This is a genomic window from Streptomyces sp. NPDC048424, assembly GCF_040651555.1.
Taxonomy (GTDB): domain Bacteria; phylum Actinomycetota; class Actinomycetes; order Streptomycetales; family Streptomycetaceae; genus Streptomyces.
The window spans coordinates 1-56,190 of sequence record NZ_JBEZKE010000039.1 but is presented as its reverse complement, the minus strand read 5'-3'; the positions used below and the strand labels follow the sequence as shown (position 1 = coordinate 56,190).

General features: G+C 71.6%; 53 protein-coding genes and 1 pseudogene. 28 read left to right on the top strand and 26 right to left on the bottom strand.

All coding sequences use genetic code 11. The features are described 5' to 3' along the window. A pseudogene (locus tag AB0D29_RS34470) lies at positions 1-92 on the top strand (lytic transglycosylase domain-containing protein); the annotation flags it as partial. Between the two features lie 244 nt (positions 93-336). Then, complete coding sequence (locus tag AB0D29_RS34465; protein WP_362859684.1) at positions 337-1,677, top strand: S28 family serine protease; 1,341 nt, start codon at positions 337-339, stop codon at positions 1,675-1,677. 55 nt (positions 1,678-1,732) lie between these two features. On the opposite strand, the gene AB0D29_RS34460 is transcribed toward AB0D29_RS34465, so the two are convergent. Both AB0D29_RS34460 and AB0D29_RS34455 read right to left on the bottom strand, forming a co-directional pair. Next, complete coding sequence (locus AB0D29_RS34460; protein ID WP_362859683.1) at positions 1,733-2,473, bottom strand: DUF6193 family natural product biosynthesis protein; 741 nt, start codon at positions 2,471-2,473, stop codon at positions 1,733-1,735. 126 nt (positions 2,474-2,599) lie between these two features. Then, positions 2,600-3,721 carry a helix-turn-helix domain-containing protein gene (locus AB0D29_RS34455; RefSeq protein WP_362859681.1) on the bottom strand — a complete coding sequence of 374 codons (1,122 nt, stop codon included), beginning with the start codon at positions 3,719-3,721 and terminating at the stop codon, positions 2,600-2,602. Positions 3,722-3,819: 98 nt separating this feature from the next. Between AB0D29_RS34455 and AB0D29_RS34450 the strand changes: the two genes are divergently transcribed. Then, entirely contained in the window at positions 3,820-5,049 is a 1,230-nt protein-coding gene (locus AB0D29_RS34450; RefSeq protein ID WP_362859680.1) for an MFS transporter, read from the top strand. Here AB0D29_RS34450 and AB0D29_RS34445 read toward each other — a convergent pair. Further along, complete coding sequence (locus tag AB0D29_RS34445) at positions 4,994-5,434, bottom strand: nuclear transport factor 2 family protein (RefSeq protein ID WP_362859679.1); 441 nt, start codon at positions 5,432-5,434, stop codon at positions 4,994-4,996. The genes AB0D29_RS34450 and AB0D29_RS34445 overlap by 56 nt on opposite strands. A gap of 135 nt (positions 5,435-5,569) precedes the next feature. Here AB0D29_RS34445 and AB0D29_RS34440 point away from each other — a divergent pair, with 135 nt between their 5' ends. After that, positions 5,570-6,142 carry a helix-turn-helix domain-containing protein gene (locus tag AB0D29_RS34440; protein WP_362859678.1) on the top strand — a complete coding sequence of 191 codons (573 nt, stop codon included), beginning with the start codon at positions 5,570-5,572 and terminating at the stop codon, positions 6,140-6,142. Between the two features lie 74 nt (positions 6,143-6,216). On the opposite strand, the gene AB0D29_RS34435 is transcribed toward AB0D29_RS34440, so the two are convergent. Further along, positions 6,217-6,759 carry an MOSC domain-containing protein gene (locus AB0D29_RS34435; RefSeq protein ID WP_362859677.1) on the bottom strand — a complete coding sequence of 181 codons (543 nt, stop codon included), beginning with the start codon at positions 6,757-6,759 and terminating at the stop codon, positions 6,217-6,219. Positions 6,760-6,968: 209 nt separating this feature from the next. On the opposite strand from AB0D29_RS34435, the gene AB0D29_RS34430 reads away from it, so the two are divergent. The 4 genes from AB0D29_RS34430 to AB0D29_RS34415 all read left to right on the top strand — a co-directional run bounded on the left by AB0D29_RS34430 (position 6,969) and on the right by AB0D29_RS34415 (position 8,824). Then, positions 6,969-7,322 carry a hypothetical protein gene (locus AB0D29_RS34430; protein WP_351589210.1) on the top strand — a complete coding sequence of 118 codons (354 nt, stop codon included), beginning with the start codon at positions 6,969-6,971 and terminating at the stop codon, positions 7,320-7,322. Between the two features lie 170 nt (positions 7,323-7,492). After that, positions 7,493-8,104, top strand: a complete 612-nt coding sequence (locus AB0D29_RS34425; protein ID WP_362859676.1) for a GPP34 family phosphoprotein — start codon at positions 7,493-7,495, stop codon at positions 8,102-8,104. Between the two features lie 91 nt (positions 8,105-8,195). After that, positions 8,196-8,441 (top strand): antitoxin MazE7, encoded by a 246-nt coding sequence (locus tag AB0D29_RS34420; protein WP_362859675.1) that lies wholly within the window; start codon positions 8,196-8,198, stop codon positions 8,439-8,441. 2 nt (positions 8,442-8,443) lie between these two features. Beyond that, positions 8,444-8,824 (top strand): toxin Doc, encoded by a 381-nt coding sequence (locus tag AB0D29_RS34415; RefSeq protein ID WP_362859673.1) that lies wholly within the window; start codon positions 8,444-8,446, stop codon positions 8,822-8,824. Between the two features lie 114 nt (positions 8,825-8,938). Here the strand turns inward: AB0D29_RS34415 and thpD are convergent, their stop codons facing one another. The 5 genes from thpD to AB0D29_RS34390 all read right to left on the bottom strand — a co-directional run bounded on the left by thpD (position 8,939) and on the right by AB0D29_RS34390 (position 13,519). Further along, positions 8,939-9,841, bottom strand: a complete 903-nt coding sequence (gene thpD, locus AB0D29_RS34410) for an ectoine hydroxylase (RefSeq protein WP_362859672.1) — start codon at positions 9,839-9,841, stop codon at positions 8,939-8,941. Between the two features lie 38 nt (positions 9,842-9,879). After that, positions 9,880-10,287, bottom strand: a complete 408-nt coding sequence (locus tag AB0D29_RS34405; RefSeq protein WP_362859671.1) for an ectoine synthase — start codon at positions 10,285-10,287, stop codon at positions 9,880-9,882. A gap of 66 nt (positions 10,288-10,353) precedes the next feature. Continuing rightward, positions 10,354-11,622, bottom strand: a complete 1,269-nt coding sequence (gene ectB / locus AB0D29_RS34400) for a diaminobutyrate--2-oxoglutarate transaminase (protein ID WP_362859670.1) — start codon at positions 11,620-11,622, stop codon at positions 10,354-10,356. Between the two features lie 82 nt (positions 11,623-11,704). Then, positions 11,705-12,268: a diaminobutyrate acetyltransferase gene (gene ectA / locus AB0D29_RS34395; protein WP_362859668.1), complete on the bottom strand. Its 564-nt coding sequence runs from the start codon at positions 12,266-12,268 to the stop codon at positions 11,705-11,707. Positions 12,269-12,892: 624 nt separating this feature from the next. Then, entirely contained in the window at positions 12,893-13,519 is a 627-nt protein-coding gene (locus AB0D29_RS34390) for a DUF4253 domain-containing protein (protein WP_362859667.1), read from the bottom strand. Positions 13,520-13,712: 193 nt separating this feature from the next. On the opposite strand from AB0D29_RS34390, the gene cutA reads away from it, so the two are divergent. Further along, the gene (cutA, locus tag AB0D29_RS34385; protein ID WP_362859665.1) at positions 13,713-14,036 is read left to right on the top strand and encodes a divalent-cation tolerance protein CutA; all 324 of its coding nucleotides are present in this window, start codon (positions 13,713-13,715) and stop codon (positions 14,034-14,036) included. A gap of 48 nt (positions 14,037-14,084) precedes the next feature. Here cutA and AB0D29_RS34380 read toward each other — a convergent pair whose 3' ends face one another. The 3 genes from AB0D29_RS34380 to AB0D29_RS34370 are packed head-to-tail and all read right to left on the bottom strand — an operon-like array spanning position 14,085 to position 17,483. Continuing rightward, positions 14,085-15,299 (bottom strand): hypothetical protein, encoded by a 1,215-nt coding sequence (locus AB0D29_RS34380; protein WP_362859664.1) that lies wholly within the window; start codon positions 15,297-15,299, stop codon positions 14,085-14,087. A 41-nt stretch (positions 15,300-15,340) separates the two neighbouring features. Then, a complete protein-coding gene (locus AB0D29_RS34375) occupies positions 15,341-16,840 on the bottom strand; it encodes a PQQ-binding-like beta-propeller repeat protein (protein ID WP_362859663.1) in 1,500 nt (499 codons plus the stop codon). Next, a complete protein-coding gene (locus tag AB0D29_RS34370; RefSeq protein ID WP_362859662.1) occupies positions 16,833-17,483 on the bottom strand; it encodes a hypothetical protein in 651 nt (216 codons plus the stop codon). Before AB0D29_RS34370 ends, AB0D29_RS34375 begins: the two co-directional genes overlap by 8 nt. 129 nt (positions 17,484-17,612) lie before the next feature. On the opposite strand from AB0D29_RS34370, the gene AB0D29_RS34365 reads away from it, so the two are divergent. From AB0D29_RS34365 to AB0D29_RS34350, 4 genes are all read left to right on the top strand, one after another. Continuing rightward, the gene (locus AB0D29_RS34365) at positions 17,613-18,392 is read left to right on the top strand and encodes a hypothetical protein (protein ID WP_362859660.1); all 780 of its coding nucleotides are present in this window, start codon (positions 17,613-17,615) and stop codon (positions 18,390-18,392) included. Positions 18,393-18,977: 585 nt separating this feature from the next. Next, entirely contained in the window at positions 18,978-19,391 is a 414-nt protein-coding gene (locus tag AB0D29_RS34360) for a ribosome-inactivating family protein (RefSeq protein WP_362859658.1), read from the top strand. A gap of 134 nt (positions 19,392-19,525) precedes the next feature. Beyond that, entirely contained in the window at positions 19,526-20,350 is an 825-nt protein-coding gene (locus tag AB0D29_RS34355; protein ID WP_362859656.1) for a hypothetical protein, read from the top strand. After that, the gene (locus tag AB0D29_RS34350) at positions 20,347-21,087 is read left to right on the top strand and encodes a class F sortase (protein WP_362859654.1); all 741 of its coding nucleotides are present in this window, start codon (positions 20,347-20,349) and stop codon (positions 21,085-21,087) included. The genes AB0D29_RS34355 and AB0D29_RS34350 overlap by 4 nt, the downstream gene beginning before the upstream one ends. Positions 21,088-21,214: 127 nt before the next feature. Here the strand turns inward: AB0D29_RS34350 and AB0D29_RS34345 are convergent, their stop codons facing one another. Beyond that, positions 21,215-22,009, bottom strand: a complete 795-nt coding sequence (locus AB0D29_RS34345) for an MBL fold metallo-hydrolase (RefSeq protein WP_362859652.1) — start codon at positions 22,007-22,009, stop codon at positions 21,215-21,217. Between the two features lie 108 nt (positions 22,010-22,117). Between AB0D29_RS34345 and AB0D29_RS34340 the strand changes: the two genes are divergently transcribed. Both AB0D29_RS34340 and AB0D29_RS34335 read left to right on the top strand, forming a co-directional pair. After that, entirely contained in the window at positions 22,118-22,714 is a 597-nt protein-coding gene (locus AB0D29_RS34340) for an ABATE domain-containing protein (RefSeq protein ID WP_362859651.1), read from the top strand. Positions 22,715-22,880: 166 nt separating this feature from the next. Next, a complete protein-coding gene (locus AB0D29_RS34335; protein ID WP_362859650.1) occupies positions 22,881-23,399 on the top strand; it encodes a proline dehydrogenase in 519 nt (172 codons plus the stop codon). 84 nt (positions 23,400-23,483) lie between these two features. Here AB0D29_RS34335 and AB0D29_RS34330 read toward each other — a convergent pair whose 3' ends face one another. Further along, positions 23,484-24,530, bottom strand: a complete 1,047-nt coding sequence (locus AB0D29_RS34330; RefSeq protein ID WP_362859648.1) for a glycosyl hydrolase — start codon at positions 24,528-24,530, stop codon at positions 23,484-23,486. Between the two features lie 315 nt (positions 24,531-24,845). Here AB0D29_RS34330 and AB0D29_RS34325 point away from each other — a divergent pair, with 315 nt between their 5' ends. Further along, positions 24,846-25,139 carry a hypothetical protein gene (locus tag AB0D29_RS34325; protein WP_362859647.1) on the top strand — a complete coding sequence of 98 codons (294 nt, stop codon included), beginning with the start codon at positions 24,846-24,848 and terminating at the stop codon, positions 25,137-25,139. Positions 25,140-25,403: 264 nt separating this feature from the next. Further along, positions 25,404-25,646 (top strand): protealysin inhibitor emfourin, encoded by a 243-nt coding sequence (locus AB0D29_RS34320; RefSeq protein ID WP_362859646.1) that lies wholly within the window; start codon positions 25,404-25,406, stop codon positions 25,644-25,646. 54 nt (positions 25,647-25,700) lie between these two features. Here AB0D29_RS34320 and puuE read toward each other — a convergent pair whose 3' ends face one another. Further along, positions 25,701-26,609 (bottom strand): allantoinase PuuE, encoded by a 909-nt coding sequence (gene puuE / locus AB0D29_RS34315; protein ID WP_362859645.1) that lies wholly within the window; start codon positions 26,607-26,609, stop codon positions 25,701-25,703. 168 nt (positions 26,610-26,777) lie between these two features. Here puuE and AB0D29_RS34310 point away from each other — a divergent pair, with 168 nt between their 5' ends. Next, entirely contained in the window at positions 26,778-27,128 is a 351-nt protein-coding gene (locus AB0D29_RS34310) for a hypothetical protein (RefSeq protein ID WP_362859644.1), read from the top strand. A gap of 151 nt (positions 27,129-27,279) precedes the next feature. On the opposite strand, the gene AB0D29_RS34305 is transcribed toward AB0D29_RS34310, so the two are convergent. From AB0D29_RS34305 to AB0D29_RS34280, 6 genes are all read right to left on the bottom strand, one after another. Further along, a complete protein-coding gene (locus AB0D29_RS34305) occupies positions 27,280-27,975 on the bottom strand; it encodes a DUF4232 domain-containing protein (protein WP_362859643.1) in 696 nt (231 codons plus the stop codon). Between the two features lie 282 nt (positions 27,976-28,257). Beyond that, positions 28,258-28,782 carry a hypothetical protein gene (locus tag AB0D29_RS34300; protein WP_362859642.1) on the bottom strand — a complete coding sequence of 175 codons (525 nt, stop codon included), beginning with the start codon at positions 28,780-28,782 and terminating at the stop codon, positions 28,258-28,260. A gap of 335 nt (positions 28,783-29,117) precedes the next feature. Beyond that, entirely contained in the window at positions 29,118-29,495 is a 378-nt protein-coding gene (locus AB0D29_RS34295; protein WP_362859641.1) for a VOC family protein, read from the bottom strand. Between the two features lie 85 nt (positions 29,496-29,580). Beyond that, positions 29,581-31,860, bottom strand: a complete 2,280-nt coding sequence (locus tag AB0D29_RS34290) for an MMPL family transporter (RefSeq protein ID WP_362859639.1) — start codon at positions 31,858-31,860, stop codon at positions 29,581-29,583. Then, positions 31,848-33,593: a hypothetical protein gene (locus AB0D29_RS34285; protein ID WP_362859638.1), complete on the bottom strand. Its 1,746-nt coding sequence runs from the start codon at positions 33,591-33,593 to the stop codon at positions 31,848-31,850. Before AB0D29_RS34285 ends, AB0D29_RS34290 begins: the two co-directional genes overlap by 13 nt. A 104-nt stretch (positions 33,594-33,697) precedes the next feature. Beyond that, the gene (locus tag AB0D29_RS34280) at positions 33,698-34,192 is read right to left on the bottom strand and encodes a hypothetical protein (protein WP_362859636.1); all 495 of its coding nucleotides are present in this window, start codon (positions 34,190-34,192) and stop codon (positions 33,698-33,700) included. Positions 34,193-34,397: 205 nt separating this feature from the next. Here AB0D29_RS34280 and AB0D29_RS34275 point away from each other — a divergent pair, with 205 nt between their 5' ends. The 3 genes from AB0D29_RS34275 (at position 34,398) to AB0D29_RS34265 (ending at position 40,016) form a co-directional block, all read left to right on the top strand. Further along, positions 34,398-36,080 carry a DUF885 domain-containing protein gene (locus AB0D29_RS34275; protein WP_362859634.1) on the top strand — a complete coding sequence of 561 codons (1,683 nt, stop codon included), beginning with the start codon at positions 34,398-34,400 and terminating at the stop codon, positions 36,078-36,080. Between the two features lie 409 nt (positions 36,081-36,489). Further along, on the top strand, positions 36,490-39,057 hold the full coding sequence (locus AB0D29_RS34270) for a molybdopterin cofactor-binding domain-containing protein (RefSeq protein WP_362859633.1): 2,568 nt from the start codon (positions 36,490-36,492) through the stop codon (positions 39,055-39,057). Beyond that, positions 39,054-40,016, top strand: a complete 963-nt coding sequence (locus AB0D29_RS34265; RefSeq protein WP_362859631.1) for an FAD binding domain-containing protein — start codon at positions 39,054-39,056, stop codon at positions 40,014-40,016. The genes AB0D29_RS34270 and AB0D29_RS34265 overlap by 4 nt, the downstream gene beginning before the upstream one ends. Before the next feature lie 216 nt (positions 40,017-40,232). Here AB0D29_RS34265 and AB0D29_RS34260 read toward each other — a convergent pair whose 3' ends face one another. From AB0D29_RS34260 to AB0D29_RS34250, 3 genes are all read right to left on the bottom strand, one after another. Continuing rightward, positions 40,233-41,486 carry an FAD-dependent oxidoreductase gene (locus AB0D29_RS34260; RefSeq protein WP_362859629.1) on the bottom strand — a complete coding sequence of 418 codons (1,254 nt, stop codon included), beginning with the start codon at positions 41,484-41,486 and terminating at the stop codon, positions 40,233-40,235. Between the two features lie 58 nt (positions 41,487-41,544). After that, positions 41,545-42,969: a hypothetical protein gene (locus AB0D29_RS34255; protein ID WP_362859628.1), complete on the bottom strand. Its 1,425-nt coding sequence runs from the start codon at positions 42,967-42,969 to the stop codon at positions 41,545-41,547. 83 nt (positions 42,970-43,052) lie between these two features. Next, positions 43,053-43,559, bottom strand: coding sequence for a GNAT family N-acetyltransferase (locus AB0D29_RS34250; protein ID WP_362859626.1), 507 nt, complete (start codon positions 43,557-43,559; stop codon positions 43,053-43,055). Positions 43,560-43,880: 321 nt separating this feature from the next. Here AB0D29_RS34250 and AB0D29_RS34245 point away from each other — a divergent pair, with 321 nt between their 5' ends. The 5 genes from AB0D29_RS34245 (at position 43,881) to AB0D29_RS34225 (ending at position 48,963) form a co-directional block, all read left to right on the top strand. After that, a complete protein-coding gene (locus tag AB0D29_RS34245; protein ID WP_362859625.1) occupies positions 43,881-44,360 on the top strand; it encodes a DUF1772 domain-containing protein in 480 nt (159 codons plus the stop codon). 189 nt (positions 44,361-44,549) lie between these two features. Then, positions 44,550-45,923 carry an AMP-binding protein gene (locus AB0D29_RS34240; RefSeq protein ID WP_362859623.1) on the top strand — a complete coding sequence of 458 codons (1,374 nt, stop codon included), beginning with the start codon at positions 44,550-44,552 and terminating at the stop codon, positions 45,921-45,923. Between the two features lie 209 nt (positions 45,924-46,132). Continuing rightward, positions 46,133-47,068 (top strand): class I SAM-dependent methyltransferase, encoded by a 936-nt coding sequence (locus AB0D29_RS34235; protein ID WP_362859621.1) that lies wholly within the window; start codon positions 46,133-46,135, stop codon positions 47,066-47,068. Then, positions 47,065-47,583 (top strand): hypothetical protein, encoded by a 519-nt coding sequence (locus AB0D29_RS34230; protein ID WP_362859620.1) that lies wholly within the window; start codon positions 47,065-47,067, stop codon positions 47,581-47,583. The genes AB0D29_RS34235 and AB0D29_RS34230 overlap by 4 nt, the downstream gene beginning before the upstream one ends. Before the next feature lie 480 nt (positions 47,584-48,063). Continuing rightward, positions 48,064-48,963: an isocitrate lyase/phosphoenolpyruvate mutase family protein gene (locus tag AB0D29_RS34225; RefSeq protein ID WP_362859618.1), complete on the top strand. Its 900-nt coding sequence runs from the start codon at positions 48,064-48,066 to the stop codon at positions 48,961-48,963. A gap of 972 nt (positions 48,964-49,935) precedes the next feature. Here AB0D29_RS34225 and AB0D29_RS34220 read toward each other — a convergent pair. Continuing rightward, positions 49,936-51,030, bottom strand: a complete 1,095-nt coding sequence (locus AB0D29_RS34220; RefSeq protein WP_362859617.1) for an AraC family transcriptional regulator — start codon at positions 51,028-51,030, stop codon at positions 49,936-49,938. Between the two features lie 103 nt (positions 51,031-51,133). Here AB0D29_RS34220 and AB0D29_RS34215 point away from each other — a divergent pair, with 103 nt between their 5' ends. Together AB0D29_RS34215 and AB0D29_RS34210 are read left to right on the top strand one after the other, a co-directional pair. Then, a complete protein-coding gene (locus tag AB0D29_RS34215) occupies positions 51,134-52,078 on the top strand; it encodes an MBL fold metallo-hydrolase (protein WP_362859615.1) in 945 nt (314 codons plus the stop codon). A 316-nt stretch (positions 52,079-52,394) separates the two neighbouring features. Next, the gene (locus AB0D29_RS34210) at positions 52,395-53,585 is read left to right on the top strand and encodes a DNA gyrase subunit B (RefSeq protein ID WP_362859614.1); all 1,191 of its coding nucleotides are present in this window, start codon (positions 52,395-52,397) and stop codon (positions 53,583-53,585) included. A 122-nt stretch (positions 53,586-53,707) separates the two neighbouring features. On the opposite strand, the gene AB0D29_RS34205 is transcribed toward AB0D29_RS34210, so the two are convergent. Beyond that, entirely contained in the window at positions 53,708-54,580 is an 873-nt protein-coding gene (locus AB0D29_RS34205; protein WP_362859612.1) for a hypothetical protein, read from the bottom strand. Positions 54,581-56,190 lie beyond the last annotated feature (1,610 nt).

Genomic DNA, 56,190 nt, shown 5'->3' with positions numbered 1-56,190 from the left:
CCCAGATCAAGTGGGGCCTGGACTACATGAACGAGCGCTACGGCAGCCCCGTCGGCGCCTGGAACTTCTGGTCCGCCAACCACTGGTACTAAACCTGCCGGAACACAGGCACACAGCAGACATACCGAAGACGCCCGGCCGGAACCCTCCGGCCGGGCGTCTTCGCGTCTCCCGTCACGTTGTGCAGGGGGACCAGACGGCAAGGCCCCCGCCGGGCAGCGACACGAAGCGCCAGGGGCGTCAGAGTCAGGCCAGGGGTTGTCTCCCCCCACATGGGGGAGACGCCTTCCACGCTTGGGGGATCCGCTGTCCCAACGCGTCCGGTTGTCTGGGGGTATGAAGAACACGACAAGACATCTGCTCGCTCTGTTCCTGATGACCGTACTGACGGCCACCGGACTGTCCGCGCCGGCTCTGGCACAGCCGGCGGACGGCGACATCCGGGCCCGGATCGAGGCCGTCCCCGGAATGCGCGTGCTCGGCGAACGGCCCGCCGCCGCAGGCCAGGTCGTCCTCGACCTCAGCTACCGACAGCCCACCGACCATCGGCATGCCGACCACGGTTCCTTCGACCAGAGGCTGACGCTGGTGCACAAGTCGACCCGGCGCCCCATGGTGCTCTACTCCAGTGGCTACGACCTCGGACCGTCGCCGAACCGCCTGACCGAACCGACCGAGTTGCTGGACGCCAACCAGATCAGCACCGAGCAGCGGTTCTTCGGGACCTCCAAGCCTGAAGACCCGGACTGGTCCAAACTCACCATCTGGCAGGCGGCCAGTGACCACCATCGCCTCATCACCGCCCTCAAGAAGATCTATCGCGGGGCATGGATCTCCACCGGCGGCAGCAAAGGCGGGATGACGGCCGTCTACCACCGCCGCTTCTATCCAGAAGACGTGGCCGGTACCGTCGCCTACTCCGCCCCCAACAACACGGATGACGGAGACGACTCCGCGTACGACGCGCGCCTCGAACAGGTCGGCACCACCGAGTGCCGCGCCGCGATCAAGTCCGCTCAGCGGGAGGCGCTGATACGGCGCGAAGCGATGACAGAGCGGTACGCACGGTGGGCCAAGGGCGAGAAGAAGACCTTCCAGACCCTCGGCAGCGCAGACCGCGCGTTCGAACTCGCCGTGCTGCGCCTGCCGATGATGTTCTGGATGCATCAGCCCACGGGCAGCTGTGCGTCCGTCCCCACCGCCGCAACCACGGACGATGCCCTCTACGCCTGGATCGCCCGGGTGACCCAGGTGCCCGTTTACACCGACCAGACCCTCGAGGCCTTCACACCGTACTTCTACCAACTGGGCACCCAACTCGGGTACGCGCAGTTCGCCACCCCCCATCTGGACGGACTGCTGCGCTACCCGGGGATACAGGAGATGCGCACCTACGTGCCGCGGAACATACCCCTGGAGTTCCAGCCCTCGGCGATGGCGGACATCGACCGTTGGGTACGACGCCACGGCAGCTCGCTCCTGTTCGTCAACGGCGAGAACGACATCGCGGTCGCGGAACCCTTCCGCCCGGGTAGCGGCACCTCCGACTCCTACTTCCTCGACGTGCCCGATGCCAACCACCACATCTCCATAGCCGGTCTGCGTCCGAACGACGCAGACCGGGCGACCGCCGCGCTGCGCCGATGGGCCGGCCGGCCGGGGCCCGCGGTCCGCTAGCGTCACTGGTTCTGGCCGGCGGGCCCGACGAGCGCGGCACACGGAGCGAGGCCGGTCAGCGGCCGAGTGTGACGGGGCCGAGTGTGGACGGCAGTTGGCGTACGGCTGCCGCCACGGCCTGCGCCGCCGTGGTGAACCGGGCGGGGTCCTCGTCCGCGAGGGACGCGGCGAGCGCGTACTCGCCGACGCCCCGGGTCTCCAGGAGGGGACCCACGACCGAGAGGCGCGGGCGCGTGGTGGTCGAGAAGCGCAGTGCCCAGTGGCTCGTGAACGGGTAGAGCCGCCGGAGCGCCGGTTGGGCGTAGGCATGCTCGATGAGGGCCTGGTACGCGGGCTGCCACGGGTACTCCAGCTCGTTCGCCTCTGTTCGCAGGTGCCGCCACTCGCTTTCCGTCAGGAGTCCGGGGTCGAGGTCGGGCACGTCGAAGCGGCCGGTCTGCCGCACGAAGGGAGCCGCCTCGCAGATGTCGCTCAAAGCCGCCCCGTCGTGCCAGGCCCGCGCGGCCTCGGCAACCTGCGCCAGATCGTCCGTCGTGCCCTCGATGAGGGCCATTCCATCGAACGACGCGACGCCCCTGATCGACCACAGCCTCTTGTGGTCGTACGCACTGACGTGCAGGGGCTCGCGGTACGGGAGCGTGCAGTCGACCGACGCGGCGAGCAGCGGATCGGCCTCGGGGCTCGTGAGGGGAACGGAGGCCAGACGACCTTGCGCCACGGCGCGGAGCGCCGCGCCGAGGCTGCCGTGGGCCTCAACGTCGGGATACAGGACAGCTGGATCGGGGTATATGGCCACAACCCCTGATTGTGCCCGACGTGACGTGGCGTTTTACGGGAACGTGAGGTGGCCGGCCCGACAGGGCGCCGGTTCGCCGGGTACAGGCGGTCCAGCCGGCCGCAGAGGCCCGGCAGACCGGGTCACTCAGCGCAGTACGGCCGCCAGCAGGTCCGTGCCCAGCGCCGTCAGATCGGGCAGGTTGAGGGTGTAGCGGACGTAGCGACCGTGCCGTCGGGCCGTGAGCAGGCCCGCCCGGCGCAGGACGGCGAGGTGGCGGGAAACCTCCGGGGGCGAGAGCTCCCAGGTGTGGGCCAGCTCGCCGGTGGTGTGCGGGCCGCGGGCCAGGGTGCGCAGCAGCCGCAGCCGTACGGGATGTGCGAGCGCCTCCAGCCGGAGAGAGACCGTCTCCAGTGGGACCGGCTCGGATGGAGTCGGCTCGGCCACGGGGTACTGGACCACCGGCTGCCACCCGGGCGCGTGCACCGCCACCAGGTGCGGGCGGCCGAAGACACTGGGGATGAAGGTGACCCCGGTGCCGCGAGCGGCGGTTGATTTGTCCTGCAGCTTGTCCACGACGATGCAGTCGCCGTCCGGTGCGAGGGTGACCGCTCCGGAGACCGACGCGAGCGCCGCCCCGATGCCCTGGTGTCTCAACAGGTCGTTCTTCAGCCGCAGGTCGGTGGCGAGCTGCACGGCGACGCCGGCCCAGGCGGCGTCGAAGAAGGCCTCGGCGCACTGTTCGAGGGTCTGACGCACCCGAGCTCGCACGGCGGCCGGGTCCGCGAGCAGGCGTTCCGCGAAGGCCTCCTGCCGGCCGCCGCGGGCCTGGGCCAGGTCCAGGGCCCGCTCGCGCGCCCTCGCATCGGTGAGCGGCGATGGCGGCGATGGCAGTGGCGACGGTGACCACGGCGGCGGGCCGGCGGAATGGAAGCGAGTGCTGCCGCACGTGGTGACGAGCGCGGCCGTCACGTACGTTTCGTCGTCGATCCGGTCCACGTCGTCCAACTCCTCGGCGAGGGTCGGCCGAGGCCGGGCGGGGATCAGGAAGTCCGCCTGTGAGGAACGCCAGAGGAACTCCGCCTCCCGCAAGCGCTCGGCCAGCTCCGGCCGCAGAGCGGCCCAGACGTCCCCGGCCCAGCCCGCGAGGTGCGGATGGTGTCCGGGTTCGGCCAGTACGTGCAGCATCGCGGTCAGCTCGGCCAGCGGGGAGGCGGCGAACCGCAGTCGCTCGGACGGCAGTCCGCTGATGTCGATCCTCAACGTCACCCCGTCATCATCACTGACCGGACGGTCGGCTCCGGCATCGGTTGACGATGTCCGTCAACCCACGTGCCCGGCCCGGAGGCCGAACGCACGTTGACGCCATGACGACCACCACCACCAAGATCCGGCCCCGCGCCCTCGTCCGTGGCTCCGGCGGCCCCCGCTATGCCGTCGCCCTGCTCGTGGACGCCCTCGGCACCGGCTTGCTGCGGCCCTTTCTGCTGCTCTACGGGGTGACGGTGCTGAGGCTGTCCGCGCCGGCCACCGGCATCGCCATGACGGCCGGCGTCGTCGTGGGTCTGGTGTGCATGCCCGTGGTGGGCCGGTGGCTGGACCGGGGCGCACGCAGCACGGTCGTGGCAGCGTCGATGCTGGTACGAGTGCTGGGCGTGGCGCTGCTGCTGGCCACCCCGGCGGGGCACGTCTGGCCGTTCGCGACGGCGGCGCTCCTCCTCGGCATCGGCAACCAGGCATGGCCGGCCGCCCACGCAGCGCTCGTGGCCACGGTCGCCCACGGCCGCGAACGCGACACCGCTCTCGCGGCGGGCCGCGCCCTGCGCAACGCCGGTATGGGCGCGGGCGCGCTCCTCGCCACCGCCTGCCTGGCGGGCGGCGCCACCGCCTTGCAGGCGCTGGCAGCCGTCACCGGGCTCGCCTACCTCACCGCGGCGGCCCTGGCGTGGTCGGTCCGGCTGCGCGCGCAGCCGGCCGCCACCCCGGCCGAGGGCATGGACGACGGGCCCGCACCCCGGATGCGCGCGCTGCTGGCCGCCAACGTGGTCTACGCGTTCTGCCTCAACGTCCCCGAGATCGCGCTCCCTCTGGTCCTGGTGACACAGCTGCACGCATCCCCGGTGTGGTCGGCGGCCATCTTCGTGGCCAACACGGTGCTGGTGGTCACGCTGCAGGTGCCGGTCACCGTCCTGATGTCCCGCTTCTCGCGGCGGAGCGTGCTGGCCCTCGCGGGCGTGGTGCTCACCGTGTCCTACCTCGGCTTCCTCGCCGCGACCTCACTGGGACACGGCTGGGGAGCCCCGGCCGTCGCTGCGGTGTCCGTACTCTGCACCATCGGCGAGATCATCTACGCCGGCAGCGCCACCGCGCTCGTCACCGTCCTCGCCCCGGCCCATGTCCTGGGACGCACCCTCGCCCGCTTCGAGCTTTCCACGGGCTTCGGCCTGGCCGTCTCCCCGGCGGTCATCACCGGCCTCGCGCCCCACGGCTCGGCCGCCCTCTGGGGCAGCCTCGCCGCTGCGACGCTCCTCGCTGCCGGCGCTACTTCCCTTCCAGTGCCGCCACCAGCTGAGGGAGTTTGCCGTCGGCCACGATGAGGGCGAGGTGGTCGTGGTAGTCCCGGCTGCTGATGATCAGACCGTCGCGGACCCGCAGCACCTGGATGTTGGCGGCCTCGAAGGTCCGCCCGGTCAACCGGTGGTGCACGTGGTAGTCGAACTCGGCGACGACGACCTCCGCGTCGTCGGTTTCCCGGACGACCACGTTCGCCGGGGTCAGCTCCACGGGCGAACTCGCCGCGACCAGAGCGAACCGCTCCCTGAGCGCGGCCCGCCCCTCGATCCGGCGCGGACCGGCGGGCTCGAAGACGGTCTCCACCACGGCGTCCTCGGCGTAGAGCTCGGCCAGCTCCGTGTACCGCCCGGCACCGATGCCCTCGATCAGCCTCTGGAAGACCTCGCGCGGTGAGAGAGTTTCGGGCATGACGACCTCCGTGGGATCCGGTGGGATCCGTAGATAGAATCGGACTGGAGACTCCGCTTTGACGATACGGACTACAGACTCCGGTTGTCCAGAGTGGTTCTGCCGTCGGCGGCGAAAGGTGGGGGAAGGAGAAGCATGGGTGGCGCTCAGGAACGCCCGCTGCGGGCGGACGCGGCCCGTAACCGGGCCAGGCTGCTGGATGTCGCCACGGAGGTGTTCACCACCCGCGGCGTCGGCGTGCCGACCGAGGAGATCGCGCGAACCGCCGGGGTCGGGGTCGGCACGCTCTTCAGGCACTTCCCCACCAAGGAGGCGCTACTGGAGGCGGTGATGGTGCGCAGGCTGGAGACGATGGCGGCCCATACCGCACGGCTGGCCGCCGACGCCGGGCCTGCCGAGGCCTTCTTCGCGTGCTTCCGCCTGGTGGTGGAACAGTCCGAGGGGAAGAACGAGTTCGCCCAGGCGCTCGCCGCGGCGGGGGTGGACGTACACGCGTCCCTGCAGGGGCCGACCCTCGAGATCCAGGCCCGCCTGGCCGATCTGCTGGCCGGGGCGCAGCGGGCCGGGGCCGTCCGCCCCGAGTTGGGCCTGCCGGAGTTCATCGCCCTGCTGGCCGGCACCGGCAGGGCGATGGAACAGCTCGGAGCGGACCCGGCGCCCCGGGAGCGGATCTTCGAGGTGGTCTTCGACGGGCTCCGGCCACGCTGACCCGGGGCCGGAGCGGTGCCGATCAGCCGCCCTTCGACGGCGACGCCCCTGCGGCGTACGGCGTGGGGGAGAGGTCAGACCCGCTCCAGGGGGCGGTGCGGCCCGCTGGGAAGCTCCGCTTTGATCGTGTCGCCCGGGCGCACGGAGCCGTCCTCCTTCACGACGCACATGATTCCTGCCTTGCGCACGATGTTCCCGGCCTCGTCGCGGCCGACGACCTGCTTCAGCAGTCCGTCCTGGAAGGTGTCTATCTGAACGCAGGGATTGCGCAGGCCGGTCACCTCCAGCACGGCATCGTCGCCGATGTGCAGCAGCGTGCCGACGGGCAGGCCCAGCAGATCGATGCCGCGGGTGGTGACGTTCTCGCCGAGATCACCCGGCCCTACCTCGAATCCCTCTGCACCGACCTCGGCGAAGAGCTCCTCGTGGATGAGGTGGACCTGGCGCAGGTTCGGCTGCGTCGGGTCCTGCGCGACGCGCGAGCGGTGCTTGACCGTCACGCCCGCGTGGACGTCGCCTTCCACGCCGAGGCCGGCGAGCAGCGTGATGCTGTCCCGGTTCGGTTTGGTGAACGAGTACTCGCTGTTGCTGCTGACTGCCGTGACTGTCCCGTACATCGTCGGAGCCCCCTCCTCAGTGGTGATGATCAGCTACGACCCTAACCCTCGACCTCAGGGTGCGACCGCTAGAGGGGGCACGCACAAGGGGCTGGTCGCAGCGATGGCCAGGGGCGGAAACTGTCTGGGTGTCGGGCTCCTGGAGCCGGTATCGTCCGGTCTCCGACCAGCCGTACCAGCGGGCCTTCCGCGAGCAGAGAGCGATTCACATGACCAGCCGGCGTGCGACGACGACCCTGTGGCGCCCCACCGGCCCCGAGGAGCTGGACCTGGTCCGTGAGCTGAACTGGCGTGCGTGGCCGCCCCGCCTCCCCGAGCAGCCGATCTTCTACCCGGTCCTCAACGAGGACTACGCGATCAAGATCGCGCGGGACTGGAACGTGAAGCACAGCGGCGTCGGCTTCGTGACCCGATTCGAGGTCGAGTCGGAGTTTCTGAGCCGGTACCCCGTCCAGCAGGCCGGGGGACGGACGATCCTCGAGCTGTGGGTTCCGGCCGAGGAGCTGGACGAGTTCAACGCTCACATCGTCGGCGAGATCCAGGTGGTCCACGAGTTCCGCTGAGACGGGGTGGTCACCGCGGCAGCCCTGGTCGCGGGGCTGCGGGGCGAGGGATCGGTGGCGCACCGGGCGGCGAACGGGGCCGAGGCGCATGCGCGTTCTCATGACCGTCGGGGGCCGAGTCGATCAATAATGGGCCGGCGACCTGCCTGCACGGTTGAGAGGAGCCCTTGATGACCACACCGCGGGACTTGTTGATCATTTCCATGGACACGGGGTCCGGTAGCTCCGTCGAACAGGGGGAGCTGTCGCTCGCGCTCGCCGGGGCCGAGGTGATCGACCTCCTCGCAGCCGAGGCCGTCAGGCTGGACGGGGATCACATCGTGCCGGGCCAGCAGACCGCCCCGGCTGATCGCCTGCTGGAGCAGGCGGCCGCGTCGCTCGTTCGGGAGGAGCCCTACGAGTCGGTCGACGACTGGCTGTGGCGCCGGGGCCGCGGCCTCTCCGCGGCCTACCAGGCCGAGCTGGAGGCTGACGGGCAGCTCGTCCGGCAACGCCGCCAGGGGATCTCCTTCCGGGCCGGTCAGCTGGTGCTGGCCGATTCGCCCGCCCGCCGCCAGGCCGCGGACCGCTGGGCAGCGGACGAACCCGTCCTCGTCACCCTCGCGGGGGCCGTGGGGGTCGGAGAAAAGCGGACCGAGGATGCTCCGGACGTGGCCGACGACGACGTCGCGACCGTGCTGGCCGCCGTCAGCGACGCGCTGGTGGAACTGGCGTCCGTACGGCAAAGGCGTGCCATCGAGGACGCGGCCTTCGACAACATCTGGCGGGGCGGCGGCGGATGACGACGGGCGGGCGGTCCGGGCGGACCCCGCCCGGACCGGCGAATCACCGAAGGGTATTCGTGAGGGTATTCATGAGTGCATACTCGGAGGTATGGCAGATACGACTGTGAAGATCGACTCGGTGACCCGGGACCGGTTCGCGGCGGTGGCCGCCGCCCATGGCATGAGCGTGCGCGCCTATCTGGCGGAGCTGGCCATCGAGCAGGAGAACCAGCTCGCCCTGGGCCGGGCGACCGCCGCGTTCCGCGAAGCGGTCGGCCAGCCGGGCATCGCGGAGGCGTTCGACCGTGAGTTCGGCGGGCTGCCGTCGTCCGCGAGCGCCCACCGGGCGGCCTGATCTTGCAGCTGCACATCGACCTCCGCTGGCTCCTGGACCGGCAGGAGGAGCTCCTCGGCAACGAGCTGGGAGTGCGGGACTACTCGGGTCTGGTGGCCGCGGTCGCGCGCCATCGCGTGAACACCCCGGCGTGGGCGACCGACGAGCCCGACGCGTACTGGCGGTCGGCGGCGCTGCTGGAGCAGATCGTGCTCCTGAGGCCGCTGCCGGCCAGGAACGAGTACTTCGGCTACGGCGTGGCGGTGGCCTACATCAGGGCCTCCGGCCACGACGTGGACACCGCCTTCGAACCATGGCGCGACCTGATCAACGACATCCGCGCACTGCGCCTGACCGTCTACGACGTGGCCGAACGACTGCGCTCCCTGCAACGGGAACGCTGACGGCGCCCACAGCAGTACGCTCTCCACGGTCACACAGCCCGGCGCGGCACGGCCCGGCGCAGCACGGCGGACGTGGACGGGCCCGGCGCGGCCCGTCCACGTCGTGCGGACGCGTCAGCCCACGGGGGTGAAGTCCTGCGACGCGATGTACCCGGGACGGCGCACCGGCGCGGCGAAGGGCTTCGACGGGCGGTTCTCGACGCTGTTGAAGACGAGGAAGACGTTGCTGCGCGGGAAGGGCGTGATGTTGTCACCCGAGCCGTGCATCGCGTTGCAGTCGAACCATGTGGCCGAGCCCGCCTTGCCGGTGAAGAGCTTGATGCCACAGGCCGAGGCGAACTTGGTCAGCGCCTCGTCCGACGGGGTGCCGGCGTCCTGCATCTGGAGGGACTTCTTGTAGTTGTCCTTCGGCGTCGCACCCGCGCATCCCAGGAAGCTCCGGTGGGAGCCGGGCATGATCATCAGGCCGCCGTTGGTGGTGTGGTTCGGCGTCAGCGCGATGGACACCGACACGGTGCGCATGTGCGGCAGACCGTCCTCGGCGTGCCACGTCTCGAAGTCGGAGTGCCAGTAGAAGCCGCTGGCGCCGAACCCGGGCTTCACGTTGATCCGGGACTGGTGCACGTACACCTCGGAGCCCAGGATCTGCTGCGCGCGCCCCACGACGCGCGGATCGGCGGCGAGTGCCGCGAACACCTCGCTGATCCGGTGGACTTCGAAGACGGAGCGTACTTCGCGGGACTTCGGCTCCACGATGGACCGCTCGTCGGCCAGCGTCGACGGGTCACGGAGCAGCCGGTCCATCTCGTCCCGGTAGACGTCCACCTCGTCGGGCGTGATGAGTTCGTCCACGGACAGGAAGCCGTCGCGCTCGAAGCTCTCCAGCTCGTGGGCCCACATCGGGCCCGGCGTGCCGGGCTCGGACCAGACGACGGGGTCCACGCGGCCGGTGAGCACCTCCTCGGAGCCCCGGGTCGGATACAGGTCGTGCACAGTGCGGGTGGATGCGTAGGTCATGGTGGTGCCTGCCTCTCCTCTCTGCGTGTTCGGGTACGTCAGCTCTGCTGGTCGGGTTCGGTGAGCAGCGGATACACGCCGTTCTCGTCGTGGTCCTCCCGCCCGGTCACGGGCGGGTTGAAGACGCACAGGCAGCGGAACTCCTGCTTCACGCGAAGGGTGTGCCGTTCGTGGCCGTCGAGGAGGTACATGGTTCCCGGCGTGATCGTGTAGGTCAGGCCGGTCTCCTCGTCCTTGAGTTCGGCCTCGCCCTGCGTGCAGACCACGGCCTCCACGTGGTTCGCGTACCACATGGACGTCTCGGTGCCGGCGTACAGGACGGTCTCGTGCAGCGAGAAGCCCACGCGTTCCTTGGCCAGGACGATGCGCTTGCTCTCCCAGGTGCCCGATGCCGCCCTGACGTGGCGGTCGGTTCCCTCGATGTCCCGGAACGAGCGGACGATCATGGTGGTGCCCTTCGTGGTGCGTACGTGGTACGTGGTACGGGGGTGCCCGGTCAGGCAGTCAGGCCGTCAGGCGGTCTCGCGGACGGAGCGGGCCAGGATGCCGAGGCCCTCGTCGAGTTCGTCGCCGGTCACGGTGAGCGGCGGGAGCAGCTTCACGACCTCGCCCTCGGGGCCCGAGGTCTCGACGAGGAGACCGTGCCCGAAGGCCCTCCGGCACACCTCCGCGGCGCGCTCCTTCTGCGCGAACTCGATGCCCCAGACCAGTCCGCGGCCCCGGTGCGTCGCACCCAGCCGGCCGTGTTCGGCGCACAGCTCGCCCAGCGCGCTCTCGATGCGCGCGCCCTGGGCGAGGGTCTGCTCGCGCAGGGTGTTGTCGCCCCAGTAGGTCTCCAGGGCCGTGGTCGCGGTGACGAAGGCCGGGTTGTTGCCGCGGAAGGTGCCGTTGTGCTCGCCCGGCTCCCACAGGTCCAGTTCGGGCTTGAACAGGCACAGGGACATGGGGAGCCCGTAGCCGCTGATGGACTTGGACAGGGTGACGATGTCGGGGGTGATGCCCGCTTCCTCGAAGGAGAAGAACTCGCCGGTCCGCCCGCAGCCCATCTGGACGTCGTCGACGATCAGCAGCATGTCGCGGCGCCTGCACAGGTCCGCGAGGGCGCGGAGCCATTCCGCGCGCGCCACGTTGACCCCACCCTCGCCCTGGATCGTCTCGACGATGACCGCCGCCGGATGGTTCAGTCCGGAGCCCTGGTCCTCCAGCAGGCGCTCGAACCAGAGGAAGTCGGGGGTCTGGCCGCCGAAGTAGTTGTCGAACGGCATCGGCGTGCCGTGGACCAGGGGAATGCCGGCGCCGGCCCGTTTGAAGGCGTTGCCCGTGACCGCGAGGGAGCCGAGCGACATGCCGTGGAAGGCGTTGGTGAAGGAGACGACCGACTCGCGGCCCTTGGCCTTGCGCGCCAGCTTGAGCGCCGCTTCGACGGCGTTGGTGCCGGTCGGCCCCGGGAACATCACCTTGTAGGGCAGAGCGCGGGGTTCCAGGACGTGGGACCGGAAGGTTTCGAGGAAGGACCTCTTGGCGGTCGTCGCCATGTCGAGCGCGTGCGTGATGCCGTCCCGCTCCAGGTAGTCGAGCAGGGCCCGCTTGAGGACGGGGTTGTTGTGGCCGTAGTTCAGGGACCCGGCGCCTGCGAAGAAGTCCAGGTAGCCGCGTCCGTGTTCGTCGTACAGCCGGCTTCCCGTGGCGCGCTCGAAGACGACGGGCCAGGCGCGGCAGTAGCTGCGCACCTCGGACTCCACGGTCTCGAATACGGACAGGACCGGCTCGGTCATGGTCAAGGCAACTCTCCAATGGGTGTGGGGGTGTTCGGTACGGGGTGTTCGGGGTGGCGGCCCGGAACGGGAAGGGACGGACCGGGATTCAGAAGTGGAGGGGCCCGATGCGGTGCAGGACCTCCGGGGCGTGCCCGCCCTCCGGGAACTCTTCCGCGGCGAACAGCACTTCGCGCGTGAGCGTGGCGCCGTGCCGTTCGGCGTACGAGGCGAAGAGCCGCTCCGACGCGAGGTTCCCGGGGGAGACGGTGGCCTCCAGGGAGCTCAGTCCGTGTTCTGCCGCCACGCGGGCGGAGAGGCCGTCGAGCATGGCCCCGGCGACTCCCAGGCCGCGGACGGATTCGTCGACGGCGACCTGCCAGACGAGGAGGGTTCCGGGACTGTCGGGCCGCAGGTATCCGCTGACGAATCCGACGGCGCGCCCGGACGAGTCGCGGGCCACCGCGGAGGTTCCGGCGAAGTCACGGCACCAGAGGAGGTAGCTGTAGGCCGAGTTGAGGTCCAGCGCCCCGGAGTCGCGGGCCAGGCGCCACAGCAGGGGGCCGTCACCCGGCCGGGGGCGGTCGATGTACGTGGTCGAGGCGGTCGGAGCGGAGGAGGGGGTGGGCGGCGGGGTCTTCCGGTAACGGGCTAGTTCTGCATGAGCAGTCATGCGGGCCGAAGTTACCCAGCACTCGATCAAATTGCATGGCCTGAAGGGGTTACGGAACGGGCGTGGCCCGTGCTATTTGCTGGCGCCTTCCGGGGGTGTGGAACGCCGGTGAGGGGCTCGTATTCCTACGACAAATACTGACATTTCCGCCGCACCCCCGAGTTTATAACGAGCGGATAACGTCTTTGCCCTGTCTCAAATATGCCACTTGAATGTGATCTCTTCGTCGGCCGGTCGGGGGTTTCGATCACGGCTGCGAGGCAATAAGAGTGCGCCTCCGTGTCAGTCGGCGTGCGCGAGCCATTCCCGGGCGAGCCGCCACAGCCGCTGGGCATGCGCCGGGTCCACGGTGCAGCGGGCCACGGGTCGCAGCGCGGAAGGCGAAGTGGACGTCGCCCCACACGAGGGCGCTGCCGGTGACCGGTGGAACTGACGACGGCGATCCGGTCCACGCAGGCGCAGGCGCAGGCGAGCGCGAACTGGCCCAGGTAGTTGGTGGCGAAATGTCACTACCGGCCCTGCGCGGCCTGCGCGGCCGTGGCGGAGAAACGCGGCGGGCCGCAGAAGCTACGGCGCCTGCGCCCAGCACCGTCCCGGGTCCGCGACGTACCGCCGCCGATTCCGCTAGTCCCACCAGAAGCACCACACCTGCCTGCCCACGATCTGGTTGGCCGCGTAGGCGTGGAGGGTCTCGTCGTAGCCCTGGGTGATGTTGTCGGAAGAGAACGCGAAGTGCTCGGCGGCGATGGCCTCGGCTTCACCCGTCGTTCTCACGGGTGCCGCCACCGAGAGGATCACGCGGTCGTCCCCCAGCCCCACCAGCCGTGTACCGAAACGCTCCTCCCAGGACCGCAGGACCGCGCACATCTCGTCCATCCCGTACGGCCAACAGCCCGCGCCCTCGAGGCCGCGCTCTGCGGCCAGCACGGGCAAGTCCCCGCTTCGGTACGTCCTGTCCAGGAGGTACGGCTCCCAGGCCTCGGCCTCGACGTCGGCGTCGTCCCCCGTCAGGTCGGCGAGCACCTGCGCCGCCACCTGCTCGGCGTCCGCCCAGCGCCCGGCCGGCACGGCTGCCAGCCCGGGCCACCGAGCGCCGAAGGGGGCGACGACCTCTTCGAACGGATCGGGCTCGCCGAAGAGTTCGGCGACCTGGTCCCGGCCGGCGTAGTGCTCATCGGCACTCGCGAGCGCCTCCTGTGCGTAGCTCTCCCAGCTCTCGCTCAGGATCTGGTCCACTGTGCGTTCGTGCACGGCTGGTCCCCCCATTCCCCGGTCTGTGAAATCAACCGCCGGAGGCTAGCAGCCGCCTCCGACAGTGCCAGGGGTGCCGGATTTCCGCGGGACGCACACGAGCGTGACCGCACAGTGAGCCGGCCATGAGGAAACGACCTCCTCGGCGCCGGCCGTGGGTAGGGTCGGTGGAACCCGAGCAAGGAGGACCGGCGTGGCCGGCATCGTGATCGCACAGACGACCCTGGACGACGAGGAGAAGGCGTACCAGATGGCGCGGAGCGCGGTGGAGGCCCGGCTGGCGGCCGGTGCGCACATCGACGCGCGGATGACCACCTTCTCCTGGCGGAACGACGCCCTGCAGCACGAGCGGGGGTACCGGGTCTCCTTCCAGACGACCACGGAGAAGGTCGCCGCGCTGGCGGCGTGGGTGCACGAGCGCCACCCTTACGACGTGCCGCAGTGGATCGTGCTGCCGACCCTCGCGGCCTCGGAGGAGTACGTGGCATGGGCGGTGAAGGAGACCACCGCCCGGTAGGAGCCGAACCGTGGCAGTGCCCGGGACCACAGGACGGCTGGCCCGACCTCAGTCCTGCCAGTAGAACAGCAGCGTGTGTACGTCGAGCGGTTCGCGCGCCCCGAAGTAGTAGACGCCGAGGCCGGTGACGCGGATCGACCCGGTGGGCCCGTCGATCCAGCGGAAGCCGGCCGCCTCGAGGGCGGCGCGAGCGGCGGGATCGTCCTCGTGGTCGCCGGCGAACCGCCCCAGCGTGCTGATGAAGACCTCGCTCCTGCCGCCATCCCCGTACCCGATCACGTGGTACGTGCCGCCGCCCTGCCGGTTGGCATCGCCGCAGGAGAGCGGCGTACGGGGAGCCAGCCCCGCCGCCGTCAGCGCGGCCGTGGCCAGGGCCAGCTGCCGCTCCTCGTCCGGCGGTCGGGGCGGCTCGGTGCACAGGGCCTCGATCCGCCAGCGCGGGTCGCTCTGCTTCTCGCACTCGTGCCCGTACTCGTGCACGATCGCACGGCGGATCTCCTCGTCCAGGCCGTCGACCTCCACCCGGGGGCGCCCGAGCGCCTCGTAGGCGGCCCGGGTCTGCGCCACGTCACCGGTCAGCCGGTGCAGCGCGTACGCGGCCCACAGCGCGGCGTCCTCCGTCGGAGCCTCGGCGAGGTGGGCGCGGAGCCGGTCCGGGCAGGTCAGCAGCGACTGCGCGAGGTGGGCCACCTGCGGGTCCGGGTCGGCGAGTGCGTCGGTGACGTCCTCGCCGGCGCGGTCCCGCACGCGTACGGCGACGGCCCGGTCCTCCGGTCGCCCGTCTCCGAGCTCGGAGAGCACCGCTTCCACCCCGTGCCGGTCCATGAGCGCATCCAGTCCGGCCTCCCCGACCGCCCGCCTGGTCCGCCAGTGGCTGAAGGCGAGGGTCGCGAACTCGGCCGCCGCCGTGCGGTCCCCGAGGGCCCCGCGTGCCCGGAGGACCGCCTCCCGCATGCCGTACGCCTCCTCGCGCCGCCGGTCCTCGTGCCGAAGCCAGGGGAGGAGCTCGACCCGGTCCGAGAGGAGGTCCAACAGCGCCTTGCGGACCGTCCCGGAGTCGTAGGTGTCGCGGACGCACGCGAGCAGTTCACCGACCCGCGCCTGCGGCACCCGGCCGACCAGCGCCTCCACACAGGCCGTTCGGCGCCACCAGGGCTGCGCACCGTCGACGGCGCACCGCGCGAGCAGGTCTGGGTCGTACGCGCGCAGTCCGGCGGAGTCGGTTCGCCCGGCCGCGGGCGTCAAGGTCTCGATGTTCGGCATCCGGGGATGCTACTGGGCACCCCGGCGTGCCCCGAAGCGGATTACAGCGAACCGGATTGCTCGGACCCGTCCGGGCGGCGGCGCAGGATCTGACCGGCGGCGGTGCCGACGAGGACCGTGCCGTCGGGAGCGGCGTGCAGCGAGAGCGGTCCGTACGGGGGCAGGGGACGCCGGCTGAGGAGCGCCCCGTCGGTCGCGTCCACGCAGACGAGGCTGCCGTCGGCGCACAGGGCGTACAGGACCCCGGCGCGCGTGTCGAGGTCGATGACCTCGGATTCCATCGGCCGACTCCAGAGGACCTCACCGGACGGGAAGGCCCGGCGGACGAGCTCCGTCCGCCCGTGCAGCAGAGCGGGGCCGGCGCCATCGGACGCGTACACCGCCCGGCCGAGCGGCGCGTCGACGGTGAAGAGCACGCTCTCGGCCGCGCCGTCCGGGGCGAGGGCGACGACGTCCCGCCGCCCCTTCCGCACGTACAGCAGCTCGGGGCACCGGCGGGCGTCGAGCGGGACGAGGTCGTACCGGTCCGGCACGTGGACCGATCCGATCGGGTTGTCGTCGGCGGCGAAGATCCGTGTGTTGGGCGGGGCGGGCGGCTCGCTCCCGAAGCAGCGGTCGTACGTGTCCCGGATGGCCCAGACCCCGTCCGTACGCGTGGACATCGTGGCGGAGAACGGCACCGCGTGCTGGTCGAGGACGTTGCCGTCGGCCGTGTCGACGAGCAGGAAGTCGGTCCGGGCGCGGCGGTCGGGACCGGCGACGGCCACGCGTACGGTCCGCTCGTCGGCGGCCACCTCGATCCGGGTGCCGGGGCTCGCCGACGGCGCCGGCACGCTCCACAGCGCCGATCCGTCCGCGGCCCAGCACTCCACCGCCACGTGCTTACGGGTGGCGAGCACCCGGCCGTCGCCGAGCCCGGCCACGGCCCGGACCCCGCCCCGCGCGTCGTAACGGCGTCCGGCCCGTTCGGCGAGGGCGCGCAGCAGCGGCAGCGCGGGCGGTACGTCGTCGTACGTCCCCGGGTCCTCGGGACCGTGAGGTGTCCGGTCGAGGCCGGTCAGGTCGAGGGCGTCGGGGGCGAGGCCGCGCCAGTTCTCGCGTACGACGGTCGCCCGGGTCATCAGGGTGTCCTCGCCGTGGTCCAGGGCGAAGAAGGTGAGTTCGAGGGTGCGGTCGTCCAGCCAGCGGACCGGCTCGATGCCCCAGGCCGGGTCGGTGAAATCGACGCGGTGGCCCGTATCGGCCTCGAGCAGGGTGAGACCTCCTTCCCGGCCGTACTCTTCGCCGTTGTCGAGGGCGATGGCGAGCAGGGGCAGCGTGGGGTGGAACGCCATCGACTCGGATTCCATCGTGAAGGTCAGCAGGTGGGCGCACGACAGGTCGGCGACGCGGTAGACGGCGATCCGGCTCTGCTGGTGTGTCACCGAACTGACCGCGATCCACCGGCCATCGGCGCTGGTCACCGCCTGGCACGCGAGTCCGAGCAGTTCGGGGAACGGCTGGTCGTGGAGGGTGGTGTGCGGTTCCGGATGGTCAGCCATGGTGCTCCGTCAGGTGGGTGAACGACACCCGGGCGAGGGTGTCGAGGACCTCCGGCGTCGCGGCCGGCTGGAGGGTTCGGAAGGACGCGGCGAAGGCGTCGGACTGCGTGCTGAGCGTCCGCACCTCCAGTGCCTGGGTGAGGCGGGGGAGCAGCTCGTAGAAGCAGAAGGGGTGTTCGGCCTCGATGAAGGCCAGCAGGCTCTCCTCGTACGAGCCGTGCTCTTCGTCGTACGACCAGGAGTCCAGCTCGAGCAACAGGGGGAACTGGGACCGCACTTCCCACTGGGCGAGCGGGACGTCCTCGTATCCGGCGGGCCACTGCCGGTCCGCCAGCCGGATCAGCATCGCGAGCTCCGTCATGAACTCGGGCATGCTCTTGGTCCCGGCGGCCGCTGTCCATGCGCGGCGGGTGTCCTGCGGGCAGGTCGCGAAGAATGCCTCGCTGAACGCCGTTGCCATGTAATCAAGTTGGGAAGCGAGCGGCTGCGCGGTGTGCCGCCAGGCCGCGTCCCAGTGATCGCTCCGGGTGACCCGCGCGAGCCGCAGCACCTCCCACTCCAGCGGATCGGGCCCATCCGCGGCGAGCGCGACGAGATGTGCGATCGGTCCGCTGGTGAAGATGCCCTCGGGATGCAACGCCATTGCTCACCCTCCCTTCGTCGTTCACGGCCCATCCAATCGCGCCGCGGGCGTGGCCGGCGCACCGGGTGGGTGATCAGCGGCATCGTCGCGCTGCCGCCTTTCGCGTGCGCTGCTGCTTAGGCTGTGCGCATGACAGAGTCCTCGAATTTCAGCTCGATGCTGGCGTGGTTACTGGACCACAGGGGAGTCGGCGTGCCGGAGCTGGCCGACCGCGCCGGGGTGACGGCGGACGAGATCCGAGGCGTGCTCGCACGGGAAACCCCCAGCGAGGGCCTGCTCCGACGGCTCGCGACCGCGCTGGGTCTCCACGCCGCCGACCTGTTGATCCTCGCGGGGTGGGAAGTCCCGGACGACTTGGCGCCGTTGGACGCCGCGGCCACCCCGTGGGTCGCGTACATCGTGATGGATGCGGTCCACCTCCCGGCGGCGGGACGGAGCGAACTCCTGCAGTCCATCCGCGCACTGCCGCAGGAGAAGCGCCGTTCGCCCTTCGTCCCGAAGGAACCCGAGCCGCTGGCGGATGGTCCGTGCGGTGCGCTGATTCGCATGTTCTGGTACCGCAACCTGTCCAGGTCGGGCCTGGCGCACGCCATGGCGGTCGTGACGCCCACGTACCTGTCGGCAGCCACCTACACCGTGATCGGTGATGGTCGCTCGGAGCTGACGGCCCGCCTGGTGACGGACTTCGCCGCGCTGCTGGGGCTCGAAGCCCGCGAACTGGCCGGGCTGACAGGCGTCCTCCTGCCGGAGGTGCCCGGGCCTCCGGCTCCGGAGGCGGTGGACGCCGCAGCGGTGCTGTGGGAGCTCCGACGCCTGTCCGCGCCCCAGGCAGAACACGTCGCCGAGCTGGCAAAGTCCATGCGCGGAGATTCCCCCGTCGAGTACCGCATCAACGCGCCGAGCTGGTGACGCCGCCGGCCCCTCGGCGCCCCTGAGGGCAAGGTCGTCCCTGACTTTGACGCATTCGCACAGTCGCAGGCGGGCACGGACACAGCGGGCGGTCTCAGGTGCTGAGTGCTGGGCTGGGCTGCCAATTCGTGGTGTGGTACGGCTCGTTGAGGGGGGAAGGTCGGCCTCCGGTCGTCGGGATCGCGCGCCGATTTCTTAGCACGAGAGGCCAAGTATTCGTTCTGCCGCCGCCAGGAGGACTACAAAGGTCCCAACCGAACCGAACCCGGCGATGGGGACCATGACACCCCGTCGGCGATCGGAATGATGTCGAAGGCGGTGGATGTGCATGCGTGAGTGCAGCAGAATCGAACCGATTGCGGTCAGATTACTTCCGAGGGGCCCGAGTTCCGGCTCCTTCACCTGATACGGGCGGCCATGCTGAAACCCGTGTCGTTTTCCCCGGCGTACGCATCGGTGGACGAGTATCGGGTCCTGACGTCGACCATCCGGTCGAGGGCGGAAGATGCTCAGGGCGCATTCAGCAGGGCCGGGCGCGGGGAGGGGGGAATGCCCCACCTCCCCGTGCGCATTCAGCTTCGAGGTTTGTTCATCGAGCTCTACATCGAGCTCCGCCTGCAGAACGCGGGCCTTCGCATCGTCGGATTCCGCAACACCTTCGAGAACGGGCAGGCGCCGCCGGAAGCGTACGTCCGCCACGTGCGGGACTCGGCCGCGCCACCCGGAATCCGCCGGACGCAGGCCCTGCCGTTCGGCGGCGGCCGCTCCGACCTGGAGTCGGCCGCCGACGTGCGGCGTTCGGGGATCCTCCTGGGGCGCCGCCCCTTGAGCGACGCGGTGGTCTGGTTGCATCGGAACCGGGATCCGAAGTGCACCGCACACGGAATTCTCGTGCTCTCGGAAATGCTCTGCGAGGCTGCCCGATTCCCTGCCCTGACCGATGCGATGTCATGCATCTGGATGACCGGTGGGCGGCTGTCAGCCGCGGCCGTCGTCTGAAGTACCTCACATAGGCACCAGCCTGCGGGAGTTGGGGCACCGAAGAAGGAGCGAGTCCCCTCATAAGGGGGTGTCTCCTCCACCCCGTACGACCTGCGATTCCCGCCCTGGGGATCCACGGAACAGGAGCGAAAGTGATAGTCAAGCGCACCGGTCGCCTCGTGGTTCTCGCTGCCGTACCCGCCGCCGTGTTCCTCACCCTCGGCCTTTCCGGACCAGCTCTCGCGGAGGGCGGAAAGGCGTACCAGATCGACCTGGCGCAGCTGAACGATTCGGGCTCCAGCGGTACGGTCATGCTCAGCCTCAAGGGAAACCAACTCACCGTACAAATCGAGTCCAAGGGCATGGTGCCCGGCCAGCCGTCGGCCCAGCACCTGCACGGCTCGACGAAGGGCCACGACTTCCACTGCCCGGACGCAACCGACGACACCGACAAGGACGGCGTCCTCAGCAACACCGAGGCCACGCACGACTACGGCGACATCAACATCTCCCTCACCACGGGCGGGGACACCAAGGCCACCAGCGGTCTCGCCGTGGACCGCATGCCCGTCGCCGACAAGCAGGGCAAGGTCTCCTACAAGCGGACGATCACCGTCGGTCAGGACGTGGTCGACCACATCAAGGACCTGCACGTCGTGCAGCACGGCATCGACCGCAACAAGAACAAGAAGTACGACTTCGAGGGGGCCGGCAAGAGTGAGCTCGACCCCAAGCTGCCTCAGGAGGCCACGGCTCCGACCAACTGCGGAGAGGTCAAGGGCGCGGCCGTGGGGTCCATCCCGGTCGGCGGCATCGAGACCGGCGGAGGTTCCACGCAGCACGCGGCGGCGCCGGTGACGATGCGCGACGGCGCGGCGATCACCGTACTCGCGATGGTGGCCGGTGCGGTCGCGGTCGCAACGAGGCGGGCCGTGGCCGTCCCCGTCCGCAGGAAGACCACCGGGGGCGGCGCGTGAAGCCGGCTCCTACGCCCTCCGCACCCGCACCCGCAGTCTCCATCGCTCGGTTCCGCCGCCGGACCGCAGGTCCCCTGGCAGCCGCCGCCCTCGCCGGGCTGCTCCTCGCGGGGTGCTCCGGCCAGGACACGGCGAAGCCCCCCGCCCCGGCGGGGCAGACCCTCCAGAGCGGGGCGCCGTCCGCCGCGGGCGCCGCGCCTGGCGGTGGCAAGCCCGCGGCACCTGCGGACGGATCACAGAGCGGTACGGGTACGGGTGGTGCGGGCCAGGCCGAGCCCGCCCTCGCCCGGTCGGAGCCGCAGAAGATCACGATCCCCTCGCTCGGCCTGTCCAGTTCCCTGGAGACGCTCCGGCAGAACGCGGACGGCACCATGCAGACCCCGAAGGACCCCGCGCTCGCGGGCTGGTACGAGCCGGGGCCGACCCCCGGTTCGCAAGGGCCGGCCGTGATCGCCGGTCATGTCACGTGGAACGGAGCATCCGCCGTGTTCGAGAAGCTGAAGACGATGAAGGCCGGTGACACCATCAAGGTGGCCCGGCGGGACGGCAAGACGGTCACGTTCACCGTGGACCGGGTCGCCGAGTACCCGAAGGCCGAGTTCCCCACGCTGGAGGTCTACAAGAACCTCGACCACGCGGGCCTCCGCCTGGTCACCTGCGGCGGGGACTTCGACCCCAAGAAGCACTACTACGACAGCAACGTGGTGGTGTTCGCCCGTATGACGGGCGCCGCGTAGCCGGGCCGGCGGGGCCGGGAAGACGTCCGTCAGCCGCAGGTCCCCACTGCGGCTGACGGACCCCGCCGCCCTGGCCAGAGGTCAGCGGCTCGTGGCCAGAGGCCCGTGGCCCGTGGCCGGGTGTCGGTCAGCCCCGGTTGCCCAGGTCCAGGCGGTCGGCCAGCCCGGCGGCGGAGAAGGCGGCGACCAACTCGTCGCGGCCCTCGGTGAAGTGGGCCCAGCTGTCGTAGTGGACGGGGACGACCCGGCGGGCGCCGAGGATCTCGGCGGCTTCGGCTGCCTGGGCGCTGCTCAGGACGAGCGGTTCGCCGTCGAAGAGGACGGGGAAGCGGGGAGCACCGGCGAAGAGTATGGCGGTGTCCACGGGGGTGAAGCGGGCGGCGATCTCCTTGACCACGTCGAGCGAGGCGTTGTCGCCGCTGACGTAGACGGTGGGCAGACCCTCGCCGGTCAGGACGAATCCGACGACCTGGCCGGTGATCGGCTCGACCTCCTCGCGCGGCCCGGGGCCGTGGAGTGCGGGCACGCCCGTGACGGTGACGGTGCCGCCGCCGGGGCGGTCCAGCTCGACGGACTCCCAGTCGGCCAGCCCCTTGGCCTTGCCTCCCAGACGCTCTCCGCCGCCGGGGGTGGTGAGGGTGAGGGGGACGTCGGCGAGCAGGGCCCGGCCGGAGGTGTCGAGGTTGTCGGCGTGCTCGTCGTGGGAGAGCAGGACCACGTCGATACGGCCCAGGTCAGCGGGGGTGCCGGTGGCGGGTGCGGTCTTGACCAGGAGTGAGCCGCCGGGCACCTGGTAGTCGCCGGGGGCATCGAAGGTCGGGTCGGTCAGGAACCGCAGACCGCCGTACTCGAAAAGGGCGGTGGGGCCGCCGAAGACGCGGACGGGGAACTGCTCGAGGGCGGTGGTGCCGGTGGCAGACATGAAGCATCCTCACGGATAGGGAGTGGTGCATCCGTGATCACCGTAGATGCTTCTCACGGATGAATGCAAGCTCTAACGTGAGAATCACGGAAGAGTGCGAGTTGTACCATGAGAGCCATGGAAGAGATCGTGACCGTCGAGCCGCTGCCGCCCGCGCCCGGTGCCGAGCAGTACCCCGCCCTCGACCTCGCCAACAGCGCCATCTCCCTGCCCGGCGGGCACTCCGTCGATCTCCTCGGCACCCCCGCCGCCGCAGAGCAGTGGCTCGTCGACAGAGGCCTCGCTCCGGTCGACACCGGCTTGGCGGAGATGTGCGCCACCCTGCTGCGCTCCCTGCGCGAACAGGTCCGCGCGCTGCTCGCCGCCCACGTCGCCGGACTGCCCGCGCCGGCCGCCGCGCTGGCCGCCGTCAACAATGCGCTCACCCGAGCCCCCGCCGCCTCCCTGCTCCACTGGGACCCGGCCCGCGGCCTGTACCGCGAGGCGGCCCACCCCGTCACCCAGATCGTCGAGCACGCCCTCGCCGTACTCGCGGCCAACGCGGCCGACCTACTCACCGGCCCCGACGTCGAACGCCTCACCGCCTGCGGCTCCACCCCCTGCACCCGCTACCTCCTCCGGCACGGCCGGCGCCACTGGTGCTCCACGCGCTGCGGCGACCGGGCCCGCGCTGCCCGCGCCTACGCCCGCCGCACGCAGGCGTAGGCCGAACCCGCCACCCTCACCTCCCTCGGCCGGCAACTGCGCCAGGCCGACAGCCGGTTCGACCGCCGGCCAGGAGGCTCGCGCGCGTGAAGTCGCCCCGGTCACCGCGAGCGGGGCATGGGGCCCCGGCCGAAGGGGTGGACGACAGGAACGGCAGACTGGGTCCATGGACTCAGGACTCGCCGCGCTGTTGGGCGCCGCCGTCGGTTCCGCCACCACTCTCGGGGCCGCGATCGTCAACGCCCGTGCCCAGGCACGGTCGCAGCACGCCCAATGGAGCCGCCAGCATCGCCGCGAAGCCTATGCCGGTTACCTCAGCGCCCTCCACGACCGCGACCTCGCCATGGACGCCGTCCTCGAAGCGCTGCGTTCAGACCAACCCGACCTGCCCGACATCGACGAGAAGATAGGCCGCTTCGTCACCCTGGCCCGCGAAGTCCACCGCGCCTGCGAAGTGGTCATCCTCGAAGGGCCGGCATCCCTCGCGGACGTCGCGGAGCGCGTTGCCGACGCCTCCGGCGATCTCTCGCAGGTGATGCGACGGATGGCCGAGAACGCCCACGCGGGAAATGCCACCGGAAAGGCGGAGGACAGCGCCCTAGCCGCCGAACGGGAGCGAACCCTCTACCAGGCAGTGAAGGACTTCCGCCTTGCCGCTCGCAGTGTCATCGGTACAACCGACTGACCCCGGCTGGGCCGGCCCTCGTACGGTCCGCGCTGACGGTGGATCGACGGTGAGGGCCGCCGCGGGGACTCGGGTGGGCGTGCTCTACGGTTCCGGCCGAACCCTGTCGTCCTCACGGTCGAAGCCGGAGGAGCGACCGCGGCCCTGTTTGGTGGACAGGAAATCCCGGAACACCTGTGCGGAGCGCGGGTTCTGCCCGCACTGCCACACACCGTGCGGGCAGTAGTCGGTAATGCTCTGGTAGAGCGGTTTGTGGTCGGCGATCCATGCCAGCATGTCCCGCATGTATTCGGGGTTGTCGCCGTTCCGGAACAGCCCCCATTCGGGGTACGAGATCTGCTTTCCGTGCGCCCGCGCGAAGTCGACCTGCTGCTGGAGTCCGTAGGGCTGCGTGACCTGCTCTTCGAAGGAATCGCCCGGCGGCTGGTCGTAGCTGTCCATGCCGATGACGTCGACCACGTCGTCGCCGGGGTAGCACCTGGTCCAGGCGATCGCATCGCCGCCGCGGTTGGGGGCGAAGTCGAACCGGAAATCCTGCCCCTCCACGGAGCGCATGGCAGCCACGATGCGCCGCCAGTACTCCTTCCAGCTCTCGGGATCGGGCCGGCACCGGTGGGTGTAGTTGAAGCCGTTCATCTCCCAGCCGAGCACGATCACCGTGTCCGGCACCCCGAGGCCGACCAGGCGCTCGGCCAGCCGACGGAAGTGGTGGTCGTACTGACCCCGCGCACCGGAGCGGAGCAGCTCGGCGACCCGGCCGTCGGGGACGCCGGCCTCGTTGCGCTCCAGCATGGGCACGTTCAGGACGAACAGCCGATCCGCTCGCGCCCTGCGCCACGCGGCCCAGGTGTGCAAGGAGTCGGGTGCCCCCTCGATGTTCGACCAGGTGTCGCCGGGCAGGTAGGTGTGCCCGGCGCGCAGCTCGGAACCCCCGAGCCAGCGAGAGAGCCCCTGCATCCTGTCGACCCCGGGCGAGCCGTAGTGGAGATAGGCGCCCACGGCGACCTCGGACTCGGGGCTGCTGCCGGACTTCTCTTCCGGCGGCGTGGCCACGGCGCCTCCGGTGACGAGCAGGCCGACAGCGACCAGGGTTGCGCAGGCGCCTGCCAGCCAGCGGCCTCGATGGGACATGACACCTCCACACGCGTCGTGAACCGAACCATGTGTCTGCCAGCGACGTTAGGCATCTCATCAGACGCGCGGCACGTCCGGTGCGCGGATGCTGGGCCATTCGCGGCAGTCGGCCGCCCGCCATTGGCCCGACCAGGTGAAAGCCGTCACCCTCACGCGTAAGTGCGCGGCGTGGCGCGCTGTTGACGAACGTGTCGCCGCTTCCTGAAGATCCACGCGCCCCTCCTTCACTACCGCACGCCGTACCACGGAACGTCACTGACTCCCTACTCTCAGTCATGACACCTGGTCGGGGGAGAGAAACGAGGTAGGCGAATGATGCGACGTACGGCAAGGCTGCTCGGGGCGTGCGCGGCGGCCGCGATGCTGGCGCTGGCGACCCCAGGCACGGCACAGGCGGCTCAGGGGATCCTGTTCATCGACGGCGCCCCGAACCGAGACCCGAGCGGATGCTTCCCCCTGGGAGACTTCGCCCCGTCGCAGGTCTCCAACTACACCAGCGGGACGGCCTGGGTGTGGACGGGCCCGAACTGCGGCGGCGAGGTGGTGCACCCGATCTTCGCCGGCCAGGTCACCATCGCGCACGGCCGGAGCCTCTACATCGAGTGAGCAACGGGGAGAACGGGGCGGGGCGGCTGGAGGCTCCCGGCCGCCCCTGGGTCCGTACGCGGACGGCGAGAGACCTCAGCAGCCATGGACAACGCGCCGCTGCCCGTGGCCTGCTGACGACAGGTCGGCCACGCAGCGGCGCTTTCCGGACGTTCGCACCGACGCTCCCCTGTTCCGTGACAGCGAGCCGGTGTTCGGGGCAACCGCAGGAGTGGCTGCGACGTGCAGACCGCGTGACACCACTGCGAACTGGGAGAAACAGCCATGCTGATCACGGTCACCCGCTCCGGAGGCTTCGCCGGACACGAGAAGCTCCGCGCCCTCGACACCCTGGGCCGCGCGGACGCGCCGGAGCTGGAGGAACTCGCGCAACAGGCCGTTGCCCCCGTGGCCGACGGCTATCACTACCGGATCACGGTCGACGACGAGGTGCTCGACCTTCAGGACCCCTTCCTCTCGGACGCCCAGCGGACGCTGATCCGTACCGTCCTCGGCGAAGGCACCTGACCGGCCTGCCGCGGTACCCCCCCCCCGCAATCCACCGGTCATGGCGGCGTGAGGTCAGTGCGGGGGCGGGTGCGTGGAGAGCCAGTGACGTGCGATCTGTTCGCGCGTGGCGAGCCACGTCCCCCCGCGCTGCGCCACGTGCTTCAAGAACCCGTCGAGCGCGCGGATGCGGCCGGGCCGACCGATGATCCGGCAGTGCAGGCCGATGCTCATCATGCGCGGGCGGTCGGCGCCTTCGGCATGGAGCGTGTCGAACGAGTCGACGAGGTACATGAGCATGTCGTCGGCGGTCGTGAAGCCGTGGACGATCAGGAACTTGAAGTCGTTCGCGTCGAGGCTGTACGGCACCACGAGGTGCGAGCGCCCGCTGGCCTCGACGTAGAACGGCAGGTCGTCCGAGTAGTCGTCGGAGTCGTAGAGGAAGCCGCCCTCCTCGACGACCAGGCGCCGCGTGTCGGCGCTCGTCCGGCCGGTGTACCAGCCGACGGGGCGGCGCCCGACGAGCCTCTCGATCGTGGCGATCGAGCGCGCGATGTCGGCGCGCTCGACGTCCTCGGGTACGTGGCGATAGTCGATCCAGCGCCAGCCGTGGCTCGCCACCTCCCAACCGGCGGCGCCCATCGCGCGCGCCGCGTCCGGGTTGCGCTCCAGGGCCTGCCCCACGGCGTACACGGTCAGCGGTGCGCCGTGCGCCGCGAGCGTGCGATGGATTCGCCAGAAGCCGGCGCGCGAGCCGTAGGCGAACATCGACTCGACGTTCAGATCGCGCCCGCCGACCACGGGCGGCGCACCGACGAGCTCGTGGAGGTAGCCCTCGGATGCGCCGTCACCTTCAAGGACGTTCTGCTCCCCGCCTTCCTCGTAGTTGAGGACGAGGCTGACGGCGACGCGGGCACCGCCGGGCCATGCGGCGTGCGGCGGCTCGGCGCCGTACCCGACGAGGTCGCGCTGGTGCTCGGACACGGGCCGCACCATACCGCTGATCGGTCGCCGCGTCGGAGACGCGGGGCCATGCCTTCCCCGGAAGCCGCGCAGCCTGCGACCTGCGTCCTGCGGTCTGAGTAGGGCGACACCCGCGAGGTGAGTACCCGGACGGCTGTACCGGGCCCGCCGTCCGTGTGGGATGGAGCCATGAACGCAACTGCTTCCGCTGCGACGGCCCCGGTGCGGGCGGCCGGTGAAAGGGACCGTTCCCGGTTCTGGGCAGGCCTGTCCGCAGCCTTGTTCCCGGGGGCGGTCGTGGCGGCCGCCATCCTGCTCCTGTCCTCCGTGCGGGTGTCGGGCTGTGTGACGTACGGGGTTCAGTGCACCCGAGGGCTGCCGGGCCGGCTGTTCCTCTGGAGCGTCGGCATCGCCGTCGTGGCGTTGGTCGTTGCCCTGGCCGCCCCCGCCCCCGCCCTGCGTGTGCGTCAGGCGGCACTCTGCGTCCAGCTCGTCGCGGAATGCACGGCTCTGCTGGTGATCCTCAGCTACTACGCCTGACGGCGGCGGCCCCGACCACGCCATCGCCGGGGGCGGCCCGTGCCCTGACTGGGACGGACCCTGGCGGAACGAGTTCCTCGGCACGATCGGTCCACCCTGGATACGGCCTGGCGTACGACCCTGGACCCGTAAGGGGACGGCCAGATACTGCCTAGCTGTTGCCCGACCTGAACAGGAAGTCCTCGACCGCCCGGAGGTCGGTGTTCCAGTACGTGACCCGGGGCGTGGGCCCGACCGTGAGGGAGCCGACCTCGTCCGACAAGCTGATGTCGAGCGGCGCCACATCCTTGTTGCTGTTGAGGGCGCTGTCCTGGTAGCCGAGGGAGAACGACGTGACGGTCCTCGTCTGCTGACCCGCTTTGAAGACGAACACGCCCGCGTACGCCTTCTCTTTCGGCCCGATCGTGGCGATGGCCCGCGGCTTGGACTCGGTCGGACTGAGCGGAGCCCCGATGTCGGTGCCGAAACGGACGTACGGGTAGTGGTAGAGGGTGCAGGCCTTGTCGGTGAAGTTGGTGGCCGTGATGAGGAGGTGCTGGCCCGAGTCCTGTCGCCACCCCGACGTGTCGATGGAGAGGTCGTTGTCGTTGCAGGCCGCGATGGTGGTGTTTCCGCCACCCGGGCTCTGCGAGGGGCTGGTCGTGCCCCCGCCGCTCGGCTGGGTGGTGCCGGCCGTGCTGGGCGTGCCGGACGGGGTGGGGGAGCCGGTCGCACCCGGCGTGCCGGAGGCGGTGGGGCTCTTGCCGTTGTCCGTGCCGCCGGCATCACAGGCCGCGGAGGAGAGGAGCGCGGCGACGGCCGCGACTCCGAGGGCGTAGGTCTTCCAACTCTTGCGGGCAGTGCGCATGGTGGCCCCCGTGTGCCTTCACATGGCTTGAATGGCGTGGTCGACGACTCGGTTCTGCCCGGCGGAATCGCTGAAATCCCCTTCCCGGGGGACCGTTACTGACTCAGGACGTGAACGTCACCATTCCGTCCAACTGGCCATGACCCGTCCACTCCCCACCGGCCCGTCCACCAGGGGTCGGACGGGCCGGCCCCGGTGGGTGGTGGTTCCCGAGGACCCACGCGAGCATGCGGGAGCCCGGCTGTCCTGTCCGGCTGGGCCGCGGCGGATCAGGCGGAAGGGTCAGGCCGCGCGGCAGAGCGCCGCGGCGCCGGCCGGGGCCGCCGCGCGAGCCACGGTTGCGTGGACGGGATGGGCGGTGCGAACGGTAGCCGTGCCCTGCGAGCGGTTCCGCGCGAACACGACGAGTCGCAGCACCGCGAACCGCGCGACACCGGCGAGCGCCGAAGCCGACAGGTAGACGACCTGCTCGAGCACCGCACCGGGCGTCGCCACCAGCTGCTGCAGGAGCAACATCGCCATGCAGGTCACCGCGTACGCGGCCGCCGCGGACCCGGCCGACTGCGCATGCTGACGCCAGGTCGCACGCCCGCCGGCGCCAAAGGTGAAGCGGGCGTGCAGCTCGGTGGAGAGGAGCGTGGAGCCCACGGTGATCAGGGCGTTGGCCAGGGCCCAAGGGATCCAGGAGCCGAGGGAGGCCACGGCGAAGCTGGAGGCGAGCCCCACCCCGCCACCGCAGAGCACGAAGCGGGCGAAGGCGGCGAAGGCGCCGGGTGCCACCTGCTGAGTGCTCTGCGCTGTCTCCATGATCCGACCCCTCCGATGGCTCACCCCGCCCAACGCGCACCCCGCGGCTCGTGAACCGAACGGTGCGCCCCTCGTGGCACCATAATGGCACATCCGTGGCGCCATTGGGGAGCCATATTCGGCGCCATCCGCTTCGTTGGCGGCGCCATGGCGTGCAAGGGGTCGCGAATGTGCAGGTCAGCGGCTTGGCGGCTCCTGGCTCAGTGGCTCAGCGGCTCAGTGGCTCAGCGTGCCCGAGTCCATTGATGGGGGCATCTGCTTTTCCCGGGCTCGCCGCGATCGTCGGCGAACCGGTACGGCTCCGGCCGCCCGCTGTGCATGCAGCCCTCAGGGGTTCATGGGGTCGCTCGGTCCGAGTCGCTGCGCAGGACGCAGAATTCGTTGCCCTCGGGATCGGCGAGGACTGCCCAGCCCGAACCGTCGGGATTTCGGTGATCGGCGACAAAGGTGGCACCGAGGCCCAGCAGCCGGTCCACCTCCCGATCGCGGGAGGTCTCGGGGCGCAGACACAGATGGATCCGGTTCTTGATCGTCTTCGCCTCGGGCACCTGGTTGAAGTACAGCACCGGGCCCTCCGCCAGCAGCACCTGAGTCTCCCGGTCACCCGGCCTGGCATCCGGATGCAGCGGACGGCCTGTCACACTGCTCCAGAACCGGGCCAGCCCGTAGGCATCCGCACAGTCAACCGCCACGTTCTGCAATACCGAGACCATGCGCACGAACCTTACTGATCTTCACGCCGAACGCCACCGAGTTGTGCTGAACGTGCGCCCGCCGTACGGACCTGGTCGGCCGGCGTCAGGCGTCCATCGTCCCGGCACCCCGAGCGGGGGACCGCAGCGTGCGGAAGCGTAGGCGGAGCGCGGGCGGCGCCCACCAGTTGGCGCCGCGAAGCAGTGTCATCGTGGCCGGAACCAGCACGCACCGCACCAGCGTGGCGTCGACGACGACGGCAACGGTCAGCGCGATCGCCAGCTGTTTCATGACCAGCAGCTCACCCGTGGCGAATCCGATGAAGACGACGCACATCAGCGCGGCCGAGGAACTGATGATCCGGGCGGAGCGCTGCACACCGACCTCGACCGCGAGGTCGTTGTCCACCCCGGAGTCGTGGAGTTCCTGAATGCGGGAGAGCAGGAACACCTCGTAGTCCATCGACAGGCCGAAGGCCAGCGCGAACACCACCACGGGGAGCCAGTAGCCCAGTCCGCCCAGCGTGTGCACTCCGAGCAGCCCGGCGCCCCAGCCGTCCTGAAAGACGAGGACCAGAGCGCCGAACGACGCACCGAGCGACAGGGTGTTCATTGCGATCGCCTTGAGCGGCAGCAGCACCGACCCCGTCATCAGCAGGAGGAAGACGAAGGTGGTCGCCGCGATCAGGGCGGCGGCCCGAGGCGCGTGGTCGACGACCTCGGCCCTGAAGTCGATGTCGAGGGCGCTGCGTCCCGTGACCCAGACCGGGAAGTCGGCCGGGCGATCCGCCCGGACACGCTGGACGAGCCGGTCGGCGGGCCCGCCCTCGGAGTCGGCCCGCGGCACCATGCGGACGAGCGAGACCCCGGGGCCCGCAGCCGTGGCCGCGCCCACGGCCTCGACGTCCCGGCCACCCGCGAAGCGGCCCGCCCACTGCTGAAGCCGGGCCGGGTCGGTACGGGCCACGATCACCACCGCATCGGCACGGTGCTGAGGAAACCGCTCCGCCACGATGTCGGCATAGCGCCGGGCCTCCGCCGCGGGTGGGAGCTGCTGTTCCCCGACAGGGCTCACCAGGTGGACGCGGAGGAACGGGGTGGCACACGCGAGCAGCAGCACCCCGACGCCGACGGCGGCCGGAAGCGCGTGCCGGCGGGTCCAACGGGCCAGCCGGGCGAACGCGCCGTAGCCGGTGCCACGGGCGGCGGCGCAGGCGCCGATCCGCTTCGGGAAGGCCGCCAACAGGGCCGGAGTCAGGGTCAGTGCGGCAGCGAGGGAGAGGGCGACGGTCCCCGCCGCGGCCAGGCCGATCGCGGCGTAGAAGTCGCTCGGGAAGGCGGCCAGCCCGCAGAGCGCGGCCGCGACGACGAGCGCGGCGAACCGGACCGCGCGCCCTGCCGTGGCCATCGTCCGCACCACCGCAGCCGCGACGTCGTGCCCCGCGGCCCTCTCCTCCCTGAACCGCCCCACCGTCACCAGCGAATAGTCGATGGCCAGGGCCAGCCCCACCATGGTGGTCGTCGAGAGCGCGGGTGAGGTGAGGTCGTACCAGCGCGACAGGATCAACAGCCAGAGCATGCCCGCGCCGACCGTGCACACGGCCGCCAACACCGGCACGGAGGCCGCCACCAAGCCGCCGAACAGTACGTACACCACCGCCAGGGTCACGGGCAGGGTGATCAGCTCGCTGCGCCGTGTGTCGGCCAGTGACCGTTCGGCCACCGCGCGCCGCGCGCGGTCGCTGCCGCCGAGGGTCACCTCTACGCCGGGCACGGAGCGGGCGATGTCCCGCACACGGGATTCGACCGCCGCCTCGGCCTTCTGCCGTACGCCATCGGGGAGTCCGCGACCCAGCCGCACCGACAGCAGGGCGGCTCCTCCGTCGGAGGAAACGGCGGAGTCGGAGGGAGCAGAGGGAACGGAGGGAGTGGAGGGAGCGGAGGGAGCGGAGCGAGTGGTGGGGGCCGTGGGGGCCGTCACCGCGATCACGTCGGGGACCGCGGACAGATCACGCTTCGCGGCCATCAACTCCCGTTGGAACCGGGGGTCGGCCACCGGCATGCCCGCCACGACCGCGTCGATCTGCCCTTCGAAGGACCGGACGCCGTCCAACAGGCGGTTGCCCCGGACCGATTCGTGCGGGGCCACGCTCCAGGGCTGCCGGTCCAGCCGGTTCACCACCGGTCCGACCGCGGCCAGCCCGGCACCCAGGAGCAGCAGCCACAGCAGCAGGACGATCCGGTGGTGGCGGACGCACGCCAGCGCGAGTCGGGCCGACACCGGCGTGCCCGTGCCCGTGCCGGTGCGAGTGCCGGTGCCCGTGCCGGTGCCCCTGCCCGTGTCGGTGTCCGCCGGGCGCGGCGGAACCTCCGTCACTCTGCGCATCGCCGGGCCCCAAGTCGGTACGCGGAACCGATCGTGACCTCGCCCGGCCGCGTCACCGTCAAGCGGGTCAGTCCGTCGCGCGCGGGTGCCAGGCACTCGCCCCCGCCCGGGTCCGCGCCCTCGGCCCGGAGCCACGGCGAATAGGCGAGCCGTAGCGTCACGGTGCCGGGCCCCGGCATCCGTACGACGATCTCGGCGCCGTCGGAGCGCACCACCGACGCGGGCGGATCCACCAGAGCCACCGGATCCTCGACCCGGTAGATCCGCCAGTGCTCGTCCCGCCACACCGGCGCCAAATACGCGGGCCCGCTGGTCACCAGCGCGTGTTCACGCTCCGACGCGGCGTCCAGCGGGCCGTCGTGCAGGACGACGAAGCCCACCGCCCAGTGGTCGAGCCAGGCGCGGTAGGCGTCCGCCGTGAAGGTCCCTGCGGGCACGCCCGCCCCGTCGTACCCCTCGTAAAACAGCGGTCCACGCTCCACGTCTGCCTGCCGGTTCCAGCCGCGGGCCAGGGTGACGTACGGCGCCAACACGGCCGCCTCCCGATGGCTGCGCGCCATGGCCACCTCCACCCTGGAGCGGTCCGCTCCCAGCCGTTCGAGGGCGTGCACGACACCGTCGGTGTCCGTCGCCCACCGGGGGACCTTCGCCGTGTCCCTGACGTGGGCCGCCGTATTCCCTCCCACCCAGGTGACGGCGAGGGCGAGGCCGAGGACGAGCGCGGCCCGTCGCGCCCTCCCGAACCACCGGCGGGGCCCGCCCGCCGCGTTGGCGTGGACCTGCCTCGCCAACGCGGCGGCGAGCAGCACCGGGGGCGCCGCGAGATGGGCAAGCCGCTCGACGTTCGTCCCGACCGGCGAGGGGACCAGATAGGCCAGACCGACAGTCACCGCGTACACCGCCGCGGCCGACCGCGGCAGCAGCCAGGAGCGCGGGGCCGCCAGGACGACGCATACGGCCATGAGCAGTGGGGGCCAGATCCGTACCAGGCCCATGGGTTGCACGCCGTGGAAGGGGAACAGCCAGGCCGTCAGGCCGAGTACGGCCACGGGGGGCACCAGCAATGCGGCTGCGGCTGAGGCGGAGGCTGTCGGTGTCGCCGCCGCTGAATGCCGGGGCGTCATCAGACATGCCGTGCCCAGGATCGCGAGGAACAGTCCGGCGACGGGGCTGGCCATCGTGGCGGGCAGCGCCCAGCCGGTCACGATCGCGCCGCGGCGCCCGCTCACGAGTGCGAGTACGGCCGCGAGCCCGAAGGCAACGCCCAGGAGGAAGGTGGTGCGCCCGGAGGCCGCCTGGCACCAGAGCATGAGGGCCGCCAGCAGGGCCGCCAGCAGGGCCGGCCGCTGGGCTCGGGCCATGCCGCAGCGGGTACAGATCCGCCCCACCAGCCAGGTGGACGCGAGGCCGCTCGCCAGCGTCACGGGGACCACCCCGAAGACCGCCATCACATAAGGCGAGATCAGGCTGTAGGAACCAGTGTGCAGCCCGCCGTGCCAGGAGAGGTTGTACACGGCGCCGGGGTGGCGTGCGACGAACCCCGCCCAGGCCTCCTGCGCCGCGAGATCCCCACCGCCGGTCGCGAGGGCCGTGGCCCACCAGGCGTAGAGCGGGAGTACGGATCCCGTGGCGATCAGCGGCACACGATGACGTCGGCGCCACGGCTCGCGCGCGGGCGCGGCCTCCGGACTGTGCGGGGTGACCGGGAGCGGGGAGAGTACGACTGAGGCCACGGGCCGGGCTCCGTTCGGCTGCGCTGGGGGCTGCCGGGTCACATGATCGTCGAAGCCCCGCGCGCTCGGCCGACGGCGCGCCCACCCGGCTCTGACGAACTGCCCTAGAGGTGGTAGAAGAAGCGAATCCACCAAGTGGGATCGCCCACCCACGTCCAGTCGGTGTGGATGCCGTCGTACGCGCGCTTCAGGGGGCGATGAGGGACGAGTACGTACTCCAGGTCCGCCAGCGCGGATTCCAGCCGGAGGTGATCCGTCGGGGAAATGGCGTCTTGGGGGACGGTGTCGGAAATGCGGTCAGGGAATCCGGACGGCGGTGAAATCGACGCGAGATCGCCGTAGTTGCTCAGCCAGATCCTGATGGGCCAACTGGCTTCCGTCCCCTCCTGAGGAACACAGACAATGAAGTAGGCGGCAGCGTCCTGCATGGTGTCGATACGACAAGGCCCGAAATCGTGCCCCAGGCGCTCGGCCAGGGCTTCTGCTCGCGCCTTGGCTCGGTCGTAGTCGAATCCCTCGGGAAACTCCATGTGCGTGGGGCCGGGCAGCCGGTCGAGTTGGTGCAGGAGATCCAGGGCACGCTGATCGTCGTCGTTCACCTATCCGATATACACGAGAAAGCGCTGCTCGGAAAAACGGGTCATGCGTCCTCGCCCGTCGTTCGGATAACGCGTGCGTTCCGGTGAGAGGTGATTCGGGGAAGTTCTGCCGACTACGCCGGCTCCCGGCCCGAGGACGGTCCGATACCGGTCATCCTGTCGGGTGGCGGGACTGGGCGCCGGGCGCAGCGGGCAGGCACTCCGGGTGCTGAAGCAACCGGACGCCCTGCCCCGTCGGATCTCCGACGCCTACGTCGACGCCCTGGTCGAGCTCGACCCGATCCTCGGCACCGCGCTGGGGGTGCCCGGCTCCTCGGGCGCGCTCCCCGACTTCTCGCCGGACGGCCGGCAGGCCGTGGCCGAGCTCGCGCGCTCGACCCTTGCACAGCTCGCGGCGGTCGCGCCGGCCTCGCCAGGTGCGGACAGCGAGGTGGAGCGGCGGTGCGCGACCCTGCTGAAGGAGCGGCTCGGGGCGGAGCTGGCGCAGTTCGAGGCCGGTGAGCACCTGCGAGCGGTCGACAACCTCTCCTCCCCGCTGCACCAAGTGCGCAAGGTGTTCTCGCTGATGCCGGTGGCGACGGAAGAGGACTGGCGGGCCATCGCGCGGCGCCTGAACGCGGTGCCCGCCGCACTGGCCGGCTACCGGGCGTCGCTCGGGGTGGGGGCTGGGCAAGGGCTGCGGGCGGCGCCCCGTCAAGTGGACGAGAACATCGTGCAGTTGAACGACTGGCTGGGGACCGGTGGCTTCGGCCGGCTGGCCGCCGATGCGCCCGAGGGCGGCCCGCGTACGGAGGTCGAGGCGGCGGCACGGGTGGCGACGGGGGCGGTCGCCGAGCTGCGCGACTGGTTCGCCCAGGTGTACGCCGGGCTGGTCGACGGCCAGCCGGACGCGGTGGGCGGCGAACGCTACGCCCGGTTCTCCCGTAAGTACACCGGCGCCGAGGTGGATCCGGACGAGGCGTACGCGTACGGCTGGTCGGAGTTCCACCGGCTGCTCGCCGAGATGCGGGTGGAGGCCGGGCGGATCCGGCCCGGGGCGCAGGACCCGTGGGAGGTGCTGGGTTGGCTCGACCGCCACGGGCGCGCCGTCGAGGGGGTGGAGGAGACGCGGCTGTGGCTGCAGAGGTTCATGGACGAGGCGGTCGACGCGCTGGACGGAACGTGCTTCGACCTGGCCGAGCCGGTCCGGAGGGTGGAGTCCCGCATCGCGCCACCGGGCGGCGCGGCGGCCCCGTACTACACCCAGCCCTCGGTGGACTTCTCCCGTCCGGGCCGCACCTGGCTGCCGACGCTCGGCCGGACCCGCTTCCCGACGCACCACCTCGTGTCCACCTGGTACCACGAGGGGGTGCCGGGCCACCACCTCCAGCTGGCGCACTGGACGGTCGTCGCCGAATCCCTCTCCCACTACCAGACGAAGGTCGGCAAGATCAGCGCCACCACCGAGGGGTGGGCGCTGTACGCGGAACGCCTCATGGACGAACTCGGCTTCTACACCGAGCCGCAGGACCGGCTCGGCCATCTCGACGCCCAGATGATGCGGGCCCTGCGGGTCATGGTCGACCTCGGGATGCACCTGCGGCTCGAGATCCCGGCGCACTCGCCGTTCGCCGCCGGCCGGCGCTGGACCCCGGCCCTGGCCCGGGAGTTCCTCGGCCGCTACTCGGGCCGGCCACCCGCGTACCTCGACAGCGAGATCGTCCGTTACCTGGGCCGGCCGGCGCAGGCGATCACGTACAAGCTGGGCGAACGGGCGTGGCTGCAGGGCCGGGAGACGGCCCGGGCCCGCCGGGGCGCGGCGTTCGACCTCAAGCGGTGGCACATGGCTGCACTGTCGCTCGGCTCCCTGGGGCTGGACGACTTGAGGGAGGAGCTGGGCCGACTCTGAGCATCCGGGCGGCCGGGGGCCGCCCGGCTTGACGTCTGCCGTTCGCGCCCGGGCCGCGGTTCCGGCATGCCGTCTTCGGGGGAGCGCCGCTGGTCGCGCGGAAGGACCTGGCCGGACCTGCGGTACGGCATCGCCCGGGTCGGCCGGTACGCGGCGTACGCGCTCCTCGCGGGTGACGACCGCTCGAGCAGGTTGCGGCCATCCGCGCCCCGTGAACCGAAAGCCCCACCTCGGGATGCGCGGCGCCGCCCCGCCGGACGGCGGTGGCTCGGGCGACCAGATCCGATCGGGACGGCCCCAGCCGGGCGCGCGCCGACCTGCGGCGACACCGGGGGCGGTATATCAAGGTGCGTGAAGGTGAGCGCGAGGCCCGACGGGCGCCCACCCCCACGGCTGAGGAGTACGTCTCGTGGAGTTCGAGGTCAATGGCGCCCGGCGCGCAGTGGACGTGGACGACGACCCGACCGCCGTGGAGGTGGTGCGGGACCGGCTGGGTCTGACCGGCACCAAGCTGGTCTGCGCGGGCGGGGTGTGCGGGGCCTGCACGATCCAGGTCGACGGTGAGCCCCGGGTGTCCTGCCTGACGCCGGCGGTCGGGCTCGCCGGCCGACGGGTGACGACGGTGGAGGGCCTGGCGGGCCATCCGGTGGCGCGTGCCTTCGCCGGCGAGGACGCCCTCCAGTGCGGCTACTGCACCCCGGGGTTCGTCGTCGAGGCGGCGGCGTTCTTCGAGCGGTGGCGGGACACGCACGGCCGCACCCGTCCGGGGCGCGAGCAGATCGCGGACGCGCTGGCCGGCCACCTGTGCCGCTGCGGCGCGTACGAGGGGATCTTCAAGGCGGTCGCCGCGGCCTGCGCGGGCGACTACGACACGGCGCCGACCCACGGGGAAGCGGCACCGGCGGTTCCGCGCGCCGAGGCCCCGGAGAAGACCGCCGGATCGGCCCGGTACACCACGGACCTGCGCCCCGACGGGCTCCTGGAGGGGGTGATCATCCGCTCGCCGCACGCCCACGCCCACGTACGCTCCCTCGAGGCCGGGGACCTGCCGCTGGTGCCGCTGCTGCCTCCCGACGGCGTGGTGCGGTACGTCGGGCAGCCGGTGGCCGCGGTCGCGGCGCCGGACCGGGCCTCCGCCCGGGCGGCCGCGGCACGGGTCACGGTGGACTACGAAGTGCTGCCGGCGGCACTGGACGCACGCCAGGCCCGGTCCGGCGAGGGCCCGCTGGTCTACGAGGACAAAGCGGCGCGCAAACGGGCGCCGGGATCCGGCGAGTCTCCGCAGCTGGTGCCCGCCCGCTGGCGCGGCAACCTGCGGGGCCCCTCCGCCATGAGCAAGCGCCCCGCCACCGCCGTCCGCCGCATCACCGAAGCCCGGAGCCGGAACCCCGAGCGGGTGGTGGAGGGCGTGTTCACCACCGCCGCACAGACCCATACCCCGCTCGAACCGCACGCCTGCCTGGCCCACTGGGTCGACGGCACCCTCCACCTGGAGGTGTCCACACAATCGATCAAGCGCACCGCCGAACTCGCCGCCGAACGCTTCGGCGTGCCCGTCGAACGGGTGGTCGCGCGGGCCGTCCACGTAGGCGGCGGGTTCGGCTGCAAGATGGGCCTGACCTCCGACGTCGTCGCCGCCGTGGAGCTGGCCCGGCTGCACGGCGCCCCGGTACGCGTGGTGCTCGACCGGGACGAGGAGCTCACCGACGGCGGATACCGGCCCGGCACCCGGATCCGCCTGGCGATGGTCGCGGACGCGTCCGGCGACCTGAGTGCGCTGGCCATGGACGCGGACACCGACGGCGGGGTCTCGGTCGGCGGCTCCGTGGCATCACTGGCCCGGTTCATGTACGGCAAGGCCCCGCGCCGGCTCCGCGACTTCGACACCCTCACCCACCGGCCTCCGGCCGCCCCGTTCCGCGGCCCGGGCGGACCCACCATGTGCTGGGCCCTGGAACAGGCCGTCGACGAGATGGCCCACCGCCTGGGCCAGGATCCGATCGCCCTGCGCCGCCGCTGGGACGGCAACCCCAAACGGCACGCCCTGTACGAATGGGCCGCCGCCCTTCCCGTCTGGTCGGGCCCCCGCGGCGGCACCGGCCGGTTCCGCCGCGGCGTCGGCGTAGCGGCGGCCAACTGGCTCTACTTCCTCGATCCCGTCACCGAGGTCGAGCTCACCGTCGAGAACGGGATCGTCGTCGCCCGCTGCGCCGTACAGGACATGGGCACGGGCTCGCGGACCGTACTGCGCCGGGCCGTCGCAGAAGGCCTCGGCGTACCGGAGGGCAGGGTGCGCGCCGAGGTCGGCCGGAGCGACGCCGTACACGGCCCCACCTCCGGCGGCAGCCGCACCACGCCCTCCATCGTGCCCGCCGCCTTGGACGCCGCCACCCGGCTGCGCGACGCGCTCGGCGGAGGCGACATCGCCGCCCGGCTCGACGCGGCACACGGCGTACGGGTGACCGGCCGGCGCCCCCGCGACCGCCGCGGCTTCGTCACCCCCTTCACCCTGGGCGGCATCGCCATCGGCCGCGGCTTCACCGGATCGGTGCAGGTCTCCGAGGTCGAGGTGGACACCCGGCTCGGCCGGATCCGCCCGCTGCGCGTGTGGAGCGGCATCGCCGCCGGCCGCATCCACGAGGACCGACTGGCCCGCAGCCAGTGCGAGGGCGCCGTCGTCCAGGGCATTGGCTACGCCCTCTACGAGGAACGGCGCACCGACCCGGCCACCGGCCGGGTGCTGACCGAGAACCTGGAGGACTACCGCATCCCCGGGATCGGCGACACCCCCGAGATCACCGTCCACTTCCACCAGGAGGGCTTCGAACACGTCCCCGGCGGCGGCGTCGGTCTCGGCGAGATCTCCACCCTCCCCACCGCGGCGTGCCTTGCCAACGCGGTCCACGACGCCACCGGCTGGCGCCCGTACGACATGCCCATCCGCCCCGACCGGCTCCTGAAAGGACTGGCCACGTGAGCACCGATCCCGCCCTCACCGACCTCTCGGCCGCCGTTCTGGCTCGCGGCGGGGAGCTGCGCGCCGGCGGCACCGACACCACCGCCCGCCGGCGCAGCGGCGTCTCTCCCGGACCGTTCACCGACCTCGGCGGCGCCGACCATCTGCGCGGCTGCACACTGCTCCCCGGCGGCGGGCTGCGGATCGGCGCCCTGACCACCCTCGCCGCCCTGGCCGCCGACCCACAGGTGCTCGGCGGCTGGCCGGCCCTCGCGGTGGCGGCCGGGACCGCGGCCACCCCGCAGGTCCGCGCAGCCGGCACCCTGGGCGGCAACCTGCTGCAGCGCAACCGCTGTTGGTACTACCGCAATCCGCACGTCAGCTGCCTCCAGAAGGGCGGCACCGACTGCCCCGCGCGCCAGGGCGACCATCACTTCGGCGTGGTCAGCGGCGACGGCCTGTGCGTCGCCCCGCACCCGTCCACCCTCGCGATGGCCCTGCTCACCTACGGCGCCGAGGTCGAGATCGACGGCGAATCCCCGCGCGGCGTCGCCGACTTGTACGGAGACGGCGACCGGCTCTTCCAGGCCGACCACCTGCTGCCGCCGGAGCGCATCCTCACCGCCGTCCACCTGCCCGCGCCCTGGCCCGGCGAACGCGCCGCCTGCCACCGGACCATCAGCCGGGCCCACGCGGAATGGCCCCTGGTCGAAGCCACCGCCCGGCTCGCGCTCGACGGCGCCACCATCACGCACGCGGCCGTCGCCGCGGGTGGTGTGGCGCGCGTCCCGCTGCGGCTGACGGAGGTCGAGGCCGCCCTGATCGGCCGCGAGGCCAACGCCGAGGTCCTCGCGGCGGCCGCCGCGACAGTGCTCGCCCGGTGCCGCCCGCTGCCGCAGACCGGCTACAAGGCCGAGCTGTTCAGGGGCACCGTCCTGGAAGTCCTGGAACGGGCCGCCGGCTCGGCCGCCGCCGGCTAGGCCGTCTCTTTCGGATCTCGCTCCCCCAGCTACCGCTGGGAGGTGCCCCCAGACCCGCGCCGCCTGGCACCGCACCTCGCCGCGTTGTCGGGGCGCCCAAGTACGTCCAGTACACGGGCGCCCCTCCGCCTTGCGATGCACGGCGCCTGGGGGCACCTCCCAGCGGTAGCTGGGGGAACGACGCGGGCTTAACCGACAAGATCCAAAAGACACGACCTAGCGGAGTGCCTCCCCAGGCCGATACGTCCGATGCTCCGGCGGGCTGTTGTCACCGGGGAGGCGGAAGCCGTTGAAGAGGTCGTCCATGCCGCGCAGCGCGAGGCGGGTGGGGGTGGCGCGGATCGCGAGGTCGCGGGCGGCCATGGCGAGGGGGTTGCGGAGGGCGCCCAGGCGGCCGATGCGGCGGGCACGGAGGCGGACGGCGTTGGTGCGGTTGCGGCGGGCGGTGGTGTAAGCGGCGAGGGCGCCCGGGATGGGGTCCGTACGGGCGGGGCTGTCTGTGGTGTTGGTGTGTCCGGTGGGGAGCAAGTGGGCGAGGACGGCCGCGTCCTCGATGGCCTGGCAGCCGCCCTGGCCGAGGTTGGGGGTCATGGCGTGAGCGGCGTCGCCCAGCCAGACGATCCGGCCGTGGTGCAGGCGGGGGAGCGGGGCGGCCAGGTCGTAGAGGTCGTTGCAGAGGATGTCGGCGGGATCGAGGCGCTCGATGCGTTCCAGGAGGGCGGGGATCGGATCGTGCCACGAGCCGAAGCGGTCCCGGAGTTCGGCGCGGCGGTCGGGGTCGGCGGGCCGGGTGCCGGCCGGCACGCGGGCGGTCGCGTAGAGGTAGAGGCGGCCGTCGGTGAGCGGGGTGACGCCGAACCGCCGGCCGTGCCCCCAGGTCTCGCTCATGGCCTCGATGCGCAGGTCCGGGGCGTCGACGAGGGTCCGCCAGGCGCACTCGCCGGTGTACCGCAGGCCGGGATGGGCCGGGAAGTGGGCGCGGCGCAGGGAGCTGTTGATGCCGTCGGCGGCGATGACCAGATCGGCGGTGAGATCCGGGCCGGCCGCGGTACGGATGGTGGGGCGGCCTGTGGCGTCGTCGACGGCGGTCACCGGGGTGCCGTAGCGAAGGGCCTCTGGCGGCAGCGCGGCGGCGAGGGCGGCGGTGAAGGCCGGGCGGGGGACGGCGATCGGCGGTATGCCGTACCGGGCCGCCATGTCCGCGGTGCCGGTCCGGGTGAGGCACCGGCCGTCGAAGCGGCGCAGACCCATCGTTTCGGGTACGGAGGTGCCGGCGGCGTGGGCGGCGTCGATGCCGAGGGCGTCCAGCGCGCGCAGGGCATTGGGGGCCAGGCCGATACCGGCGCCCGTGGTGGGCGGTTGGGGGGCGCGTTCGCAGACGGTGACGTGCCAGCCGCGGCGGTGCAGGGCGATGGCGGCGGTGAGGCCGCCGATCCCGGCGCCGACCACGACCGCGTGACGTCTCGGCATGGATGACCACTTCCGTTCGGTTCGGGCACGCACCCGCTGCCGCCGCTCAGCCCTCACTCTACTTTTGCAGAGTGAGGGTGTGTCCCGTGGTGGCGAGTTGGTCGCGCAACCTGCGCGCCTGTCTGAGGAGTTGGGACGAGCCCGGCCGTTGCGCGAGCGCGCTGATCTCGGGCAGTTCACCGCCGGCTCCCGCATCGCGGGCCGTATCCGCGGCGACGGCGAGGAGCGCCGCGTGGGCCTGGGGGCGGGTGGAGGTCAGGAGGTCGGGGAGCGCGGTGGCCAGGACCGGCCAGAGGGCGGGGGCGGTCTGTGGCAGGGCCGCCGCGGCACCCAGTGACTCGGTCAGCAGGGGCACCTTCAGGGTGCCCAGCCGCACGAGCTCGGCGAGGTCGCGGCCCAGCACGGCTCCGTCCAGCCGGCCGCTCGCGCCGAGTCGGGCCAGCGCCCGTACGGCGGCGTCGCGGTCCTCGTCGGGTACGGAGGCGAGCCCGTAGGCCAGGGCCAGGTGTACCGCGGGTCCCGCCGGGCCGTCGGCCGCGGCCAGCGCGGTAAGGAACGCGGGGGCTCCGCGGCCGTTCTGGTCGGCGGCCGACGCGACACCGGTCAGCAGCCGGGCCGCGGCGATCTCCGGATGCCAGGGCAGGGCCGCCACCGTGTGCGCGTCCCGACCGTCCGGCAGCGACGCGTGCGCACAGCCGATGTGCGGCTCGAAGGTGCGGAACAGCGACCAGAAACGCCGGGGGAACTCACCGCGGCCCTCGATCGCCTCGTGCCCGACCAGGATCCTGCGACCGATCCGCGCTCCCCGGCGCCTGCTGTGCGGCTCGGGTGCGCCGGCTTCGCGCTCGCGCTGGCAGCCGGGGTGGGGCAGACCGCCCTGGCGCAGCCAGGCGGCCACCCGGGGTGCTTCCTCCAGTTCCAGCTCCTCCGCGGCGGACACCACGTCGGGATCGGCCGGACCGCCACCGCAGCGCAGCAGTGCCTGTCCGAGATCGGCCGGACCGGGCCGGATACCGAGGCGTGCGTAGACGGCAAGGCGGGCGACCAGGTGGTGCGGTTCCACCGCGCCGCTCGCCCTGCTCGGCACGGACAGCAAGAACGGCAGGTGGTCACCGGCCCGCAGCCGTGCGCCCATCTCGACGATGCGTGCCCCCGTGACGTAGTCGAGCGCCGCGTGCTGGCACAGCTCCAACCAGCCCGCCCCGGCACTTTCCCAGCGCTCGGCAGCCTGTACGGGGCCCACCGCGGCGCCGACCACGCCGGCGAGCTGCCGCACGCGGGGGTGCGGCGCCACCGTGGACCCGCGCGGGACGGACCCGAGGACGGCGGTCAGCGTCTCGCGGTCCCGGTGGCTGTGACTGACAACGGCGTTGAGCACCCGTTCGAACGCAGCCACGCCCGGGTCGTGGCGCCCGTTCAGTACGGCCGCGACCTCCTCGGCGAGATCGCCCGGTGACGGTGCGGCGCATTCCCCCTCGATCATGTGACGCAGGCTAGCCCCTGCCACTGACAAGGCTCTGCCGCACGGCCTCTGCGAGGTGCTCCGGGGCCGGTTTCGAGCGGTGTCTACGGAGTGTCGGCAGGGGTCTTCAGGGAGAGCACGCCGACGCGTTGGTCACCGGCGTACTCGCCTGTGGGGCGGAAGCCGAGCCCGAGGTAGAACGGTTCGGGGCTGCCCTGGCCGGTGTGCCAGCTGACGAAGGCCTCGTCGGTACCGCGGGCGCGGATCTCCTCACAGGCCGCGCGGATGGCGAAGCGGCCGTAGCCCTTGCCCTGGTGACCGGCGTGGATGTTCAGGCGCCAGATACCGCTGCGGTGGTCGGTGGGGTCGGTGGCCGGGTCCCAGGCGATGTCGAGGAAGGCCATGATGAAGCCGACGACTTCCTCTCCGTCGACGATGGCGCGCGGCCAGGCGGCGGTGTGGACGTAGGCCTCGGCGAGGGACTTGACCACGGGGGAGACCAGGTGGGTCTGGTCGGGGCGCACCTGTATCGCGCAGACGGCGTCGAAGTTCTCGGCGGTGACGGGTTCGAGGCGCAGCGGGCGGGCTGTCGGGGTGATCGCGGCGGACATGGCACCAGCCTAGGGGGTGTCCACACAGTGCCGTTCGCCGAGTCGGTACCCCACCCGTACGTCGTGCTGACCGTGTGGTCCGTGGGGGAAATGTGTTGTGGTGCCTAAAGATTCGCTCAAAGGTCGGCTGGAATCCAGTAGGAGACCGAGCGGGTGGTGTCACGATCGGGCGCGTTCGCGTTCAGGGCGTAGCGCACTCACGTACCCGCCGACCGATGGAAACGAGGACGCTCTCCCATGAGTACAAGCCCCCCGCCGGTCACGCCGCCCCCACCCCCTCCCGCGCCGCACGGAGGCGGGGGCCGGGTCGCCCTGTTCCTGTTGACGGTTGCCACGGTGTTGGTGGGGCTGATGGCGGGGCTGTTCTTCGCGTTCGACGTTTCGGTCATGCCGGGGCTGGCGGCCGGGGACGAGCGGACGTACGTCACCGCGATGCGGGCCTTCAACGCGGCCATCGACGGCAACCCTCTCTTCGGCATGGCGTTCGTGTTGGCGCTGCTGGTGGCCGTGGGCTCGGCGGTGCTTGAGTTCCGCGCCGGCCGGCGTACCACCGCCTTGTGGGTGGGCGCGGCCGCCGCGGCCTATCTCGTGGTGCTGGTGATGACGTTCGCGGTGAACATTCCCCTGAACAATGAGCTCGCGCGTGGAGGCGACGTCGCGCAGATGACCGACTTCGCGATCGTGGAGCGGTTCAAGTCGACCTGGGTCGCCACGAACATCGTCCGTACGGTGTTGTGCACGGCGGCCTTGTTCGCTCTGGCCCGTGCTTTGGTCCTGCACGGCCGCGCCACCACCCGCTGAGCGCCCTGTCGGTCTGTCCGCCTGCCTGTTCTTACGGCTGCCTGTTCTGTCCGTGTGGTGGGTGGTACCCGGGGTCGGCGGCCGGTCCTTGAGCGCTCAAGTCCCGCTGCTCGCGCGGTTCGGTCGCCCGTGCCGTCCCACGTAGGCTGGCCGGACCAGCTGCACCCATCGCCGATCGGAGTCGCCGCCATGCTGACCGCTCTCACCGGTGCCTACGGGGACCGCGCGGACGCCGTCACCGTCGCCGGCCGTAGCGCTTCCTACGAGGAGATCCTCGGCGCGGCCCGCGCGGTCGCCGCCGACCTCTCCGGCGCCCATCCGCCCGCGTTCGCCGTGACGGCGACCGCCTCCCTGGAAACGGTCGCCGCTGTGGTCGGCGGACTCCTCGCCGGCATCCCCTGCGTACCGCTGCCGCCCGACGCGGGCCCCGCCGAGCGCGGGCACATCCTGCGTGATTCCGGGGCCCGCCTCATCGAGGTCGACTTCGCCCGACGGTCAGCCACCACCCCCGCCCCGGCCCCGGCCTCCGTGGTGCGGGGCCCGGACGAGCCCGCGCTGATCCTCTACACCTCCGGCACCACCGGCGCCCCCAAGGGCGTGGTCCTCAGCACCGCCGCGATCGCCGCCGATCTCGATGCCCTGGCCGAGGCCTGGCAGTGGAGCGCCGCGGACACCCTCGTGCACGGACTGCCGCTGTTCCACGTCCACGGCCTGGTCCTCGGGGTTCTGGGCGCCCTGCGTACCGGCAGCCGTCTCGTGCACACCGGCCGCCCCACCCCCCAGGCCTACGCCGCGGCCGGCGGCAGTCTGTACTTCGGGGTGCCCACCGTCTGGTCCCGTATCGCCGCCGACCCGCAGGCCGCTGCGGCTCTGTCGGGGGCCCGGCTGCTGGTGTCGGGCAGCGCGGCCCTGCCCGCTCCGGTCTTCCGTGACCTGGAGCGTCTGAGCGGGCACCGCATCGTCGAGCGGTACGGGATGACCGAGACCCTGATCACCGTCAGCGGCCGGGCGGGCGGCCGCGTGAGTCCCGGTACGGTCGGCACCCCCCTGCCCGGCATCTCCACCCGGATCGCCGCGGAGGACGGCGCCGAGATCGGTGAACTCCAGCTCACCGGGCCCACTCTGTTCTCCGGCTATCTGGGACGGCCCGAGGCCACTGCCGCCGCCTACACCGAGGACGGCTGGTTCCGTACCGGCGACATCGCCGCCGTCGACGACAGTGACGGCGTGCACCGCATCGTGGGCCGCGCCTCTACGGACATGATCAAGTCGGGCGGGTACAGGATCGGCGCGGGTGAGATCGAGAACGCCCTCCTGGACCACCCCCGCGTCAGCGAGGCGGCCGTGGTCGGCGTCCCGGACCCGGACCTCGGCCAGCGCATCGTCGCCTTCGTCGTCGCCCAGCAGGTCACCGGCGCGGAGCTCACCGACTTCGTCGCGGCCCACCTGTCGGTGCACAAACGCCCGCGCGAGGTCCGTTTCGTCACCGCCATCCCGCGCAACGCCATGGGCAAGCCGCAGAAGCGGCTCCTGCTGAGCGAGGACGGCAAGCCCCGGCCCTGACCCCGGCTCCACCCCACCCCCACGCCACCCCACCTTCGGGTCGCCGCGATCCCGGATGGCGCGGTGCGTGCGCGTGGCCATGTGGCTGCGTGGCCGTGTGGCCGTGTGGCCGTATGGGCCATCCGGTCATCCGGCCGGTGGCCCTCGTTGCAGTGAGGTGGGTGGGCGGCTGATGGGGTGGTGTGGGGGAGGCCGTAGGGTTCCGCCTCGTGCACCGACTTGAGATATCCGATCTGATCACGGCGGTGGATCCCCGCACCGGCCACCGGCTTCCCGTCCGGCGTGACGAGGTGATCCGCCGACTGCGCGCCAACGGTGACGAACACGCCGCCAAGATCGTCGCCGGGCTGCCCGCCGGCCAGGACGGCGTTCTGGACCCCCAGGCCGTGGACCGTCTCCTCATCAGCGTGCACACCGAGCTCCAGCGGCTGAGCGAGGAGCTCCGGATCGGTGAACGTCTGATGGACCTGCTCGGCCCGCTCTTCCACGCGATCCGGGCAACCGACGGCCAGAGCGGCCCGTACCGGCTGGTCGACGTCGGCTGCGGCCTCGGGTACCTCATCCGCTGGCTGGCGGCCACCAACGCGCTGGGCGCGGACGTGGAGCTGGTCGGTGTCGACCTCGATGCCTCGCTGGTCGGCGAAGCGGAGCAGCTCGCCCGGGCGGAGGGGCTGGACTGCAGTTTCGTCCACGGCAACGCCTTCGACCTGCCGCAAGCCGCGACCGTCTACGTGTCCACCGGAGTGCTGCACCACTTCCGCGGGCCCGCCCTGGCCGAGTTCTTCCAGACCCAGGCCGCCTCACCGGCACAGGCCTTCTGCCACTTCGACATCGCCGCGACCCGCCTCGCACCGATCGGGGCCTGGATCTTCCACCGTGCCCGGATGCGCCATCCTCTCGGCCGCCACGACGGGGTCGTCTCGGCACAACGCGCGCACAGCGACGAGACGCTCCTGTCCGCCGCGGCCGCGCCCGGTATCCAGCCGCTGCTGTACGAGCCGCGCGGCGCGGCGAACCCGTTCTGCACCACGCTGCGCCCGATCATCGGAGTGCGCCCCCATCTGGAGGCGCCGCTCCGCCGGGCCCTGGGGCGTTCCGCACGCCGGCTGGTCGGCTCCGAGCACCTCGCCGAGGCCGCCCGATGATGTCTGCCGTACCGGTCGCACTCCTCTTCCTGGGACTGCTCGACGCGACGTTCAGCGGCTTCCGCGCCTACGCCGGCCGCGATGCCCGCATCCGCAAACACCGGGCCACCGCCCGCGCCGCCCTGCGCGGGCTGGCGGTCGGCACCGTCCTGCTGCTCGCCCCCGTACTGACCGCGACCACCGTGCTGTTGTCGGCACCTGACCGGGCCCGGACGTACGACACCCTGAGCGCCGGAGGCCTCGGCTACCTGATCCCGCTGACCGCCTACGCCACCGCGGTGCTGCTCTCCCTCGCTGCCTACTTCCTCCTGCCGTTCCGCGCCAGCACCCTCGCGATGGTCATCGGCCTGGGCCCCCTGACCCTGCTGCGGCCCCTCGCACTGGCCGTGGCCTGCGCCGGCGCGTTCCTGGGCGGGGGCGGATGGCCCGCCCTGCTGGTCGGTACGGTCGGGGGCGCGGCCGTGCTGTGCGTGGAGCCCGTGGTGCACCGGCGCTGGTACCAGCACGTGCTGTGACACCCGGGCGGACCCCTGCCCCCCGGCTGGCCGTCCACCACAGCCGGCGCGGCCGAGGCCCGCGCCGGCCCCGAAGCCCGAAGGACGCCGATCCCCACCGGGCGGCCCGCGCTCGGCTCCCGTTCGGCCTGTACCTCCCGCCGGGCGTCCAGGTTCCGCACGCCGACCCGACCTGCCCCGACCCGACCCGGCTTCAGGCCGTGCCTCCCGCCGGGTGCCATGCGGGGGCGCTACGCGCTGGGCCGAGCCGGGCTTCGTGCACCGGGCCGACCGAACTTCCCATGGGTCAGGCTGTGCTTTCGCGTAGGCAGGGCGGTCTCTCCGCGGCGCCTCCTGCCACACGGCGCTGGGGGCTTCCCATCGGCCAGTCGTGGCGCTTCGTGTCGCTACGGGCCGTGCTCCGCATCGGGTCCCTCGGCAGGCGGCGATCCGTGCTTCGCGACGGCCCCAGAGTCCGGGGTTTCCTGCGAGGATCGGGGGATGGACGCCGCCTCCGCCACCTCCTCCTCCTCCTCCTCCTCCTCCTCCTCCGATTCCTCCACAGCAGCCCGGTACCAGCGGGCTGTTGCCTTCAGGGCCCTGCACGAGGGCCCGGGACCGTTCGTCGTGGCCAACCCGTGGGATGCGGGCAGCGCCCGCATCCTGACCGGTTTCGGATTCCCGGCCCTCGCCACCACCGGCGCCGGCTTGGCCCACAGCCTCGGCCGCCCCGACGGTGCGGGCGCCCTCAGCCGCGCCGAGGTCCTCGACAACGCGCGCAGCATCGTCGAGGCCACGCACCTTCCCGTCACGGCCGATCTGGAGAGCGGCTTCGGCCCCACGCCTCAGGACGTCGCCGACACCATCCGGGCCGCCGCTGCCGTAGGCCTGGTCGGCGCCTCGATCGAGGACTCCACCGGACGGGAAGAGGAGCCGCTGCGGCCGCTGTCCGAGGCCGTGGAACGGGTGGCCGCCGCCGTCGAGGCCGCCGAGCAGCTCGACTTCCCCTTCACCGTCACCGCCCGCGCGGAGAACTTCTTCAGCAACCGGCCCGACCTCGACGACACCATCACGCGCCTGAAGGCCTATCAGGAAGCGGGCGCCCACGTCCTGTACGCGCCGGCCCTGCCCGACGCCGCAGCGATCCGTGCCGTCTGCTCCTCGCTGACCCGCCCGGTCAATGTTCTGATGGGCGGCGCCCTGAACCTGTCCGTCGCAGACCTCGGCGCCCTCGGGGTACGCCGCATCAGCACCGGATCGGCCCTGTCCCGAGCGGCACTGGGAGCTCTGATGGGGGCCGCCCGCGAGATCACCGAGTCGGGCACATTCAACTTCGGAGCCCAGGCCCTGCCCTACGCCGACGCCAATGCCCTCCTCACCCCACCCAACGCCTCCCACTGAACACGCCCCGTCCCGCCCCCTGCCGAGGTGCGGCTCCTGTCTGAGGAAGCAGGGCCGAACGGCAACGGAATGACGCTCCTCCACCGCTGCATAAAGCGCACCGTCTCACGCTACGAATCGTGGGGCTCGAAGCCCCTCCGGGGCCCGCGCCCACAAGCAGGTTCACATGTGAAACGAGCAGGGCAGAGACCGCCGATTCGGAACCTGCGCGCTTGTCGGAGCCTCGGCGTCCGTGGCGCTCGTAGGCTGGGCAGCGCCCCAGGCGCAGGCCCGGGAGCCCCATCCCTCGGCGCCCCTGTACGCCGGGCATCCGGACCCGTGCGGCGAAGGTCGAAGGGCCGTGACGAGCCAGGACGAATGCGGCAGCGGACCGCCCGGTCCGGCGGGGGCGGCCGGAGCACCGGGACCGGCGGGGCTGGCAGGGGCACCGGGACCGGCCGGGCCCGCAGGAGCACCAGGGGCCGCCGGCCCCGGGGACAAGGGCCCGTCGGCGCTGCCGGACCGCCCTGGGCATCTCTCGCACTCGTCCGGGTCGTCGACCAGGAGCGGACGGTCGCCCCCAGCACGGCAAGCGGTAGCACTGCTATGTGCCCCGAGGGCCACAAGGCGGTGTCAGGGGGCTACGTTTCGAGCTTCGGCCTGACGGCGAACGTCTCCCAACGAGCCGATTCCGGCGGCCCGGGTCGGGGAAACGCGTGGACGGTCCAGGCGTTCAACCCCACCGACTCCGTGCGCTCTTTGCCCGCCGGCGAAGCGGCCGGCTCTGTTCGAGACGTGAGGTGGCTTGCCCATTCACCAAATGAGGACGAGGACCGTAGCCGGCCGGAGCGGCCCGGCAGGTGGGCCCTTCCCGCTACGTACGGCCCGATCCAGTCGACAACCAGCACCTCGCCTTCATGCTCGTCTTCAGCGTCGCTCAACACCCGGCTGCGGTACTCAGCCCAGTCTCGCTCCCACCCTCAACTCCCGGCCTCAACTCCCGTCCCCGGCCCCGGCCCCGTCCCCGTCCCCGGCCCCGGCCCTTGCCCCGACGCCGGCTCCCGGCCCGCTGGCCACCGTCTCCGGGCCCGCCTCCGGCCGGGCCTGGGCACGGTAGCGGCCGGGTGTGGTGCCGAACTCCCGGCTGAACGCGTGCGAGAGGGCGTACGGGCTGCCGTACCCGACCCGTCGCGCCACCGCGGCCAGCGGCTCATCACCCTCGCGCAGCGCGGCCGCGGCCAGGTTCAGCCGCCACCAGGTCAGGTACGCCATCGGGGGCCGGCCCACCAGAGAGGTGAAACGCCGGGCCAGGGTGGGCCGGGACACCCCGGCCTGCGCCGCCAGACGCTCGAGGCTCCACGACGCCGCCGGGTCCGCGTGCAGAGCCCGCAGCGCGGCGGCCGCCACCTGATCACCCAGCACCGCCGGCCAGGTCCCGGTCCCGCCCTCGGCCACCCACGACCGGATCATGTAGACGAGCAGCAGGTCGAGCAGGCCGGTCACCGCGATGCCGGCGCCAGGCCGCTGCTCGCCCAGCTCACGGCCCAGCAGGTCGATGGCGGCCCGCAGTTCGGGCCGCGCCCCCACCCGCGAGGGCAGGTGCACGACGTGCGGCAGCTCCGCCAGCAGCGGATGCACCCGGCTGCGGTCGAGCCGGTACTTGCCGCACAGCATCTCCACCACCCCACGACCCGCCTCAGCCCCGGCCCCAGCCTCCACGACCCCACCCGGCCCACCCACCATGCCCGGCCCGCCTGTTGCCCCCAGCCGACCCAGCCCGCCGGCCGCCGTGAGCACCCCGTCCCACTCTCCGAAGGGCACCGCCCGCTCGACCTCCCGCGCAGCGGCCGGGCGGTCGGCGATCACATGGCCCGTACCGTACGGCAGCAGCACGGCGTCCCCCTCCCCGAGCGACAGCGGCGCGCCACCCCCGTCGGGCAGCAGCCAACAGCTCCCCTCCAGCACGATGTGGAACCCGGCGCCGTCGTACGCATCCAGCCGCGCGCACCAACTCCCGTTCACCCGAACCCGCTGCGACGAAGGCCGCCCGATTCGTACGGTCGAGATCGCATCGCTCACCACATCCATCCGGCCACGCTATACGGCAGCCGCCCCACATGAGACGCCCGCGTATCGGAGTGAGCCGGGCGGGCATTGAGGAGCTCACCGGCGCTTCCGTAGGGTCCAGGACATGACGAATGAGAACAGGCAGTCGATATGGCTGGGCGACGTCGAGGTCATCCGGGTCCGCGAGTGGCAGGGGTTCTTCACCTCCCCCCAGGCCCTGGTACCGGACGCCGCAGCGGGGCTGTGGCAGGACAACGAGGACTGGCTGGCGCCGGACCACTGGCAGCCGGAGCAGGACCAGGCGGTGCTGGCCCTTCAGACCTGGGTCCTGCGCAGCGCCGGACAGACCGTCCTGATCGACACCGGTGTCGGCAACGGCCGTGAACGCCCGAACGCACCGCATTTCCACCACTGGCAGACCGACTTCCTGGGCGCCTTGGCGCAGGCCGGAGTCCAACCGGACGACGTCGACATCGTCGTCAACACACACCTCCACGCCGATCACGTCGGCTGGAACACCCGCGACGTCGACGGAGAGTGGGTCCCGACCTTCCCCCGCGCCCGCTACCTCATGCCCGCGGCGGACGATTTCCACTTCGGGCCGGCCAACTCCCACGGAAAGGACCGCAACCCGGACGACCGCCTCGTCTACGAGGACAGCATCGCGCCCGTCCACCGGACCGGTCAGGCCGTGCTGTGGGACGGTACCCACCGCATCGACGAACACCTCACCCTGGAGTCGGCCCCCGGCCACACCCCCGGCTCCAGCGTCCTGCGCCTGGCCTCCCAGGGCGAGCGGGCCGTCTTCGTCGGCGACCTCCTGCACAGCCCGGTACAGATCGTCCAGCCCTCCTGCAACAGCTGCTTCTGCCTGGACCCCGTACAGGCGGCGGCCAGCCGCCACCGCGTCCTACAACGAGCCGCGGCCGAGCGGGAACTGGTAGTCCCCGCCCACTTCGCCGGCCCCGGCGCCCTGAACATCCGCGCACACGCAGACGCAGACGCAGACGCCGGCACCTTCGCCCCCGCCGGCTGGGCCCCTTGGCCCACCTCCCACACCACGAAATGAATGATCGCAAGCCACGAAGTCATGCCACAGCCGGCCAGTCTGAGTCGTACGCCAACGGGCGGCCACGGCGGTGTTCCGGGCGGCGCCGTGACCTACCGGAATCGGTGACCTCGGGGTTGCCCGGAACAGGGCCGTGCGCGGCCGCGGCGGGCCGACCGGAGCGCCCGCACCGCGGTTCGCGACACCCTGGGCCGGGCGGCTCCCAGCGAGCCCTCACCCATCCTCTCCGACCCTCGGTAAATCGGCCCTCACCTGGTGTTTTGCGAGAATCTTCCTAGGCTGGGCAGGTCTGCCGGACACCAACGGAGGAGGGCTCGTGAGTGAGGAAGCCGTCAGGTACGACGGGAGCCACATCCAGGTGCTGGAGGGGTGGGAAGCCATCCGGAAGCGGCCCGGGATGTACGTCGGCTCGACAGGCGAACGCGGCCTGCACGAGCTGGTGTACGAGGTCGCCGGCCGGGCGGTGAACGACGTCCTGGCCGGCCGTGCAGACTCCGTCGAGGTCGCCCTCATGCCCGACGGCGGCGTGCGCGTCACTGACGACGGGCCGGGTATCCCCGTCGAGGCCGCGGGGGACGTGGGCGGTGGTCCCGGCCTCGAAGCCCTGCTGACCCGCCCGCACGCCGGGGCGGAGCCCGGCGGCCGCCACTCCGTGCCCATGAGCCGGTTCGGTACCGGGCTCTGTGTTACCAACGCCCTGTCGAGCCGCCTGACGGCCGAGGTGCGGCGCGCGGGGGTCCGCTGGGTCCAGGAATACGTGCGCGGTGTCGCGCTCACCCCACCCACCGTCGCAGGCCCGCCAACAGGAACGGGGACCACCATCGCGTTCTGGCCCGACGTCGATATTTTCGGTACGGCGACGCAGTGCTCGTATGCCGTCCTGGCAGAGCACTTCAGGGAACTGGCCTTCCTGAACCGGTGCATGGACATCTCGCTGATCGACGAGCGCACTCCGGGCCCGTCCCGGCCGGTGCGGTTCCACTCCCCGGGCGGGGCGCGGGACTTCGTCGTCTTCCTCGACGAGAAGAGGGGTGCACCAGCTACACCAGTCACACCCGCACACTCGGACGTCATCGGCTTCGAGTGGGAGGACGTGCGGATGGCGGGAACGGTGGAGGTGGCTCTGCGTTGGTGCGGCTCCGGCGAGGAACGGGTCGAAGGCTTCGCCAACAGCTGGCCCACCCCGGACGGAGGCACGCACGCGGAGGGCTTTCGTGACGGGGTGGCGGCCGCCGTCAATGCGTACGCGCGGCAGCGGCGGCTGCTGACGTCAGCCGACCCCGACCTTGGCGCCGACAGGATCGGCAAGGGCCTGACAGCGGTCGTCTCGGTGAAACTGGACCGCCCCGAGTTCTACGGCGCCACGAACGGGAGGCTGGGTGGGGCTGTGGTGCGGGCCTGCGTCGCGGAGGCCGTCCGTGACCGCCTCAGCGCATGGCTGGAGCAGACCCCGGAGCAGGCCGCAGCTTTGATCGGCCGGATCGTCCGCGGCCCCCGTGGGGGCTGAGCGGCAGAGCGCCCACTCACCTCCCGCCCTCAATGTGCCGGGCACGGGGGTGGTGCCCGGCACTGTTTGGGGTTGGTTGGTTTGAGGGTCCCGGTGGTGGTGGGGTTGGCTGGCTTGGGGGGTTAGGGGAGTTGGGGCTGGCTGGGGGTGGGGGTGGGGGTGGGGGTGGTGGGGGTGTAGTAGACGGATCGTCCTTGCTTGGTGCGTTCGAGGATGCCGCGGGCGACGCCTTGTTCGAGGGTGTTGCGGATGACGGTTGCCTGGACTTTGCGGTCGGGGTGTGTGGTGGTGAGGGTGTTGGTTACTTCGGCGGCGGATTTGGGTTCTGTCTGTCCGGTGATGGCGGCTGTGACGAGGTCGAGCCAGGACGGGCCGCCCGTTTCCTTCTTCGTTGTGGTGCGGTCGGTCGTCTTGCGGGCGCGTGGGGCCTTGGCGGCCGTGGCCTCCTTGGGCTCCGTAGTCTTCTTGGGCTCGGCGGTCTTCTTGGGCTCGGTGGTTTTCTGGGGTTCGGTGGTCTTCTGGGGTTGCGCGGTGGTCTTCGTGTTGCGGGCCGCGCTGCGTGCGGCGGGTACCGCGGCAGTCTTCACCTCAGGCTTCGCACTCGGCTCCGCGGCAGTCTTCACCTCAGGCTTCGCACTCGGCTTCGCGCCGGGCTTGGTACCGGCGTTCGCACTGGCCTTGGCGGTGGGCTTGGCGGCACCGGCCTTGGTGGTGGTGGTGGCCTTGGCGGTGGGCTTGGTGGTGGTGGCCTTGGTGGTGGTCTTGGGGTCGGTCTTGGTGGTGGGTTGTGTGGGTGCGGGCGTGGTCGGGAGGCCGAGGGCTTCCTGCATTTTGAGCAGGACCTTTTCGCCTTCTTCCAGTTGGCCGAGTTCCTGTTGCAGTCGCTGGAGTTCGGTCCGTGCGTGTTCCTGTGCCGTCTGGTTGGCCGAGAGGTCGCCGGCGATCTGCTGGGCGTAATCGTCCTGGACGCGTGTGACGTTGGTGGCTGTGGTCATGGTTCCTCGATCTCTGCCGTGAGGGACATGTGTGACGCGATGGTACGCACCCACTTGTATCCGTGACCCCGGATCATGCACCAGGTGTCAACCAACACCGGTCCCGCGGACGGCCACGCCGACGTTGTGCTATGCGGCGGTCAACTCACACACCCTGAAATACAGTCGAGCCGCCACAACGCCACCAGGCCACCCACACCCACCCTTTGACACGCGGCCGACAGGTACACCAGCCGGCCGGTACACCAGCCGGCCCGAGGAGGCCGAGTGGCCCGAGGGGGCCGAGATCTGAGCCCTGAGTCGCGAGAGACCGGAGTCCTGGGAAGGCGAGAGACCCGAGCGCCGAGACCCGAGTGCCGAGTCCCGGGAGACCGGAGACCCGAGCGACCGGAGAACCGAGTGGCCCGAGAAGGCCGAGTGGCCGGAGAACCGGGAGGCCGGAGAACCGTGAGGAGGCGGGCCCCGGCCGTACCGCCCCGGCCGTACGCCTCGGCCGTGTCTCCCTGCCGCGCCTCCTGCCCCCACCTTCCCGGCCGTACGCCTCGGCCGTGTCTCCCTGCCGCGCCTCCTGCCCGTACCGTCCCGGCCGTACCGCCCCTGCCTGTGTCTCCCGCCCGCGCCGTCCCGGCCGCAGCGTCTCGGTCGTATCTCCCGGCCACACCGTCCCGGCCGTACCGCCTCGGCCGTGTCTCCCTGCCGCGCCTTCCGGCCGCAGCGCCTCGGTCGCATCTCCCGGCCGTACCGCCCGGCCGTATCCCCCTGCCGTACCGTCCCTGCCGTTTCTCCCTGCCCCGCCTCCCGCCCGCGCCGTCCCGGCCGCAGCGCCTCGGTCGTATCTCCCTGCCGCGCCTCCTGCCCGCGCCGCCCTGGCCGTACCGTCCCTGCCGTTTCTCCCGGCGGCGCCTTCCGGCCGCGCGCCGTCCTGGCTGCAGCGTCTCGGTCGTGTCTTCCGGCCGCACCGCCCGGGCCGCGCCTCTTGGCTGCGTTTTCCGTGGTGGAAGCGGTGAGGGAGATGGTGGTGTGGTTGGTTCCTCGGGCGTGGGGCCTGGGCGGTGTGCCTCCCGGGGGTGTGCGGGCCTGGGCGGTGTGCCTGCGGGGGTGCGCGGGGTTGGGTGGCGTGTTTCGGGGGGGGTGTGTGGGGTTGGGTGTTGAGGGTGTGGTGGTGGGTTGGGGTGGCGGTTTTCGTTCTGCCTCTGCCACCCATTTTCCTTCGATATATAGGCATTCCGGACATTAGGCCCGGTTTCTTGAAGGGGTGTGGGTGGTGACGCTCGGTGAGATCGGGGTGGTGTCGGGGTGAGCCGTCCCATAGGGCGCACGTCACATACGAAGGGGGCTAGTAGCTCCCGGGGGCCCGATCACGGCCTCCCGTTACCGGCCCCCGCCTGCGTGGATGCCACTTCTTCCCGTCGGTGGTCGGGGGGTGTCGGCTGCGAGGTGGGCTAGTAGGCGGGGTCGTTGCCAGGGTGGTGGGTGGTCGGTAGAACTGGGTGAGTCGCCGGGCGGCACGGGTGGTTCACCCGCCGCCGACGGATCCCCTCTCCACCGTGTGAGTGGCTCACGCATGCTCCGGCATGCCGCGACCGCCCTTGTCCCCGTCGGAAGGTCCA

What these genes read in the sequence shown, in the direction of transcription:
- AB0D29_RS34225 (WP_362859618.1), top strand. Translation starts at nt 48,064, where the DNA reads ATGGACGCCGCCTCCGCCACCTCCTCCTCCTCCTCCTCCTCCTCCTCC.
- AB0D29_RS34420 (WP_362859675.1), top strand. Translation starts at nt 8,196, where the DNA reads ATGGCAGATACGACTGTGAAGATCGACTCGGTGACCCGGGACCGGTTC.
- AB0D29_RS34440 (WP_362859678.1), top strand. Translation starts at nt 5,570, where the DNA reads ATGGGTGGCGCTCAGGAACGCCCGCTGCGGGCGGACGCGGCCCGTAAC.
- thpD (WP_362859672.1), bottom strand. Translation starts at nt 9,841, where the DNA reads ATGACCTACGCATCCACCCGCACTGTGCACGACCTGTATCCGACCCGG.
- ectA (WP_362859668.1), bottom strand. Translation starts at nt 12,268, where the DNA reads ATGACTGCTCATGCAGAACTAGCCCGTTACCGGAAGACCCCGCCGCCC.
- AB0D29_RS34365 (WP_362859660.1), top strand. Translation starts at nt 17,613, where the DNA reads ATGACAGAGTCCTCGAATTTCAGCTCGATGCTGGCGTGGTTACTGGAC.
- AB0D29_RS34445 (WP_362859679.1), bottom strand. Translation starts at nt 5,434, where the DNA reads ATGCCCGAAACTCTCTCACCGCGCGAGGTCTTCCAGAGGCTGATCGAG.
- AB0D29_RS34215 (WP_362859615.1), top strand. Translation starts at nt 51,134, where the DNA reads ATGACGAATGAGAACAGGCAGTCGATATGGCTGGGCGACGTCGAGGTC.
- AB0D29_RS34220 (WP_362859617.1), bottom strand. Translation starts at nt 51,030, where the DNA reads ATGGATGTGGTGAGCGATGCGATCTCGACCGTACGAATCGGGCGGCCT.
- AB0D29_RS34335 (WP_362859650.1), top strand. Translation starts at nt 22,881, where the DNA reads ATGGACTCAGGACTCGCCGCGCTGTTGGGCGCCGCCGTCGGTTCCGCC.
- AB0D29_RS34205 (WP_362859612.1), bottom strand. Translation starts at nt 54,580, where the DNA reads ATGACCACAGCCACCAACGTCACACGCGTCCAGGACGATTACGCCCAG.
- AB0D29_RS34450 (WP_362859680.1), top strand. Translation starts at nt 3,820, where the DNA reads ATGACGACCACCACCACCAAGATCCGGCCCCGCGCCCTCGTCCGTGGC.
- AB0D29_RS34380 (WP_362859664.1), bottom strand. Translation starts at nt 15,299, where the DNA reads ATGCCGAACATCGAGACCTTGACGCCCGCGGCCGGGCGAACCGACTCC.
- AB0D29_RS34250 (WP_362859626.1), bottom strand. Translation starts at nt 43,559, where the DNA reads ATGTCCGCCGCGATCACCCCGACAGCCCGCCCGCTGCGCCTCGAACCC.
- AB0D29_RS34370 (WP_362859662.1), bottom strand. Translation starts at nt 17,483, where the DNA reads ATGGCGTTGCATCCCGAGGGCATCTTCACCAGCGGACCGATCGCACAT.
- AB0D29_RS34375 (WP_362859663.1), bottom strand. Translation starts at nt 16,840, where the DNA reads ATGGCTGACCATCCGGAACCGCACACCACCCTCCACGACCAGCCGTTC.
- AB0D29_RS34320 (WP_362859646.1), top strand. Translation starts at nt 25,404, where the DNA reads ATGCTGATCACGGTCACCCGCTCCGGAGGCTTCGCCGGACACGAGAAG.
- AB0D29_RS34290 (WP_362859639.1), bottom strand. Translation starts at nt 31,860, where the DNA reads ATGCGCAGAGTGACGGAGGTTCCGCCGCGCCCGGCGGACACCGACACG.
- AB0D29_RS34430 (WP_351589210.1), top strand. Translation starts at nt 6,969, where the DNA reads ATGACCAGCCGGCGTGCGACGACGACCCTGTGGCGCCCCACCGGCCCC.
- AB0D29_RS34255 (WP_362859628.1), bottom strand. Translation starts at nt 42,969, where the DNA reads ATGATCGAGGGGGAATGCGCCGCACCGTCACCGGGCGATCTCGCCGAG.
- AB0D29_RS34325 (WP_362859647.1), top strand. Translation starts at nt 24,846, where the DNA reads ATGATGCGACGTACGGCAAGGCTGCTCGGGGCGTGCGCGGCGGCCGCG.
- AB0D29_RS34305 (WP_362859643.1), bottom strand. Translation starts at nt 27,975, where the DNA reads ATGCGCACTGCCCGCAAGAGTTGGAAGACCTACGCCCTCGGAGTCGCG.
- AB0D29_RS34310 (WP_362859644.1), top strand. Translation starts at nt 26,778, where the DNA reads ATGAACGCAACTGCTTCCGCTGCGACGGCCCCGGTGCGGGCGGCCGGT.
- AB0D29_RS34300 (WP_362859642.1), bottom strand. Translation starts at nt 28,782, where the DNA reads ATGGAGACAGCGCAGAGCACTCAGCAGGTGGCACCCGGCGCCTTCGCC.
- AB0D29_RS34425 (WP_362859676.1), top strand. Translation starts at nt 7,493, where the DNA reads ATGACCACACCGCGGGACTTGTTGATCATTTCCATGGACACGGGGTCC.
- AB0D29_RS34435 (WP_362859677.1), bottom strand. Translation starts at nt 6,759, where the DNA reads ATGTACGGGACAGTCACGGCAGTCAGCAGCAACAGCGAGTACTCGTTC.
- AB0D29_RS34345 (WP_362859652.1), bottom strand. Translation starts at nt 22,009, where the DNA reads ATGTCTGCCACCGGCACCACCGCCCTCGAGCAGTTCCCCGTCCGCGTC.
- AB0D29_RS34295 (WP_362859641.1), bottom strand. Translation starts at nt 29,495, where the DNA reads ATGGTCTCGGTATTGCAGAACGTGGCGGTTGACTGTGCGGATGCCTAC.
- AB0D29_RS34260 (WP_362859629.1), bottom strand. Translation starts at nt 41,486, where the DNA reads ATGCCGAGACGTCACGCGGTCGTGGTCGGCGCCGGGATCGGCGGCCTC.
- AB0D29_RS34405 (WP_362859671.1), bottom strand. Translation starts at nt 10,287, where the DNA reads ATGATCGTCCGCTCGTTCCGGGACATCGAGGGAACCGACCGCCACGTC.
- AB0D29_RS34465 (WP_362859684.1), top strand. Translation starts at nt 337, where the DNA reads ATGAAGAACACGACAAGACATCTGCTCGCTCTGTTCCTGATGACCGTA.
- AB0D29_RS34340 (WP_362859651.1), top strand. Translation starts at nt 22,118, where the DNA reads ATGAGAGCCATGGAAGAGATCGTGACCGTCGAGCCGCTGCCGCCCGCG.
- AB0D29_RS34330 (WP_362859648.1), bottom strand. Translation starts at nt 24,530, where the DNA reads ATGTCCCATCGAGGCCGCTGGCTGGCAGGCGCCTGCGCAACCCTGGTC.
- AB0D29_RS34240 (WP_362859623.1), top strand. Translation starts at nt 44,550, where the DNA reads ATGCTGACCGCTCTCACCGGTGCCTACGGGGACCGCGCGGACGCCGTC.
- AB0D29_RS34230 (WP_362859620.1), top strand. Translation starts at nt 47,065, where the DNA reads ATGATGTCTGCCGTACCGGTCGCACTCCTCTTCCTGGGACTGCTCGAC.